At 60.3% G+C, this 53178-nt stretch carries 66 protein-coding genes and 4 pseudogenes (1 of these 70 only partly in view); 46 read left to right on the top strand and 24 right to left on the bottom strand.

Going from position 1 to position 53178, the window contains the following annotated elements:
- The 8 genes and pseudogenes from NDI79_RS21675 to NDI79_RS21640 form a co-directional block, all read left to right on the top strand.
- Window positions 1-109, top strand: the 3' portion of a protein-coding gene (locus NDI79_RS21675) for a DUF8069 family protein (protein WP_310930745.1). The gene continues 182 nt to the left of window position 1, outside the view; 109 of the gene's 291 nt are visible here — the last part of the coding sequence; its start codon lies beyond the left edge, outside the window; its stop codon occupies window positions 107-109.
- Window positions 109-435 carry a DUF7558 family protein gene (locus NDI79_RS21670; protein WP_310930744.1) on the top strand — a complete coding sequence of 109 codons (327 nt, stop codon included), beginning with the start codon at window positions 109-111 and terminating at the stop codon, window positions 433-435. The genes NDI79_RS21675 and NDI79_RS21670 overlap by 1 nt, the downstream gene beginning before the upstream one ends.
- 155 nt (window positions 436-590) lie before the next feature.
- The gene (locus NDI79_RS21665; RefSeq protein ID WP_310930743.1) at window positions 591-941 is read left to right on the top strand and encodes a DUF8105 family protein; all 351 of its coding nucleotides are present in this window, start codon (window positions 591-593) and stop codon (window positions 939-941) included.
- Window positions 942-947: 6 nt separating this feature from the next.
- A complete protein-coding gene (locus tag NDI79_RS21660) occupies window positions 948-1277 on the top strand; it encodes a DUF8158 family protein (protein ID WP_310930742.1) in 330 nt (109 codons plus the stop codon).
- 84 nt (window positions 1278-1361) lie between these two features.
- Window positions 1362-1622: a HalOD1 output domain-containing protein gene (locus NDI79_RS21655; protein WP_310930741.1), complete on the top strand. Its 261-nt coding sequence runs from the start codon at window positions 1362-1364 to the stop codon at window positions 1620-1622.
- Window positions 1623-2208: 586 nt separating this feature from the next.
- Window positions 2209-3075 (top strand): DNA-binding protein, encoded by an 867-nt coding sequence (locus NDI79_RS21650; RefSeq protein WP_310930740.1) that lies wholly within the window; start codon window positions 2209-2211, stop codon window positions 3073-3075.
- Window positions 3076-3277: 202 nt separating this feature from the next.
- Window positions 3278-3907, top strand: a complete 630-nt coding sequence (locus NDI79_RS21645; protein WP_142980796.1) for a hypothetical protein — start codon at window positions 3278-3280, stop codon at window positions 3905-3907.
- Window positions 3908-4928: 1021 nt separating this feature from the next.
- Window positions 4929-5018 (top strand): annotated as a pseudogene (locus NDI79_RS21640) (DNA-binding protein); the annotation flags it as partial.
- Window positions 5019-5214: 196 nt separating this feature from the next.
- On the opposite strand, the gene NDI79_RS21635 reads toward NDI79_RS21640, so the two are convergent.
- Window positions 5215-5460: a hypothetical protein gene (locus tag NDI79_RS21635; protein WP_142980793.1), complete on the bottom strand. Its 246-nt coding sequence runs from the start codon at window positions 5458-5460 to the stop codon at window positions 5215-5217.
- 145 nt (window positions 5461-5605) lie between these two features.
- Here NDI79_RS21635 and NDI79_RS21630 point away from each other — a divergent pair, with 145 nt between their 5' ends.
- Window positions 5606-5989 carry a DUF7987 family protein gene (locus NDI79_RS21630; protein WP_142980792.1) on the top strand — a complete coding sequence of 128 codons (384 nt, stop codon included), beginning with the start codon at window positions 5606-5608 and terminating at the stop codon, window positions 5987-5989.
- Window positions 5990-6382: 393 nt separating this feature from the next.
- Here the strand turns inward: NDI79_RS21630 and NDI79_RS21625 are convergent, their stop codons facing one another.
- On the bottom strand, window positions 6383-6778 hold the full coding sequence (locus NDI79_RS21625) for a hypothetical protein (protein ID WP_142980790.1): 396 nt from the start codon (window positions 6776-6778) through the stop codon (window positions 6383-6385).
- 296 nt (window positions 6779-7074) lie between these two features.
- On the opposite strand from NDI79_RS21625, the gene NDI79_RS21620 reads away from it, so the two are divergent.
- On the top strand, window positions 7075-7995 hold the full coding sequence (locus NDI79_RS21620; protein ID WP_310930739.1) for a transcription initiation factor IIB: 921 nt from the start codon (window positions 7075-7077) through the stop codon (window positions 7993-7995).
- Between the two features lie 242 nt (window positions 7996-8237).
- Here NDI79_RS21620 and NDI79_RS21615 read toward each other — a convergent pair whose 3' ends face one another.
- Window positions 8238-9497 (bottom strand): RNA-guided endonuclease InsQ/TnpB family protein, encoded by a 1260-nt coding sequence (locus tag NDI79_RS21615; protein ID WP_310930738.1) that lies wholly within the window; start codon window positions 9495-9497, stop codon window positions 8238-8240.
- A 4-nt stretch (window positions 9498-9501) separates the two neighbouring features.
- Entirely contained in the window at window positions 9502-9660 is a 159-nt protein-coding gene (locus NDI79_RS21610) for a DUF2080 family transposase-associated protein (RefSeq protein WP_310930737.1), read from the bottom strand.
- 166 nt (window positions 9661-9826) lie between these two features.
- Between NDI79_RS21610 and NDI79_RS21605 the strand changes: the two genes are divergently transcribed.
- Entirely contained in the window at window positions 9827-10696 is an 870-nt protein-coding gene (locus NDI79_RS21605) for a biosurfactant protein 1 (protein WP_425499651.1), read from the top strand.
- 250 nt (window positions 10697-10946) lie between these two features.
- Here the strand turns inward: NDI79_RS21605 and NDI79_RS23695 are convergent, their stop codons facing one another.
- Window positions 10947-11435, bottom strand: a complete 489-nt coding sequence (locus tag NDI79_RS23695) for a hypothetical protein (RefSeq protein WP_123124763.1) — start codon at window positions 11433-11435, stop codon at window positions 10947-10949.
- Between the two features lie 17 nt (window positions 11436-11452).
- Entirely contained in the window at window positions 11453-12004 is a 552-nt protein-coding gene (locus NDI79_RS21595) for a DUF7342 family protein (RefSeq protein WP_123124812.1), read from the bottom strand.
- A 136-nt stretch (window positions 12005-12140) separates the two neighbouring features.
- On the opposite strand from NDI79_RS21595, the pseudogene NDI79_RS21590 reads away from it, so the two are divergent.
- A pseudogene (locus tag NDI79_RS21590) lies at window positions 12141-13043 on the top strand (biosurfactant protein 1).
- 87 nt (window positions 13044-13130) lie between these two features.
- Here the strand turns inward: NDI79_RS21590 and NDI79_RS21585 are convergent.
- A complete protein-coding gene (locus NDI79_RS21585) occupies window positions 13131-13520 on the bottom strand; it encodes a winged helix-turn-helix transcriptional regulator (RefSeq protein ID WP_123124762.1) in 390 nt (129 codons plus the stop codon).
- Window positions 13521-13662: 142 nt separating this feature from the next.
- Here NDI79_RS21585 and NDI79_RS21580 point away from each other — a divergent pair, with 142 nt between their 5' ends.
- The 5 genes from NDI79_RS21580 to NDI79_RS21560 all read left to right on the top strand — a co-directional run bounded on the left by NDI79_RS21580 (window position 13663) and on the right by NDI79_RS21560 (window position 15821).
- A complete protein-coding gene (locus tag NDI79_RS21580; protein ID WP_123124761.1) occupies window positions 13663-13911 on the top strand; it encodes a SelT/SelW/SelH family protein in 249 nt (82 codons plus the stop codon).
- A gap of 35 nt (window positions 13912-13946) precedes the next feature.
- Window positions 13947-14201, top strand: a complete 255-nt coding sequence (locus NDI79_RS21575) for a glutathione S-transferase N-terminal domain-containing protein (RefSeq protein WP_123124760.1) — start codon at window positions 13947-13949, stop codon at window positions 14199-14201.
- Window positions 14198-14407, top strand: a complete 210-nt coding sequence (locus NDI79_RS21570; protein ID WP_123124759.1) for a hypothetical protein — start codon at window positions 14198-14200, stop codon at window positions 14405-14407. Before NDI79_RS21575 ends, NDI79_RS21570 begins: the two co-directional genes overlap by 4 nt.
- A gap of 3 nt (window positions 14408-14410) precedes the next feature.
- Window positions 14411-14785 (top strand): DoxX family protein, encoded by a 375-nt coding sequence (locus NDI79_RS21565; RefSeq protein ID WP_123124758.1) that lies wholly within the window; start codon window positions 14411-14413, stop codon window positions 14783-14785.
- A 109-nt stretch (window positions 14786-14894) separates the two neighbouring features.
- Entirely contained in the window at window positions 14895-15821 is a 927-nt protein-coding gene (locus tag NDI79_RS21560) for a bile acid:sodium symporter family protein (protein WP_123124757.1), read from the top strand.
- A 1-nt stretch (window position 15822) separates the two neighbouring features.
- Here NDI79_RS21560 and NDI79_RS21555 read toward each other — a convergent pair whose 3' ends face one another.
- Window positions 15823-16161 carry a Zn-dependent oxidoreductase gene (locus tag NDI79_RS21555; RefSeq protein WP_123124756.1) on the bottom strand — a complete coding sequence of 113 codons (339 nt, stop codon included), beginning with the start codon at window positions 16159-16161 and terminating at the stop codon, window positions 15823-15825.
- Between the two features lie 163 nt (window positions 16162-16324).
- Between NDI79_RS21555 and NDI79_RS21550 the strand changes: the two genes are divergently transcribed.
- Window positions 16325-16624, top strand: a complete 300-nt coding sequence (locus tag NDI79_RS21550; RefSeq protein ID WP_123124755.1) for a winged helix-turn-helix transcriptional regulator — start codon at window positions 16325-16327, stop codon at window positions 16622-16624.
- Between the two features lie 12 nt (window positions 16625-16636).
- Here the strand turns inward: NDI79_RS21550 and NDI79_RS21545 are convergent, their stop codons facing one another.
- A complete protein-coding gene (locus tag NDI79_RS21545; RefSeq protein ID WP_123124754.1) occupies window positions 16637-17008 on the bottom strand; it encodes a DoxX family protein in 372 nt (123 codons plus the stop codon).
- The gene (gene merB, locus NDI79_RS21540) at window positions 17005-17532 is read right to left on the bottom strand and encodes an organomercurial lyase (RefSeq protein ID WP_158601463.1); all 528 of its coding nucleotides are present in this window, start codon (window positions 17530-17532) and stop codon (window positions 17005-17007) included. The genes NDI79_RS21545 and merB overlap by 4 nt, the downstream gene beginning before the upstream one ends.
- A gap of 332 nt (window positions 17533-17864) precedes the next feature.
- On the opposite strand from merB, the gene NDI79_RS21535 reads away from it, so the two are divergent.
- The 11 genes from NDI79_RS21535 (at window position 17865) to NDI79_RS21485 (ending at window position 25162) form a co-directional block, all read left to right on the top strand.
- The gene (locus NDI79_RS21535) at window positions 17865-18053 is read left to right on the top strand and encodes a DUF8012 family protein (RefSeq protein ID WP_099254199.1); all 189 of its coding nucleotides are present in this window, start codon (window positions 17865-17867) and stop codon (window positions 18051-18053) included.
- 91 nt (window positions 18054-18144) lie between these two features.
- Window positions 18145-18525, top strand: coding sequence for a hypothetical protein (locus NDI79_RS21530; RefSeq protein WP_123124752.1), 381 nt, complete (start codon window positions 18145-18147; stop codon window positions 18523-18525).
- Between the two features lie 69 nt (window positions 18526-18594).
- Window positions 18595-19257 (top strand): DUF6735 family protein, encoded by a 663-nt coding sequence (locus NDI79_RS21525; protein ID WP_123124751.1) that lies wholly within the window; start codon window positions 18595-18597, stop codon window positions 19255-19257.
- 37 nt (window positions 19258-19294) lie between these two features.
- Window positions 19295-19579, top strand: coding sequence for a DUF7967 family protein (locus NDI79_RS21520; RefSeq protein ID WP_123124750.1), 285 nt, complete (start codon window positions 19295-19297; stop codon window positions 19577-19579).
- Window positions 19580-19641: 62 nt separating this feature from the next.
- Window positions 19642-20388, top strand: coding sequence for a helix-turn-helix domain-containing protein (locus NDI79_RS21515; protein WP_310930734.1), 747 nt, complete (start codon window positions 19642-19644; stop codon window positions 20386-20388).
- A gap of 60 nt (window positions 20389-20448) precedes the next feature.
- Complete coding sequence (locus NDI79_RS21510; protein WP_310930733.1) at window positions 20449-22815, top strand: heavy metal translocating P-type ATPase; 2367 nt, start codon at window positions 20449-20451, stop codon at window positions 22813-22815.
- 122 nt (window positions 22816-22937) lie between these two features.
- Window positions 22938-23360, top strand: a complete 423-nt coding sequence (locus NDI79_RS21505) for a DUF8025 family protein (RefSeq protein WP_123124748.1) — start codon at window positions 22938-22940, stop codon at window positions 23358-23360.
- A gap of 107 nt (window positions 23361-23467) precedes the next feature.
- Window positions 23468-23968, top strand: a complete 501-nt coding sequence (locus tag NDI79_RS21500) for a DUF7995 family protein (protein WP_123124810.1) — start codon at window positions 23468-23470, stop codon at window positions 23966-23968.
- Between the two features lie 6 nt (window positions 23969-23974).
- The gene (locus tag NDI79_RS21495) at window positions 23975-24340 is read left to right on the top strand and encodes a DUF7568 family protein (RefSeq protein WP_123124747.1); all 366 of its coding nucleotides are present in this window, start codon (window positions 23975-23977) and stop codon (window positions 24338-24340) included.
- Between the two features lie 72 nt (window positions 24341-24412).
- Window positions 24413-24808, top strand: coding sequence for a DUF7567 family protein (locus NDI79_RS21490; protein ID WP_123124809.1), 396 nt, complete (start codon window positions 24413-24415; stop codon window positions 24806-24808).
- Between the two features lie 66 nt (window positions 24809-24874).
- Window positions 24875-25162, top strand: coding sequence for an amphi-Trp domain-containing protein (locus NDI79_RS21485; protein ID WP_310930732.1), 288 nt, complete (start codon window positions 24875-24877; stop codon window positions 25160-25162).
- A 24-nt stretch (window positions 25163-25186) separates the two neighbouring features.
- On the opposite strand, the gene NDI79_RS21480 is transcribed toward NDI79_RS21485, so the two are convergent.
- Entirely contained in the window at window positions 25187-26056 is an 870-nt protein-coding gene (locus tag NDI79_RS21480) for a universal stress protein (protein WP_310930731.1), read from the bottom strand.
- Window positions 26057-26417: 361 nt separating this feature from the next.
- Here NDI79_RS21480 and NDI79_RS21475 point away from each other — a divergent pair, with 361 nt between their 5' ends.
- The gene (locus tag NDI79_RS21475; protein WP_310930730.1) at window positions 26418-27002 is read left to right on the top strand and encodes a hypothetical protein; all 585 of its coding nucleotides are present in this window, start codon (window positions 26418-26420) and stop codon (window positions 27000-27002) included.
- Window positions 27003-27046: 44 nt separating this feature from the next.
- The gene (locus NDI79_RS21470) at window positions 27047-27997 is read left to right on the top strand and encodes a MarR family transcriptional regulator (RefSeq protein ID WP_310930729.1); all 951 of its coding nucleotides are present in this window, start codon (window positions 27047-27049) and stop codon (window positions 27995-27997) included.
- A 36-nt stretch (window positions 27998-28033) separates the two neighbouring features.
- On the opposite strand, the gene NDI79_RS21465 is transcribed toward NDI79_RS21470, so the two are convergent.
- Window positions 28034-29398 carry a restriction endonuclease gene (locus tag NDI79_RS21465; protein WP_310930728.1) on the bottom strand — a complete coding sequence of 455 codons (1365 nt, stop codon included), beginning with the start codon at window positions 29396-29398 and terminating at the stop codon, window positions 28034-28036.
- A 613-nt stretch (window positions 29399-30011) separates the two neighbouring features.
- Here NDI79_RS21465 and NDI79_RS21460 point away from each other — a divergent pair.
- On the top strand, window positions 30012-30530 hold the full coding sequence (locus NDI79_RS21460) for a DUF6166 domain-containing protein (protein ID WP_425499650.1): 519 nt from the start codon (window positions 30012-30014) through the stop codon (window positions 30528-30530).
- Window positions 30531-30606: 76 nt separating this feature from the next.
- Here NDI79_RS21460 and NDI79_RS21455 read toward each other — a convergent pair whose 3' ends face one another.
- The 4 genes from NDI79_RS21455 to NDI79_RS21440 form a co-directional block, all read right to left on the bottom strand.
- Complete coding sequence (locus NDI79_RS21455; RefSeq protein WP_310930726.1) at window positions 30607-31209, bottom strand: flavodoxin; 603 nt, start codon at window positions 31207-31209, stop codon at window positions 30607-30609.
- Between the two features lie 115 nt (window positions 31210-31324).
- On the bottom strand, window positions 31325-32338 hold the full coding sequence (locus NDI79_RS21450; RefSeq protein WP_310930725.1) for an aldo/keto reductase: 1014 nt from the start codon (window positions 32336-32338) through the stop codon (window positions 31325-31327).
- A 133-nt stretch (window positions 32339-32471) separates the two neighbouring features.
- Window positions 32472-33323: an aldo/keto reductase gene (locus NDI79_RS21445; protein ID WP_310930724.1), complete on the bottom strand. Its 852-nt coding sequence runs from the start codon at window positions 33321-33323 to the stop codon at window positions 32472-32474.
- A gap of 52 nt (window positions 33324-33375) precedes the next feature.
- Window positions 33376-34053 (bottom strand): helix-turn-helix domain-containing protein, encoded by a 678-nt coding sequence (locus NDI79_RS21440; protein ID WP_267638798.1) that lies wholly within the window; start codon window positions 34051-34053, stop codon window positions 33376-33378.
- Between the two features lie 220 nt (window positions 34054-34273).
- On the opposite strand from NDI79_RS21440, the pseudogene NDI79_RS23690 reads away from it, so the two are divergent.
- The 8 genes and pseudogenes from NDI79_RS23690 to NDI79_RS21405 all read left to right on the top strand — a co-directional run.
- Window positions 34274-34435: pseudogene (locus tag NDI79_RS23690) on the top strand (DUF6166 domain-containing protein); the annotation flags it as partial.
- A gap of 49 nt (window positions 34436-34484) precedes the next feature.
- Window positions 34485-34763: a ribbon-helix-helix domain-containing protein gene (locus NDI79_RS21435; RefSeq protein ID WP_089649942.1), complete on the top strand. Its 279-nt coding sequence runs from the start codon at window positions 34485-34487 to the stop codon at window positions 34761-34763.
- Entirely contained in the window at window positions 34756-35019 is a 264-nt protein-coding gene (locus tag NDI79_RS21430) for a type II toxin-antitoxin system RelE family toxin (protein WP_310930723.1), read from the top strand. Before NDI79_RS21435 ends, NDI79_RS21430 begins: the two co-directional genes overlap by 8 nt.
- 127 nt (window positions 35020-35146) lie before the next feature.
- On the top strand, window positions 35147-35632 hold the full coding sequence (locus tag NDI79_RS21425) for an HNH endonuclease signature motif containing protein (protein ID WP_310930722.1): 486 nt from the start codon (window positions 35147-35149) through the stop codon (window positions 35630-35632).
- Window positions 35629-36246, top strand: coding sequence for a DUF6166 domain-containing protein (locus tag NDI79_RS21420; RefSeq protein ID WP_310930721.1), 618 nt, complete (start codon window positions 35629-35631; stop codon window positions 36244-36246). The genes NDI79_RS21425 and NDI79_RS21420 overlap by 4 nt, the downstream gene beginning before the upstream one ends.
- Entirely contained in the window at window positions 36246-36377 is a 132-nt protein-coding gene (locus NDI79_RS21415) for a hypothetical protein (protein WP_008458061.1), read from the top strand. The genes NDI79_RS21420 and NDI79_RS21415 overlap by 1 nt, the downstream gene beginning before the upstream one ends.
- Before the next feature lie 640 nt (window positions 36378-37017).
- Window positions 37018-39390: an amino acid permease gene (locus NDI79_RS21410; protein ID WP_310930720.1), complete on the top strand. Its 2373-nt coding sequence runs from the start codon at window positions 37018-37020 to the stop codon at window positions 39388-39390.
- Between the two features lie 226 nt (window positions 39391-39616).
- Window positions 39617-39856: a hypothetical protein gene (locus tag NDI79_RS21405; RefSeq protein ID WP_310930719.1), complete on the top strand. Its 240-nt coding sequence runs from the start codon at window positions 39617-39619 to the stop codon at window positions 39854-39856.
- Between the two features lie 43 nt (window positions 39857-39899).
- On the opposite strand, the gene NDI79_RS21400 is transcribed toward NDI79_RS21405, so the two are convergent.
- On the bottom strand, window positions 39900-40136 hold the full coding sequence (locus NDI79_RS21400) for an HVO_0649 family zinc finger protein (protein ID WP_310930718.1): 237 nt from the start codon (window positions 40134-40136) through the stop codon (window positions 39900-39902).
- Between the two features lie 160 nt (window positions 40137-40296).
- On the opposite strand from NDI79_RS21400, the gene NDI79_RS21395 reads away from it, so the two are divergent.
- The gene (locus NDI79_RS21395; RefSeq protein WP_310930717.1) at window positions 40297-41064 is read left to right on the top strand and encodes an Lrp/AsnC family transcriptional regulator; all 768 of its coding nucleotides are present in this window, start codon (window positions 40297-40299) and stop codon (window positions 41062-41064) included.
- A gap of 55 nt (window positions 41065-41119) precedes the next feature.
- On the opposite strand, the gene NDI79_RS21390 is transcribed toward NDI79_RS21395, so the two are convergent.
- The gene (locus tag NDI79_RS21390) at window positions 41120-41350 is read right to left on the bottom strand and encodes a DUF7860 family protein (protein ID WP_310930716.1); all 231 of its coding nucleotides are present in this window, start codon (window positions 41348-41350) and stop codon (window positions 41120-41122) included.
- An 82-nt stretch (window positions 41351-41432) separates the two neighbouring features.
- On the opposite strand from NDI79_RS21390, the gene NDI79_RS21385 reads away from it, so the two are divergent.
- Window positions 41433-41690 (top strand): DUF8151 family protein, encoded by a 258-nt coding sequence (locus NDI79_RS21385; protein WP_425499649.1) that lies wholly within the window; start codon window positions 41433-41435, stop codon window positions 41688-41690.
- A gap of 218 nt (window positions 41691-41908) precedes the next feature.
- Here NDI79_RS21385 and NDI79_RS21380 read toward each other — a convergent pair whose 3' ends face one another.
- On the bottom strand, window positions 41909-42808 hold the full coding sequence (locus tag NDI79_RS21380; protein ID WP_425499652.1) for a DUF106 domain-containing protein: 900 nt from the start codon (window positions 42806-42808) through the stop codon (window positions 41909-41911).
- A 92-nt stretch (window positions 42809-42900) separates the two neighbouring features.
- Complete coding sequence (locus tag NDI79_RS21375; RefSeq protein WP_310930714.1) at window positions 42901-43338, bottom strand: hypothetical protein; 438 nt, start codon at window positions 43336-43338, stop codon at window positions 42901-42903.
- A gap of 306 nt (window positions 43339-43644) precedes the next feature.
- Here NDI79_RS21375 and NDI79_RS21370 point away from each other — a divergent pair, with 306 nt between their 5' ends.
- Window positions 43645-44853 (top strand): inorganic phosphate transporter, encoded by a 1209-nt coding sequence (locus tag NDI79_RS21370; protein ID WP_310930713.1) that lies wholly within the window; start codon window positions 43645-43647, stop codon window positions 44851-44853.
- A gap of 477 nt (window positions 44854-45330) precedes the next feature.
- On the opposite strand, the gene NDI79_RS21365 is transcribed toward NDI79_RS21370, so the two are convergent.
- Entirely contained in the window at window positions 45331-46680 is a 1350-nt protein-coding gene (locus NDI79_RS21365; RefSeq protein ID WP_310930712.1) for an APC family permease, read from the bottom strand.
- 403 nt (window positions 46681-47083) lie between these two features.
- Here NDI79_RS21365 and NDI79_RS21360 point away from each other — a divergent pair, with 403 nt between their 5' ends.
- The gene (locus NDI79_RS21360) at window positions 47084-48244 is read left to right on the top strand and encodes a hypothetical protein (RefSeq protein WP_425499648.1); all 1161 of its coding nucleotides are present in this window, start codon (window positions 47084-47086) and stop codon (window positions 48242-48244) included.
- 18 nt (window positions 48245-48262) lie between these two features.
- Here NDI79_RS21360 and NDI79_RS21355 read toward each other — a convergent pair whose 3' ends face one another.
- Window positions 48263-48607: a winged helix-turn-helix transcriptional regulator gene (locus tag NDI79_RS21355; RefSeq protein ID WP_425499647.1), complete on the bottom strand. Its 345-nt coding sequence runs from the start codon at window positions 48605-48607 to the stop codon at window positions 48263-48265.
- Between the two features lie 78 nt (window positions 48608-48685).
- On the opposite strand from NDI79_RS21355, the gene merA reads away from it, so the two are divergent.
- Window positions 48686-50140 (top strand): mercury(II) reductase, encoded by a 1455-nt coding sequence (gene merA / locus NDI79_RS21350; protein ID WP_310930711.1) that lies wholly within the window; start codon window positions 48686-48688, stop codon window positions 50138-50140.
- Between the two features lie 3 nt (window positions 50141-50143).
- On the opposite strand, the gene NDI79_RS21345 is transcribed toward merA, so the two are convergent.
- Entirely contained in the window at window positions 50144-50698 is a 555-nt protein-coding gene (locus tag NDI79_RS21345; RefSeq protein WP_310930710.1) for an ArsR/SmtB family transcription factor, read from the bottom strand.
- Window positions 50699-50829: 131 nt separating this feature from the next.
- Between NDI79_RS21345 and NDI79_RS21340 the strand changes: the two genes are divergently transcribed.
- Window positions 50830-53058 carry a heavy metal translocating P-type ATPase gene (locus NDI79_RS21340; RefSeq protein ID WP_310930709.1) on the top strand — a complete coding sequence of 743 codons (2229 nt, stop codon included), beginning with the start codon at window positions 50830-50832 and terminating at the stop codon, window positions 53056-53058.
- Between the two features lie 6 nt (window positions 53059-53064).
- Here the strand turns inward: NDI79_RS21340 and NDI79_RS21335 are convergent.
- Window positions 53065-53178: pseudogene (locus NDI79_RS21335) on the bottom strand (IS630 family transposase); the annotation flags it as partial.

The raw sequence follows: 53178 nt of genomic DNA, 5'->3' as shown, positions 1-53178 counted from the left end.
GCTCCTCGTTCACGAGCCCAGCGACACAGCGTTCGAATCGATGCAGCAGCTCGCCGTCTTCCACGAGGGCTGGACGGCCGCCCGGGACGCCGGCGAGGGGGATGAGTGATGCAGCAGACGCTGGCCGGCTGTGCCTTCTGCGAGGCTCCACCCGGGACAGAAACCGGGATCGCCTACACGTGGGGGAAGGAAGAGCGGGTCAACCACCCGATTTGCGTCGACTGTGCGATCCAAGAGACGCCGGATCCCGATGATTGTGATCACTACGCCTGTGACAGCTGTGGCCTCGTCGTCGACGCGCTCGCAGCGCTCACACGGTTTCGGATCGAACTCGGCCATCTCGAAGGTCCGATACAGGTCTGTGCGCGGTGTAGTCCAAGCGGGCCAGCAACGTACTGGACGCGCGACCTCGACGCGCACATTGTCTCTGACTGACCCGCCGAGCGCTCTTCGACGCGAGTGGTACGGCGACCACGGGGGGAGGATCACAGTTGGCCGTGGCTACACCGTCCCACGGCCTATCGGCACTGTTTGTGTCGCTGTCCCGTCGCTCCGCTATCTTCAACAGACGGGCGCTCCTCGGGATGACTATGGACTGCCCCGCGTGCGGGTCCCCAGTCACCCTCGAGGTCGGACCGGACCGGCCGCTTTCAACGTCGCTGTCCGACGCCGTCCTCGCAGCGGAAGAGGACGAGCATATCGAGGTGACCCGTGACTGTTGGGACTGTGGCTGGCACGAAACGCGGGCGCTTCGCGTCGCATCGATCGACACGACCGCCGGCGACGAGACCGCCGGCGAGCGAGTCGCACTCATCGACGAGATTACCGACGAGCTCGCGTCGATCGAGAGTGTGGGTACGCTTGAGGAGACGCTGGCTGCGATCCGCCGGCAACGAGAAACCGACCCTGCGAGGACCGATACGGACGACGCGGCGGAGTGACTCGCAATGCCTGATATAGAGTCCAACTATGACGTTCGTGAGCAAACCGGGAATCCCGAGCACGCATCGGTCGACGATGTGGTTGACCTCGTGATCCACCGGGCGCAGAACCCGCGAGCTGGGCACGAGGATGCGCATTTCGATACGGCGGTCGCGGCGCTCGTCGACAGGTATGGAACGGAATCGGTCCGGACAGTCATCCATCGCATCCTCGTCGACGACGAGCCGTTTCGGACCGCCACGAACGGCCTTGAGATGCGCAACGTCGACGGCGTTCGGATCGGGACCGCCGCCAGCTGGTTCCTCGAGGAGCTGAACGCACAGGACGACTACTGAGGGACCGGTTGAAAGCCCGCAGCGACGGTTCGTCGAATCCCTATTTTTAATTCCTATTCGCCCTATGTACCCGCTAAGGCCACAATGGCTCCCTCCACCCCCCGAGACTCAGATACATCCCCTGATCTACTCGTTGAAATCGTCGAGACACTGGAAGCCCACGGGTTGGCGAGTGATTCGTATCAGCTCCACGACGCCGTCGACGTCGAGGCACTCGAGCAGCTTCTCGCATCCTCAGCCGGCGACGTAGAAGTCCGGTTCACTGTGGAAGGGATTCAGCTCGCTGTCACCCACGACGGCGTCGATGTCCTTCTCGACGAGCCAGCCGGAGCACCGGATCAGTAACGCGATCGAATTCGTCGACAGCGACGTTCCCTGAAAGCCCTCGGCCGCTCGGCATCCCGCGACCACCGCTGCGCTCCTCGTCCCTGCGGTGCTTACGGGGTCGGGGGACGGCCGAGGCGGCCTCGCCCTTTCTGAGTCCGCCAGGACGGTAGCTGGGTCGCCGAGTGTCGCGGCCGGCTGGACAGGTGTGTGCGTACCGGCCCGCCCCGCTCGCCGCTGCCGCCCTCCGCGTCGCTCGCGACCGACCATTCCGGGCTGCCTGCCTGCAGTAGCGGGCGGGCTGCCGGGCTAAAGTGAATGTGCCCTCGACGCCAGCGGGTAAGCGCGGGGGGTTGCGCGGCGTGGCTGCTCACCCCCCACGCTTACTCCGCTGGCCGCTCGCTCCGGGCGGGTCGGCGCGCGGAGCTGGTTGGGGCCACCTCATGCAGGCGCGCTCTCGCTCGCGCCCGGTAGGGCGCTCGCGAAGGCGCGAGCGAGAGCGCGCAGATGGTTCTGTCGGTCGTTGTCGTCGGAAAACCGCGATGTAGGAGCATCGCGGTGTCGGCGCGTGAGCGCCTTCGTCGGAAATCACCTGTGAGTGATTCCAATGTCAAGTAAGAACGTCACCACGGATGTAGTTTCGGTCGATGAACAGGCTTTCGAGAAACACGATGACGTCGAGGTCGACGAGGATGGGTTCGAGGTCGTCGACGGGACGCCGGAGTTCCGGGCGACGGTCGACATGGAAGTGCAGGCGAAAGTCGATTCCAACCATCCGGACGCGCGGGTCGAGGAAGGCCCGGATCACCTGTTCGGGAAGACCCTCGAACAGGAAGAGCGCATCGAGGCCCGGGAAGCCGAGCTGGAGCACATCAGTGCCCAGGCGGAACTCAGTCAGCAGGAGGGACGCGCGAAGCGGACGCGAAAGGTCGTCGTCGAGCAGTGTGGCCGAGACGAGCCCGAACCGGTGGAGCGCACGGATCCCCGAGAGAAGCTGACGCAGGAGGAACTCGCGGCGGTCAACGAGCAGGCGATGCGGATCAGCGACGAAGTGCAGGGCGGCTGGTCGAGAGCGGTCGTCGCGAAGCAGTTGGCCGAGAGGGTGGAACGCGGCCAGGACGTGACCAAGGCGGTGCTGGAGACGTTGGAGGAACTGAAGGCAGTTCCCGGTGCAATCGTGCCCGTCGCAGATGTGCCGGACGTGCCCGTCGGGGAAGTGACGGTCGAAGGAACAATCGAGACCCTCTGGGAGCCTTCCTCCTCAAGCATCCAGCAAGTCGGGCTGATAGCGGATGACAGTGGAAAAATCAAGTTCACCTGCTGGGAGAAATCGCAGCAGACAGTGGTGCAGGAAGGCGAAACGGTCCGGTTCCGGGCAGCAGCCAAGAACTGGTACGAAGGCCGGTGCTCAATCGCGCTGACCGGGTGGTCGCGTATCGAGTTCCCAGAACGCGGCCGTTGGTGGGAAGAATAGCGAGCGACGCAGTCTCTTTCTTTTTTGTGTGCCGGACCAGACCCAAGCCCCGCCGCCCCACCCTCCGCTCCGTGCTCGCTCCCAATGGTCGCTGCGCGCGCAGCCACGACCGTGAGGTAGGATGGGAAGGTGAGTTGACCTCTTCTGGGAGGTCAATGTGTAGCAGTGAGAGTTTGTCCGCGCCGCCGATGGGCGCAGCGCGATGTCCAACAGTTCATCCGAGACCCATGATTTCGATGCGTGGTTCACTGGCTTCTTCGACGGCGAGGGCTGTATCCGTATCTCAATTGCCGACCGAGAGCGGTACAGTACCGGCTTTGAACTTGCACCAATGCTCCGAATCACCCACGAACAGTTGACTGGAACTCTCGACGCAGAAGGCTGGATTGGCGTGAAAGTAGATCAGAATAGTGAGTATCGAGTCGACCATCGACTTCAGCCGCAGATCGAGGTCACCGAGACGTATCGTGACCACCTGATGGAGGCGCTTTGTGCGTACTGTGATGCTCGCGGCGTGAACTGTCATGTGTCCAGTCTCGAATCCAATGAGAACCGGAGCGATCAGTACATTTGGGGCGTGCAGGGTATCAGCAATACACGGACGCTCCTGACCCCGCTCCGCGATCAGTTCATCGTCAAGCGCGAACAGGTCGATCTCCTCCTCGACGAGATTCTGCCCCGGATGGACCAGGGCGTCCATCACGAGAAAGAAGGCTTTCTTGAGGTGATGTACTACGTCGACCGGTTCAACTCGTACAAAGGTGGCAGTCGAGGGAAATACACACTCGAGTATTTCGAGGAACTCTGGGGGATGGAGTACTCACCGAAGTAGTCAGATCGAGCTCGACTCAGTACTTGCTTCGGTGTACGCGCTCCCAAGACGAGGAAGGTGAGCGTGCAGCGTGAGGTTTGTCCTGCCCTCAAAAGGGTGGAGGGCGATACAATTCGTCCTCTCGGACCCAGTTATGAGTGATCAACAGACAACGACAAGCCGCGAACGGCTGCGAATGTATCTCGTGCAGGCACTGACTCGTACAGAATCAGACGATGTCCAGTGGCATCTCAAGGCTGCGTTGCGAGAATGGGAGAACTTGCCGCCGACACCGCTGCAAGAGTGTCCTATCTGTGGGAAAGTCGGACTACCGGAACGGATTCAGCAGCATAAATGCACTAATTGAGAGCAGATAATGAGATAGTTCGCACACCCTTCAGCGCAACCACCAAACGAAAGGTGAGTACAGATGAACGATAGAACAAACTAGGTCATAACATCCCTGATTCCCGTCAGAAGCGTCGTGACCGAGACAGAGGAAGGATATATCATATCAGCGGGAGACTAGAAAGGTATGTCCGGCTCAGAATTTCCGTCCTCGTGGAGCGACCCTCAATACGTCACAGCTATCGTCGGTGTGCTTGCTGTCGCCGCACTCTATGTCTATAGTGCCCTCACGCAGTCTGGCCCAACAACAGGTGAAATCACGTTCGTCTTACTGGTTGTCCTCCTCCCAACCACAGTAGCCTATGAAGTCGCTCGTCGCTGGTGAACCATCTCGTTCAGTTCGCACACCTACCTAACGGCTGGTTCAGAAGGAAGTGGGTGAAATAAAGGACTAGTCGTGCTGAATGTAGGCTCTACACTGAGCGATTCGGACAGCATGATTCTGACATCCCCTCCGTGCTGAATATGCGCTGTTTATACAGCACGGGCTTAGAAATACCCACCGGAACTGACAGCTTCTCCCACAATCCGTTCATAGATTTGTATAGTACCTGATCTACAGAATATCAAGGAAGAACATCCTTCGGAGCAGGCGGTGGTTCAAGAATTGAGGAAGCCCAATTCAAGTACGCTAAGAAATTGGTACCAAGGTCGGTGCAGTCTCGCGATCACGGGCTGGAGTCGGATCGAATTCCCAGAGCGCGGTCGGTGGTGGGAAGAATAGCCAGTCGAAGCAACCCTCTTTTTTGCTGTGTGCCAGACCGACCCAAGCCCCACCGCCCCACCCTCCGCTCCGTGCTCGCTTCGCTGCGCGCGCAGCCACGACCTTGTAGACGGACTAACAGAGGAGATCATAGACAGTCCCTCCAGAGGTCGAGATCAATCTATGCTTCCTGACGTGACTGGTACGTAGAGCGTGCTTATTTTTTCTTGTCCTCTTTTCGACGAGCGAAGTAGTCGTCCGCAATGCCGGGATAGAAGCCAAGATGATGTAATAGCAGGAAGAACCCGATTCCAACGACGAGAACTATCACGACTTGTAGAAGTACGTTAACAAGGAGTGAGATACCTCCCATCCCCGCCCGGGAATACGCGAAAATACCGGCAACGGCCGCCATTGCCAGAATCGAGGCGATCTCCCACTTCCCCAGTCCCATAAATCGCATATCTTAATACTTGTCTGTGAGAGGGAAATACTTTCCCTGTATGCAACATGGAGATTCTATCAAACGAATACTGTAGGCTGGTCTCAGCGATCAATTCCCCGACAATGCACAGGGTGTTTTATATCGTGGCCATCAAAATAATCACATGCCAACAACTGTGGACAACGAGGAAACCGACCGTTCACGCACAGAGTTGGCCGGGCTCGCAGCCTTGGGGCTTGCGTACGTGCTCGCCGGTCTGGGGTTGTTCTACGGACTTGCAATCGACTCAATGCAGGTGTTCACCGCTGCAGTAATCGCGATTTTAGTACTGCTGGCTGTTTCGATGGTCATCATTGTACGGAACGAACCACTTGTTTCCCGCGAGAACGTTGTGATTTCAGTCTGTGTATTCGTAGCGGTGGCCCTCTTCCTCGGATTGAGTACCTTCACTGCTCTTCCGTATACGGTGCTTGTCGGCGTCCTCATTCTCGTCGGCGTAATTATTCCTGGGCTGGTTCTTCAGTATGGGCCGTCAATTGTCAATTGAGATGGCTCACTCAATACCCTGTAACTACCAATTAGAGTGGTCGGTCGATGTTATGGGATGAAAACAGGCGATGGTGAGTTGAGGGAGGCTTATCGTACATAGCGCTCGTTTGATAGGGTCCAACTGTCCGCAGATGCTGCTGTTCGAACCGTTCTCTGTGGCTATACCTCGACGGCTACGCTGACTGCGTCTCTGCACGAGATTTCCGGTACAAATAGACGAGCAGCCCCGGTACTCCCAGGAACCCATACGTGACCCCGCGAAGTTGCGGCGAGGACAATCCTCGTTTCACCGAATCCCGGTACACATAGTACCCGACCGTCGGCCAGAAAATCAAAAGATACAGTCCCATACGAACGAGGAGGCCGTTGTATGCAGTGAGCCAATCCATTCTCACACTGTCGACTGTTGTCGCCGAGCAACACGCCAGATCAGGACCCCGAACCCGACAGCGACAGCGTAGCCGAGGATGATGAGTGGGCCACGTCCGTTCACGAGCACGTCGTAGAGCACGACGAATCCACCGAGCACACTCCCGACAATCAACCAGAGGAGCTGGCTGCCTTCGGTCTTCGCTTTTAACTCCAAGCCAGTCGCGAGACGGATCCCAACCATTAGGGCTGCCAGCACCGCAGCCGTGAGGAGAGGTAATCCCAGCGCGGTGAGTGCTGATGCCGCAAGCACATCCGTCGACGTGAGAATAAGCGACCAGCCAAACAGGCCGATGGCCAGCCAGACGACGCTCCGCCAGAGCTCCTCGTTGATGATTTCGCGCGTATCGGGTTTCATAACGGGAAAACTACGACTTGGGCACCAATAAATGTAGTCTGGTTGGGATTCAGACATCCCGGTCGAGGAGGAGCCAGGGCGACGCGCCCCTTTTTTGCTGGTGTGTAGCGGTCACCGCCACCTCCCACCACCTCCACGGTCCGGGCTGCTCACGGCGCTGCGCGCCGTTGCGCGGCCGGGCTTTCGCCACCGCAGTCCATCGGAGTCAGCGCCGTCCCGTGTGGTGTGTATTTGCCCCGTGATGGGTGAGGGGCATTCCGAGAGCGCGATTCGCGTGCGTCCCCTCGTGTGTATTCATGGCAACCAGAGACATCTACGAAACGGGCTTCGACGAAGACGTCCAAACGGAGTCGAGCGCCAACCAGTGTCCCGAGTGCGACGGACACGTCACTACGAACGCGGTCGAAACGGTCTGTGAGGACTGTGGACTCGTTATCGAGGAACAACGTATCGATCACGGGCCGGAGTGGCGGGCGTACGATGCAGACGAGCGCGAGCGAACAGGGGCACCACTCACTGCAGCCCGTCACGATCGAGGCCTCTCGACCGAGATCGGCCACGGAACCGATGCGCACGGGAACGAACTCTCAGGCCAGAAACGCCGACGGCTGGCCCGGATGCGACGTGAGCAGACCCGTGGTCGCTGGCGGTCCAAAGCGGAACGGAATCTTGCACACGGGTTGGGCGAGGTACGCCGGCTGGCAAGTGCGCTCGAGCTTTCCGAATCGATTCGTGACCAGGCGTGCCAGCTCTTCCGGAGCGCCCAGAGCGAGGATCTACTTCGAGGCAGATCCATCGAGGCCATCGGCGCAGCGAGTGTTTACGGTACCTGCCGGTGTAACCAACACCCGCTCCTCCTCGAGGATGTCGTCGACGCCGCCCGAGTCGAGTCCACTCGTATCACCAACGCCTACCGAACACTGAATCGCGAATTGGAGCTTCCGGCACCACCAATGCGCCCGACGTCATTCATTCCACGCCTGATCTCGGCGCTGGAGTTGGACCACGACATTCGTCGACGCGCGAACAAACTCGCAGAACGCACCGAGGGGACAACCCTCGCGAACGGCTGTCAGCCATCGGGCGTCGCGGCCGCCTGTGTCTATCTGGCTGCCCAAGAGCAGGGCGCGCTGATTACCCAATCCACCGTCGCGTCGGCAGCAGAGGTGTCAGTCGTGACGCTCCGAAGCCGGCGAGACGAACTCCAAGCGATCTGAGACGCCTCCGGTAGAGGAATACCTACATACAGGCAGAGAGTCTACCAGGGGGTATGGATCTGGACGAGACTGTCGAGTATCTGTCGACAGAACTCGATATCGAGCGGAGTGAGCACGTTCGCGAGGTCGGTCGAGCGGTCGCCGAGCTCCGTGACTGACTCCGTCGCAGGCAACCGGATTTATTTCGTGGTCGCCGAATCCGTCCCCGCGTTTTCTCACCCTTGAGTGTGAACTACCCCACCCTACTCGCTCACGGCTAACGCCGTTCGCTCCTTGAGGGTGGGGCTTCCTGTTTCAACGACGCACTTTGCATCCACGACGGTGGGCGACCCACCAGTCGCGGACGTAGGGAGTGCAGTCTCCGCAGGCGTCACTTCGGCGTGTCCCACACCTAACTCTGAAAGACCGCGTTGTAGCACGTTGTAGGCGGCGTTCTCGTCGCGGTCGGTCTCGAACCCACAGGTCGGGCAGGAATGCTCGCGCACCCACAGTTCTTTCTCAACCTCAACCCCGCACTCGGCACACTCTTGCGTCGTGCCCTCAGGTTCGACTTTTATGAAGTGCGTGCCCTCGCGCTCGCATTTGTATTCGAGGAAGTCGATGAATGTCCGCCACGACGCCGACGCTCGGTTGCGACTGTTCGACGGCAGTTGCATCATCCCGTGAACGTCGAGGTCTTCGACCGCCATGAGGTCGTACTCCTGAGCGTAGTAGTTTGAGAGTTTGTGCAGGAAGTCGCGGCGTTTTCGTACAATACGAGCGTGGATACAGGCCACGCGGCGGCGTTGCTCGTGCCAGTTCTGCGAGCCTTCCTGTTTGCGACTCAACGCTCGTTGCTCGCGTTCGAGCCGCTCGTACTCGGATTCGAGGTCAAGACTGCCGACCATCGTGCTGTCGGTGTCGTGAGCGTACTTGATGATACCCACGTCGATACCAACCATATCCTCGCGGTCAACCTCATCCAGAGCGGGTTTTTCGGGCACGTCATCTTCTGTTTCGATGCCGAAGATGGCGTACCACTCACCCGTTTTCTCTTGTTTGACTGTGACTTGTTTCACGCGGGCGTTATCGGGGATGTCGCGGTGGAGGTGTATCGGCATCTCACCAATCTTGGAAAGAGAAAGGATGGTCTGGTCACTCGTGTTCTTGAGTTCGAAACCAGACTGGTTGTAGGTGAGGCTCCGATACTCTCGCGGTGACTTCCACTTGAGCATCCCGACTTTGCGCCCGTTGTCTTTCTTTTCTTTGAGGCGGTCGAGGTTGTCGCTGACGCGGCGGGCAACCATCTGTAACACTTTCGAGTACACGTCGTTGAGATCGTCCCACCAATCTTTCAGGTCGGGAAGCATATTCTGCATCGCGGTGTACGACAGGTACTCGTCCGTGTTACGGAGTTCGTACAAGTAGTGGTTGTAGAGTTGCCTACAGGCATCTATGTGCCGTTCTAGTTCAGATTGAACGGCTTCGTCGGGTTCGATGCGATACCTGTAGTTGTAGTTCATCGTGTTACTCGTCTTGGTCGTCGGTTTCGTCGGGGTTGCTGACGCGGATGACTTTCACGTCTGCGCCGCGCCAGTCTTTGGGAACGGTAACGTGGGCACTCCCGCCGAACTCCTTCGCTTCACGGTCAATGATTTCTTCGCCTTCCAGTTCGAACGTGCCCATACACGAATATATATCAAGTATATATTATGTGTTTCGGTGGAGAGTGACGATAGCTTACGGCTGTATCCCCGCCCTACTGCGCTACTCACTCGCGTTGCTCCTTGAGAACGGGGACTTAGCCTGTAAGAGTTTAAATACCAAACCGGGGGAAACGCGGAGCGAATCGATGACGAACCGCAACTCAGACCGAGACGCGTTCCAACCTGTCGGAGAGGGCGCTCTGGTGCCGGACCCAGCACTGGATCAGCCAGCAGACGGCCAGCCCACCCGCCAGCGTGAGGCCTCGCATTCGGATGGGTATCCGGATGGAACTACCGACACAGACCGAGCCTGTGTCTCCTGTGGCGCATCGATCCCGGCGTCGCAACGAAAATGCCGGTTCTGTCTCGAACACGAACTCGACGCCGCGTCAGAGTCGGGTGCTGCGAATTCCGAGCAAACACTTCGTGGTGTGATCCAGTTCCTCGTCAAGTCGTCGACGTTCTACGGCGCCGTGGCAAAGGGAGCAGCTGCAGCGACACTTCTTACGTCAGGTCACGACGAGCCGATCGACGACTGTACGCTCATCTACGATCTCGAAGACGAGCCCGCACCCCAGTTAACCGAACGCTGGCCTACGCTCCCCGCGGCCGCCGAGGTGACCGCAGCGGCCGGTGAGGCGTTGCTAACAGCGACCCGTGAGCGGACAGCGTGGGACGAGAGGAGCGATGGTTCTCAGACGGAGATTCCACGCGTCTATGACGAGCGTGGCCAGGGAATTCGTGATGAGTCATCCCTCAAGCACGCTCTCGACGACGGCGACCAGCTGTGGATCGTCCCAGCAATCGCTGTTGAAACAGTTCCTCGTGAAACGGAATCCACCAGTACCGGGGCCGATATTCCGACCGTGACAGCCCTCGAGTGCCAGCACTGTACGAGAGAAACAGAACATCGGTTCAGGACACGCGAGTCGCTCCCTGACGAGACCTGGACGGGCCAACCAATCTGGGAGTGCCAGGTGTGTGGCACAGGTCGCTACGGGCCTGCTCCCGAATAGGGCAGGAGGAATCTCGCCGATTAACCAACAGTCGCCGATAGAGATGGCTTCTGTTGGTTAATACGGTGAGTACCCTCAAGTCCGATGTCAGTCACGGCGGGCGTTCATTCGGCAGGGGTCGCAACAGCTTGCCTCCACAAATCGCGGCGGGAACAGGGGTAGTGGGTAACGCACCGTGACATCGACGAGTCCGGAACGTCACGCCGACCACGGCACGGACGCATCACCAGACGCTCGATGAACTCGCTGTCTAGACGGGCCAGGTCGGGAGCGAGGGCGCTCCATTCTTCCAGTGAATCGCATCTAGCGCGGGCGGGAACTGTTGTAGTCGGTCATCGAGGACGGCGAGTGGATGGGCATCGAGAAACGTCGCCTTGTGCCGATCAACCGGCGTGTCTTCGTGATTGAGTTGGATATGACAGGGCCCAAGGTCCGGATGGTCGGCATCTTGGTGGAAGCCGAGCATCAGATTGCGGTCCGGTTCGACCCAGTTTATGCGGTAGTATGCGTGGTCGACGCCGGCGGGGTACCAGAAGCGAATCTCCAGTCGTGCTGTCGCCGCATCGTAAGAGTCACTCAGGAACGTCGTCGGATCGACATCCGCGATGACGTAGCGGGGTCGGCGTCGAGACGGGCGATAGCGGACCTCTTCACACCCTGGCTGGTTCGTCAATCGGTCGTGAACGTCGCGGAGGAGGGTCCGCTGTGTATAGCGGTCGCGACCGGCAAGAAAGATCATTCTGTGAGAGAGGAGGATTAGCTCGTGGCGCGGTCAGCCACGTCGGTCATCTGCTCGCGGGCGGCTTCGACGTCGGAGTAGAGTTCCAGTGCGTGCTTGATGAGGCGGCGATCCTCCTCGTTCTCGCGCCAGAACGCGATGACGTCGCGGCGGTCCCGGAGCTCCGCACTTGCGAGGTCGCCGTCAGCGAGCGACTGTTCGAGCTCCTCCCACGTCTCGACGTCGTAGGTCGCCTGCCACTCCTCGATCTCCTCGGTAATCGCGGCCAATTCACTCCGCAGCTCCTCGCGGGTATTTTCCTCGATGAGCGTGCGGATCTCCTCGAAGAGCAGGCGCGTGTAGTCCGGCTGGTAGCGCGTGGTCTCGCCGGCCTCGACGCGACGCAACTGGCCCTGGTCGACGAGATCCTGAAGTTCCTCGTTGGTCGTACTCCAAGCGGCGTCGGCCTGCTCGCTGATCCAGTTAACTGAGCGGGGTTCGCGAAGTGACTCGGCGACCGCCCGAATGCGGTCGCGGGCGCTCATCGACTCAGTCCACGATTGGACCCCATCTCGCGGGGATTCGGTCATGGTTGGCACCTCTTGGGACAGTGTTCGCGCCCTGCTCTCATATATGTTTGTACTGTCTCGCATAATCAAGAGTTCCTTGCGGGCGAAGGCGTCCGGACGTTGAAATGCGATACCGATAGAAGTTATGAGCCAACCGATGTACGACCGCTATTCTGACTTTGCAGAACTACGGCCGACCGGCGAGGCTTCCCACAGCCCGGACACGAGGCTGGACGACGGGTGTGAGAGTGCCCTCCCGGCGCCAACGCGTCGCGACGAGCACTGGTGGCGACGCTGATGCGCCGACGGTACCCGATGGCGAGTGCCGGTCCTGTGGGGCGTCAGTCCCAGACGGCCAGACGAAATGCCGGTTCTGTCTCACCAATCATCTCGGTGGTGACGCGACTGGCACGGACGAGTCAGCTTCGACGACGTGCCTCGGCATCGTCCACCTGGTCGTCGAGTCGACCACGTTCTACGGCGCCGTCGCGAAGGGCGGCGCCGCGGCGAACCTCCTCTCTGCCAACGAGGCGGAGCCGGCCGTCGACGACTACACGCTCATCTACGATCTGGATGAGGCGCCGGCGCGCCAGCTGGCCGAGCAATGGCCCTCCCCGGCGCAGTACAGGTGTCGTCAGAGGAGGGAGAGCGGCTTCTCAGTGTCGCCCGTGACCGGACTGGGTGGCACGGGCAGGAAGCGTCGGAGGATCCGGAGCAGGGCCCGACGCGGCTCTACGACCAGCGTGAGGACGGCATCCGCGACGCGTCGCGTCTCGACGCGGTCCTCGACGACGCCGATGACGCGGTGTGGCTGGTTCCAGCGATGGCGTTGACCGAATCCAGTGGCGAGGCTGCGGCTGATCGCCAGGTGTCGTCGGTACCGACGATTCAGGAACTCGACTGTCAAACCTGTGGACGGGCGACCGACCATCGGTTCCAGACCCACGAGTCGGTTCCGGATGAGGCGTGGACGGGGCAACCGATCTGGGAGTGCCGGGTGTGTGGCTCGGCTCGCTACGGACCCAGTCTGGAGGAGCGCAGAGCTGGAAGCATCGATTAACCAACACAGAGAAGAAGTGACGAGTACGTTGGTTAATCGAAGTCACTACTAGCGTCTCATCAGTCAGCTCTGTAAATGAGATTTGGCTCAGCAAACAGATTGATCTTGATCCTCTGTGGGCCGGAGATACGTCTTCCCCCACTCCTCAAGTGAGTCGATGACTGGCTCTAAGGACTGACCACGTTCAGTGAGCGAATACTCGACCGCGACGGGTTTTTCGCTCACGATCTCCCTGTCGACGAGTTCCTTCTCTTCTAAGTCCTCGAGACTCTGTGAGAGCATCTTGTTCGTGATGCCATCGACTTCCTTGCTGAGCTCGTTGAACCGTAACGCTCCGTGTTGCAAGAGTCGGTGAACGATGACGGGATGCCACTTCTTGCCGATGATGTCCATCGCACACGTGACTGCACACCAGTCATCGCCCGCGCACCAGACCGCCAAGCACTCGTCCTCTGGGACTCCGCCCGAATCACTCATAGACGTATCTCGAACGGCTGGATTGAAAGGAGTATCTCTTCGATACGTTGTATACAAACGAAACCACGGTTTCGCGCATGAAACGTCGTTTCGTAACATATACCTGATACTTATCCGCGGGGCGGCCGTTGGTTGAACTGCAATGACGGAAGTCAACATCGAATACTGTGTCCCGTGCGGACTCCGTGACCACGCGGTGGAAACGCAGGAAACGCTACTTGACGAGTTCGGGCAGGATCTCGATGGCGTTCGACTACAACCCGGACACGGCGGCGTGTTCAAAATCCAGGTCGACGACGACCTCGTCTGGGACAAAGACGAGCACGGCGGCGAAATCGACCTCGAGGCCATCACTGAGACCGTCCACGACCGGGTTCACGCCCACGCCTGAGCCCGCTAACTACACGGCCCTCCAGTCACGCAACCATGTTAGAACTCTACCAGGCAGAAGGGTGTGGATACTCAGCGAAGGTCCGCGAGGCGCTGACCGAACTCGGCGTCTCGTACGTCATCCACAACCCCCGCTCTGCCGCCGGCGAAACGCGCAACGAGCAGACCCACGACCACCTCCGAGCGCTGGGCGGCGAGGATCAGATCCCGTTCCTCGTCGACCGCGAGCGCGACGTGACAATGTACGAATCCGACGACATCGTCGAATATCTCCAGGAACACTACGCATGAGTGGTGCCGTCGAGGAAGACTGTCCGGTCTGTAACTCCTCAGAGAGCGCAAAAGAACAGTTTGCGACGGCGAAGGTCGCCGAGCATATCAAGGAGAAAGCGCGCCGGGACGACACCCACCGAGCATGGGTCGAGGAACACACTACGAACGGCACGCTCTCTGAAATCCGCGAGGCACTGACGGAACATAGTCGTCCCCGGAATTGACCGATGAGTCACGAGACTGAGGAAACTGACCTCGCCATCGGACAGCACCTTCGACCACTCCTCCGGTACGGAATGGCGGGGCTCCTGCTGGCCCCCGGCGCGAGCAAGTTCCTCACCTACGGAACATCGGTCCGGTTTTTCGAGTCACTCGGCCTACCGGCACCATCCATCCTCGTCCCGATCGTCGGCACACTCGAACTCGGCGCGGCGGCGCTGTTCCTCCTTGACAGAGCCCCGCGAATCGCGGCGCTCATCGCGGTGCCGATCATGGTCGTCGCCGCGGGAACGGCCGGCCCGACATGGCAGAACGTCGGCGTCCTCGCGGCCGCACTCGTCCTGATCGCCCTCGACACCCCGGAGGTACGCCGGTACACATAACCGCCCGCCGTCCCCCAGGCGCATCTTTCGACGGGCACCGTTTGAGTCCGGTTACGAACCGAGCGGGTTTCCCACCCCTAGAGGGTTGCGTCACCACGGGATAACGTCGATGGCACCATTCTACGGACGACTTCAATCGCTTTCGGCCCTCGTCGAGGACTACCTCCTCGTGTGGATTCTGCTCTCGGTGGCCCTCGGGCTCACTGTCACGGACCTTGCCGTCGTGACCGGCTTCTCGACGGTTATTCTTGCGGTGATGATCGGGAGCATCTCGTTGACGCTCTCGGTCGAGCAGTTCAGCCAGATCGGCGGCCGGGCGGTCGCGCTCGTCCTGCTGGGTCACGTCGCGATGCCCGTTTTGGCGTTCGGCATCGCCCGTGGCCTCGGGCTGTCGCCCGAGTTGACTGTGGGGTTCGTCGTGCTCGGAGCTGTGACGCCGGAACTCGTGACGCCGGTGATGACCGAACTCGCAGGCGGCGATACAGCGCTCTCGACGACGGCCCTGGTGGTCATCGGCGTCGGGAGTCTCGGGTTCGTTCCCGCGGTCGTCACCGCGCTCGCTGGGGGCGTGACCGTTCCGACGCTGCCGATCGTCGAACAGCTCGTCGTGGCGGTCGTTGCGCCTATGTTACTTGCCGTCGGTCTGCGAGCACGGTGGCCCGAGCGCGTCGGCGCGTATGATGCCCATTACCCGGCCGTCTCTGCCATAATGGTGATCCTGATTATCGGCGGTGTAACCGCCGCGAACGCCGCCGTCATCCGCTCGAACCTGGGACTCCTGGGAAGTGTCATTGCAGGCGTCGTGGTCCTGAATGGGCTCGGATACGGCGTGGGCTTTCTCGTGAGTCACCGTGCGGAGCGAGCCACTCGTATCGCGTCAGTTCTCTCCGTCGGGATGCGCGATTTCGCAGTTGCGGCCGCACTTGTGATCGCGGCCGGCCTCCCGACGATCGCGTCGCTTCCCGCGGTCGTCTTCGGCGTGGTCGAGATGACGACGAGTGCCGGGCTTGCCAAGTGGTTCGACCGGACAGAGTGAGTCAGGCTGATTCGACGTCCAGCCGGTCGACGAACCCGTCTTGGAACATCTCCGTCGTCCCGTCGGGACCGGTGACGGTCAAGCGGGTTTCCTCGTACGGGGGCGAGACGGCGATCTCGTATTCGGCGAACGAACAGCACTGCAACTCGTTCGACGTGAACTCAGCGAGTGCTTCGAGTGACTCGTCCGTTCCGTCGAAGCGAACGACGACGCCGTTCTCGTGTTCCTCGTACCCGAGGTAGTGATCGACGAGGCGGGCCCGAACTTCCTCCCGCCGTTCCGCTTCTTGTTCCTCGGTGAGCGTGCACGCGACCTCGCGCTTGGAGTCGTTCTGACTCATGATGCGTTTTTACTTTGAATACGGAACTATTTATACTGTCAACTCCGAAGTATCGGACAAGGTCTGGTGAACGAAAGCTATGGCAGAAACCCCCGACTCAGCGACTGAAACGGCCGACTCGTCGCCTCCCGGACACGACTGCCTCTGTCCACTGGGTGGTGTGATGGACCTCCTCAGCCGCCGGTACGCGATGCAACTCGTCTGCGTGGTCGACGCGATCGGCCCAGCCCGCTACGGCGACATCGAAGCGACGTTCGAGGAGGTGAGCAGCTCGACGCTCTCGACGCGACTCGAGGAACTCGTCGACGCCGGCATCCTCTCCCGTGAGCAATACGACGAAATCCCGCCACGGGTCGAATACGAACTCACAGAGACCGGTGAAGAACTGGGAGAACGTCTGGAACCACTGCTCACGTGGGCCGAAGAAATCGACGAGACGGAACTCGCTACTGGCCAGGAGTAAGGAGAGGTAACGTTACAGCGGGATCGTCACGTCACGGATTATGAGCAGCCCCGCTGTGAAGGCGAAGAGGACCGCTGGCACGGCAGTTTTCGATAGTGGGTCGCCAGTACGGATGTGCGTGGCCACTGCGCCCACCATCACGCTACTCAGGAGAAGCCCACCCGCCACGGTGAACGCGGAGAGCCACACCAGGCCCGCGAGCAACGCGAGACCGGCGCCAATCTCGATGAGACCGGTGAGGATTCGGAACCACTGTGGATATCCGAATCGCTGGAAGTCTTCGATCTGGTCCTCCTGATGGGTGACCTTCGCACCGCCGACGGCCACGCCCACGAGTCCGAGCAGAGCTTGGGAACCGGCGAGCGCGATACTCTCCAGACTCATTGGGCACCCTCCGACGGTGCGGGTGCCGTCAGTGCGGCGGCAATAGGAACGCCGGCGTCGAGGGGAATACCGACCGTGGTGGCCGCCACGTCTTCCGCCCAGCGCTCGTAGTCCTCGCGAGTGTAGAACGCCTTCACGTACGGACAGACAGCGCCGTAGACATCGGGCGCGGAAGGCGTCTCGTCAGCGGGTACGTCGCTCTCAGTGGTCACCCCGAAGGACATGACCGCGTCTGGCGGCGTGACGTCGACACCGTCCGCGGGTGACATCTGGATCTCGATCGGCTCCTCCGTGGGAGTTTCAGTCCGGATTTCGACGGGTTCGTCCACGAGATGTGCGAGCGCGATCCCGTCGTAGAAACACCGGAAGTAGTAGGTTTCGTCCGCCGTCTTCGCGTAGTGCGGGGTCTCGCCGTCGACGTGACAGAGTTCGTCGATAGCAATCCCGTCCCCCTCGACCACTTTGCGGATCGCCGCGACCATGTCGTCGAACGTGTCGATCGAGGCGCCGAAGAACCGGCTCATGTTGTCTGCGACTGGGGTCGGGAATTCTGCGGTCTTCACCGGTCGTGCTTCGATCCAACTGTCTGTTGCGAGGGTCTGTGCGTCACTCTCGCCAACCGAAGGGTCGGTGCAATTGCAGTCTTGGTTAGACATGCGCCTATACATCTATACTCGAAGTAATTATACTGCCAAGTCCGAAGTGTTGAATTCGCTTCGACCAGTCGAAGTTAGTGGCCGGACTAGAACCGACAGGAACCTTGGGGTCCTACACGAACTGAGAAAGCGAGCTATTATTGCTGTTAATAGACGCAACGTTGAGTCTTTCCGCGCCGGCGAGCGGTGAGGCGCTTCCGATGGAGCAAGAGTTCAAACAGGGCTACCGGATGCATCGTGTACTCAGCAATCTCAACCGACTCGATGTCGACCGATTAGACGACGCGGATCGAGAACGAGTCGAGACCGCGAGAGACCTCCTGGAAGAGGTAAGCCTTCTCACGCGGCCGGGCGACGGAGCCGGGGCGGACGCCCACGCAGACTCCTAACGGGAGTCGCCGACCACTCCCAGGGAGGCACCTCTCGCGTTGGTTTATCGCCCCCGATAGGGGTGCGGGGGCGACCCCGTGAGGTCCAGACATGGCGACACTGCAAGCTGCGACGACGTCGACCGGCGCGATCGTATCGGATCCGCAGGTAGTCCGCGAGCTCTGTGAGAGCTACTGCTTCGGGACGCTCGACTGGGAGGTGACCGAAGACGGAGAACTCACCATTTGGGGATACGACGGTTTCGAGGTGTACGAGGCGCGGGAGAACGGCCTCCCAGACTACAAGGGCGGCATCGTGACCCACGAATTCCTGCAAGAACTCGCCAACCAGCTCGAAGCCGACGAAGAGTTCAATATCCAGACAGCGGGGTTCACCAAGTGCCGCTTCCCCGTGCTGGCCAGGCGGTACGTCGTTCGCGACGGCGAAGTCCTCCACGCGGACCTCAGTTCCCCCGACCCGATCGACGAGTAGCGTTGTTCGTCCCCCGGGAGGGGTGCGGGGCGATTCAGTCGTGGGTCGCCCTGCGAGGTGATTGTTCAAATGGGCCACCGCGCACTCGTTGCGTACGAACGCACGGACGGACAGTACACGCTCCACTACTCTCATTGGGGTGCTGCGAACCTGAAGCTCAAGCACCGAATCTCGGCTAAGTCGCCGTTCGGTGGCGAGGATACCGACTCGAAGTGGGCGAAGCAGCTGCTGGCGGAACTGGCCGATGGCCTCGAGGCAGATGCGGTCGACGGCTACCTCGCTGACGAGGACCGACCGTCGACGGTCGTCGAGCCGAAGCCCCGCGCCACCGCGCTCACCCTCGACGAGATCGTCGCTGACCATCTCGACTACCTCCACCACGAGGCGTTCTTCGTGGTGTCGACGACGTTCGAGGTGACCGCCTACCGGACGCTGTGGTTCGGCCTGCAGTACGACTCGGAGACAGTCGAACAGGGAGAGACGGTCGGGAACGGCGCGCTCGCGACGGTGCGCTGGTACGACGGCGAGCCGGTCGGCGACGGCCACCTACAGGGACAGTTCGCGGCCCTCAAAGACGTCGTCGGCGACATGCTCGACAAGGGCGTCTTCACGCCGTCGACGGCGAGACAGTACCTAAAACGGAAGCTGGCCGAGCGGGTCGGAGACCGACAGGAGCTTCGCATTCCGACCGGGGAATCACCCTTCGAGAAGGCGAGCCTCGGCAAGACGTAACACCAATCCCTTAGTGGATACCGGGAAACTCCCCAGTATGTCAAATCAACCTAAAGGCGACATTCGTGTTTGGCTTGTCGAACGGACGTACTCCGATGATGAACAGAACCTGATTATCCTCACCTACGCAACACCCGATGGCGAACAGTACTATCGGAAGGAACGAGCACTAACCTCATTCACCGACGTCCGAGATACGACGGCAGCAGTCGACGCTGAACCCGACAATCTCGGCACGGTCAATGACTCCGACCTCCAAGAACAATACGCGGCCGAAGCGCAGCGAATGGAGGAGGTCCACGACCCGGACGACGTGATCTGAGGTCCACTGGTCGACAACGCTGCAGGCCATGGGTTATGTCGTAGTAGGCCGTACACGAGGATATGCGCGAACTCGTCTTCGCCCTCGAATACGAGCCCGGCTGCAACAGGGTGGCGGACGCCCTCGCCGACCACCCCGACGCTCGCGTTCGCTCGCTCTCGCTGCACGCCACTGCCGAGCAGCTCTGGCGGGTCGACCACGCCACCGGAACTCCTGAGGCGCTCGACGCCATCGAGGACGCCTTTCTCAACGGCGATTACTACGCTGACTGTCTCGCCACCGAGGACTGCAACGCCACACAGACCACCCGCGTCCTCGACCGCACGGACGACGCGCTCATCCTCTACTCAGATTGGGAGCGCACTCCGACCTGCGCCTCAGTCCCCCACATCGCTCGCGACCACCTCGGCGACGGCGTGCTGTTCGAGACTCGTCACGAGGGCCGCCACTACACGTGGCGACTCATCCACTCCGGTGAGGGCGACGTGGCGGCGTTCTTCGACGCTCTCAAAGTCGCCGTCGGGGAGTGCGCCCAGATGGAGATGCTCCGCACAGCGGACACAACATCAGCTAGGGGAAGCGACGGAACACCGAGTGGATTGCCTCCAGCCCAAGAGGCTGCTCTCCAGGCCGCAGTCGAACACGGCTACTACGAATCACCCCGCGAGGTCGACGTCGGAGAACTCGCAGAGCATCTCGACGTGCCACGGTCAACACTCACCTACCGACTCCGTCGGGCGGAAGAACATTTGGCGAAGCAACACGTCGCCGGCGAGCGGGTCACGGAAGAACAGCTGGCATCGCGCTAACGCACGGGTTTGGAATATTCCAACAAAGACATATCGAACTCCCGCTCCTACCGTAAGGTGATGGCAGAGAACCCGGATGCGGATACAACGGGGCCAGCGAGCGGCGGCGGGCAGCGACGGGAGCTGACCGCCCGCCTCACCGTCCCCGAGATGGACTGTCCCTCGTGTGCCCAAAAGGTCGACAAGAGCCTCCAGCGCGTCGACGGTGTCGTCGACGCCACGCTCCAACCGACAACCGGGACAGCCAGCGTCACCTACGATTCCGACCGCACGACCGAGGCGGAGGTTGTTCAGGCAATCGAGAACGCAGGCTACGAGGTCGTCAACGGTGGACACAACACCGAAGAGACATCGGAAGGCGGGATGGAGATTGCTCCCCCGTCAGAGGTGTGGACGAGCCCGCGAGCGAAGAAGACGTGGATTGGAGCGGCGTTCCTCACCGTCGGGCTCCTCTTCGAGTTCCTCCTCGCAGGACAGAACATCGCCATCGCAAGTGTCCTCAACTACCCGCTTCACATTGCGGACGTACTCTTCCTCGTGGCAACCGTCGCCAGTGGCATCCCGGTCGTCCGTAGCGGGTACTACTCCGCGAAGAACCGAAGCCTCGACATCGACCTACTGATGGGAACGGCGATCATCGCGGCGACCGGTATCGGCTACTTCGTCGAGGCCGCCACGCTGGCCGTCCTATTCAGCATCGCCGAGCTGCTCGAGGACTACGCGATGGACAGGGCACGGGACTCCCTGCGCGAGCTGATGGAACTCTCGCCCGACGAGGCGACCGTCCTTCGCGATGGTGAGGAAGTGACCGTTCCCGCCGAGGAGGTCGACGTTGGCGAGACCGTCGTCGTCCGCCCCGGCGACAAGATTCCGCTCGACGGAACGGTCATCGACGGCGAGAGTGCAGTCGACCAGTCGCCGATCACGGGCGAGAGCGTCCCCGTCGACAAGACTGCCGGCGACGAGGTCTACGCCGGCGCGATCAACGAAGAGGGGTACCTCGAGGTAGAGGTCGCCTCGACTGCTGGCGATTCGACGCTCTCGCGCATCATCGAGATGGTACAGGGCGCACAGGCGAAGAAGACCGAGTCTGAGCAGTTCGTCGACCGCTTCTCCGGCTACTACACACCCCTCGTCGTCGTGCTGGCAATCCTGACCGCCGCTATCCCGCCGCTGGTTATCGCCGACCCCATCTCGGTGGACGTGGCCGGGTACGGGTTCACTTTCGCCGGCGACTGGCAGACGTGGTTCATCCGGGGGCTCACTCTGCTGGTGATCGCCTGCCCGTGTGCGTTCGTCATCTCCACACCCGTCTCGGTGGTGTCGGGCATCACCAGCGCCGCGAAGAACGGCGTCCTGATCAAGGGCGGCAACTACCTCGAAGCGATGGGCGAAGTCGATGCCGTCGCGCTCGACAAGACGGGGACGCTCACGAAGGGCGAACTCGCCGTCACCGACGTGGTCCCGGTCGGTGACACCACGGAGGACGATCTGCTCCGTCGCGCCGCCGGGCTGGAGCGTCGCAGTGAGCACCCCATCGCTGCGGCGATTCTCGCCCGTGCTGAGGAGGCGGGCGTGGGCGACCTGCCCGACCCGAGTGGCTTCGAGAGCCTCACCGGAAAGGGCATCAGCGGGGAGATTGATGGCGAGACGTACTACGCGGGCAAGCCCGCGCTCTTCGAGGAGCTGGGCTTCGACCTCGCTCGAGCACGCCGCGAGACGGACGGCGGCGTCGTGGCGGAAGAGGCGGCCGAGGCCGACGACGGGGCGTTCGCCGAGAATGCACTCACCGCGCTGGAGCGGGAGGGCAAGACGGTCGTTATCGTCGGGACGGAGTCGGAACTGCTGGGTGCGATCGCCATCGCCGACGAGGTGCGCCCGGCCTCGAAGTGGGCCGTCGAACGCCTGCACGAGCTGGGCGTCGAGCGCGTGGTGATGCTCACCGGCGACAACGAGGGCACCGCCCGCGCCATCGCCGAGCAGGTCGGTGTCGATGAGTATCGCGCAGAACTCCTGCCCGACGAGAAGGTCGACGCTGTCGAGGAGTTACAGGCGGAGTACGGTGAGGTCGCGATGGTCGGTGACGGCATCAACGACGCGCCCGCGCTCGCCACCGCGGAGGTCGGCATCGCGATGGGCGCGGCCGGCACCGACACCGCTCTTGAGACGGCCGATATTGCGTTGATGGGCGACGACATCGGGAAACTCCCGTACCTGTACGATCTGTCGCATACGGCCAACGGTGTGATCCGGCAGAACATCTGGGCGAGTCTCGGCGTGAAGTTCCTGCTCGCGCTGGGCGTGCCACTGGGGCTGGTCAGCGTTGCGTTGGCGGTCGTTGTCGGTGATATGGGGATGAGCCTCGGTGTCACTGGGAACGCGATGCGATTGTCGCGAATCGAGCCCGACCGGTTCTCCGACACCTGACTCTGCACGCGGAAAGTGCGGTCAGGACGCTCCTCTTTCGCGACTTTCCTTCGCTATATCGAGACAATTTGCAGTTTGTCTGGGGCAGTAGAGACTGAGCCCCTCCGTAGGCTCGTGATTGGATGCCCGAGAAACCAGACGACGACCCATTCCACGATTGCGAGTTCGGTCCCGACGCAGTCCTCGGGACCCGCACCTTCCACGATGTCCTGTTCACCGACGACACGGAGACACCGGTGAACGTGCTGACCGGCGAGACGCCCGCACATTCGCAAGCAACCGTCGAGGAAGCGAAGGCGTTCGCTGCGAGTATCGATACGGACACACCACAAATCGCGCTCCCGGCCTCTGTCGAGACGCAGATCGAAACCCAGAGCAAACCCTACACCTCGGCTGCGTTCTTCCACTTCAAGGCGACCGGGTCGCTCGAACTGCACCGTGCCTACCACGCCGCCTACGACTCCGACGCGTTTAGCGTCGACTTCGAGGCCGACTACGAGTCGGGCGACCTGACGATCACCGTCGAGCAGACAGGCGATTCCTGAACGCGATCTCGCGAAGCGAGTTTTTCGAGCGCCGGCGATGGGTGCCGGCGCACCGAACAGACAGTGTCGAGCAGCGCCCGGTGAGTCGGCGTTCCGAGGTGAACCAGATGCATATGGTCATCTACGCGTTAGTCGAGGCACCGACACAGCACGACGCCCTGGTCGAAGGAAAAGCAGTCTTCGACCGTCTCGTCGGCGCGAATCCCCACGGCTGCGCCGTGTTTGATTACTACTGCACCTTCGACGAAGAGGATACCACGGTAGCTGGGAAGGCTCGCTGGGGAGACCTACCGACTGCAGCACCCATCAATTCAGAGGAGGGCGGTGAACTGCTCGATCGAGCCTGGAACGCCACAAAGGAAGAGTTCCAGCGGAATCTCGACCGCGTGAAGGAGGCGCTCGACGAGCTCAGCGACGAGGCGATCATGCGCGACGAGGACCTCGCCCGCCACGCCTTCCACCAGGTCGGCGCGTACGACGGGCCCTCCATCCCGATGTACGACCAGCACGCGATGGGGATTCGCCACCGCGATCAGCTCGATCGTGTCCTCGAGGAAGTCGAGGACAGCCAGACGCTCTGGATCGTCCCCGCAGACGTTCACTTCTGATTGACAATGCCCAGAATCACCAACTGGTCCCGGGAGAGTCGTACGCCAACACTTGCGTATCGTAACACCGAGACCGGTGCCCGAGCCGTGCTACACCGGGCTCCGGACTCCTATCGATACAAGTGGCGGGGAGCGATCCTCGTCGACGGCTATCCGGTCTGGTCGCGAGGCTTCGAGACGAAGGAGGCGACAACGTTCCGGGATGCGCTTCGAGAGCGGCCAGCGCCCGAACTGAACTGTTCGGAGTGTCCGAACAACGACGTCCTCGTCGGCGAGAAGGCAGCAGACGGGGCGAAGGTCCAGCGCTGGTACAACTGCCCGGACTGTGGGTACGAAGCCCCCTCACGTATCGTCTACGGCCCTGAACGCTGAAAACGGACGCACGTAGGGTGTTTTTCGGCCGGGGCGGAGAGAGTGACCCGGTCGAACCGGGTCGGCCCAACAATGAGTCTTGAAGTACTCGACCGACACAGCGAGGCACTGTTCGAGTTCCTCTGGTGCCCCGTCTGCGGTCAGGAATTGTTCACCCACATTCCCTTCGAGGGAGTGTTCTGCAAGAACTGCAATACGCAGGTCGTCCTCCGAGAGTCCCAAGAAAACCGTGGCTACGAGGAGGCTGTGCTCGCGTGCTTCGACACCGACTCGACGTGGAACCTTCACGTCGACGAGAAGCTCCGTCGCGACCTGCCTGACGGCTCGGCACGGGTGAAAATCCTCGGCGCACCGGGGGCCTACAAAGTCGACTGGTGGAGTCCAGCACCTGGGGAGGATTGGGAGCCGGTCAAGCGCGGAGAGTTCGACGATGTCGAGGAGCCTAAGGAGGTCTCCCACCTAGCGTAACGAGAAAATTTTCGTTGTGAGATTGAGAGGACCACTTATCGGAGTAGAGGGTGTAAGTGGGAGTGTATGCCTGAAGAAGTCCTGTTCAAATCCGAGAGTGCCCAGAACCGAGACGAAATCGCGTCGTACCTTCGGAACGTCGCCGAAAAGCTCGAGCAAGGAGATTCCATCACCCTGAGGGCGGGGGAAGAGTCCGTCACGATGGACCCCCCGGGACGTCCGACATTCGAAGTCAAAGCCGAACGGGAAGGGCCGGCCGATGGCCCCGGTGAGCTAAGCATCGAATTCGAACTCGAATGGGATGAGAACAGTAAGAGTGCTGAGGGGGGCTCAGATAGTCTCGAGATCGAATAAACACAGGAAGACCAACGCAACCGGCTACGACTGATCGTGGACGGTGATAACCGGCACAGGTGCTGATCGGACCGTCTTTTCCGCGACACTCCCGAGAAGAACTCGATCGACGCCACGGCGGCCACTAGCCCCCATCACGACGGCATGGACCTCATTCGTTTCAATATGTTCACGGATCATTTCCGCAGGCGACCCATGTTCGACGTACGTTTGGACGGATGCCAGATCGTGTTCATCGGCTTTCGTGGCCACCTCCTCGACAGCCTCTACTGCCGGTCGCTCGAGTTCGTCATCTGAAAGCACAGAGCGCACGTCAGGGCCCAGCGATGTAACATCCACGACAGAAAGGATGTGGACAGTGGCGTCAAGCGCCGCCGCAAGTGTCAGCCCATGCTTGGCGGCAGCAGTCGAAGCAGGACTCCCATCGGTCGGGATAAGAATATTCTCGTACGGGAATGCTAGCTGCTCATCAGATTGCATTCGAGCGGTCAGAACGGGGACATCGGACAAGCGCACCACTTTCTCCGTGACGCTTCCAAGGAGATAGCGTGAGATGCCGGTCCGGCCGTGGGTGGGCAAGACGATTAGGTCGTGGTCGTATCGCTCGGCGTAGTCGACAATTGTTGGTGCTGGGCTGCCCTGAACGACGTCGGTGTCGTGCTCGACACCGAGAGTTTCGAGCGTCTCCGCGACATCCGCGACGATCGTCTCTCCCTCCTGTTCCAGTGCATCAACGACGGTCCCGTCGACAACAGTGACGCTGTCCTGAGTCGTATCGGCAACGAACAGCAGCTGAATCGTCGTCCCGGTCCACTGCGCGAGCTCGGCCGCATGATGGACGATTTTGGCTGCGTGTTCGCTGCCGTCAACTGGGAGGAGAATCGAATCGTACATGTCACTACCGGCCGCTACGGTGAACAGTCACAAAGGAGTTCCCACGGCACGTACCTTACCGGTGACCGACAGACATCACCTGCATTCGGCAACAGAGCGGCGAGAATCGTTCTACGATGTAGTCCCCACTGGGGACCCATACACAGTTGATTCAGTGACGAGTGGGCTCTCCAATCTCGAACTGCCGACTTCGTCACGTCTCCAGCAACACCAATGGAGCTCCGGACTCTCTCGACGTGTTCATCGTACGCCCTATCATCGCCGTAGCGAGAAAGGGACAAGATCCTAACGGGTGCCGTGAAGGCGCCTGTTTATTCTGCGCCGGCGATGGGTGCCGGCGCACACGCGCCGGCGAGTACCGATGTCGACACGGAGCCAACTCCGATTCGTCCAACGAGTCGAACAGCCCGGTGAGACGGATGGCGGCGCCGACCGCGTCGCGCAGGTGTATCGGCATTCGGATGGCTACCCGGGGAGCGTCCTCCGGGACCTCGCACAGCTGAAAGAGCTGCTCGATGCGACCCGTGCCGAGCGCGGACCGGGCTACACGGCCGCGACGTTCGTGTTCCTCGACAAGCTCTCGACGGTCGACCTCTATCTGGATGGCGACCCAGAGCGAACGATCGACGCGGCTCAGCCAGCGGATCTCCTCGAGCCGTCCAATATGGAGCATCTCGACCAGCCGCTGTTCCTGCTGGGCCACGGCGTCGAGAATCCGGCCGATGGCATCCACGGCGACGAGGAATACCTCTACGTCGTGGAACTCCCGACGGAGAACCCGTTCGACGAGCCGACCGAGTGGACAGTCAAAGTGAGCGGTCACTCCGCGTTCCCCCGCTGGGACGGCCCGACCGACGAGGCCTTCGAGCAGGCGAGCTGGCAGTTCCACGGGTCGCTCGAGGACGCGCTCGCAGAACTGGTCCGGGACGAAGCAGTCGTCAAGTAAAATCCCAAATCGTATTTATATAGTTAGGATTTAGAAAGACCCAGATGATTTCGAAGGCCGGACTCGCCGTGCTTGACGCGCTGAGTACCGGCCGTGAAGCAACACCGGCGGAACTCGCGGCCGAAACCGGATATTCACGAGACCATCTGTACGACGTACTCGACGAATTGCTCGCAGCGGGATTGCTCACAGAAACCCGTGGGTCCAGCAATCAGCGTCGTGTCCGCATCGCGGAACATCCAGTTACCGAAGCGTATCGAACGCTGCAGTCGGAGTTCAGCCACGTAGACTGGACGGAACTGCTCTCCCCAGCCACACTCCGCGTGTGTTGGTATCTCGATAGACCACGACACATCGCTGATATCGCAGACCGGCTCGGAATCACTCGACAAGGTGTCCACAGCGCGTTATCACCGCTCAAGCACCGAGCACTACTCTCCAGATCCGATTCGAAGTACGCCCTTCATGACGAAGTCTCGCCACTGTTGGCGTTCGCCCGGGCTACTGTAGAGCACGAACATCGAGCCCGAGTCCGGAAAATCGCCCCCAGCGCCACGATCACGTGGTGCGATCCGAACCGATCTCTCGTCCGCCTGCAGACCGACGAGGATACGGACGCACTCCAAGCAGCTCCGGGCTGGGAGATGACCGGACTGGGTCGGTTTGCAGCGTATGGTCTACAGTTTTTCCTCGCCGGCGAGCCTCCGTTCTGGTATGCTCCAGGTGAGGAGCTAACGGCTGCTGAAGTCGTATGCCATACGCTCCTTCTGGATAGCGGATCTCGGCGGGTTAGCTATTCGATGCTGCTGATCGAGGCGGAGGATATCGATCAGGAGACACTCGTCGAGACCGCACAGTGGTACGACCTGGAACCCACTGTGAAAGCGTTGTATCGGCCACTTCAGGGCGACTTCGACAGAACAGATGATCTGCCAGTCATCCTCCCAAAGAAGGACGAATATATGGCACTCAAAGAGCAGTACGGTGTCTCGTAACCCCAACCCCGCAGTCTGGCGGAAAATTGCGACGGGTTAGATGATGCCGCCGATCACGAGTAGTCCGACGACGAGCAGCAGCGTCGCAACCACGCTCCCTCCAGCAAGCAGCTTGTTCTCCATCGCCTTCTCGTGGAGTGGCATCTCGGCGTACTCCTTGCGGAACGCGCCGAGGTTCTCCTCGTCGTAGAAGTACTTCCTCTTCAGCGCGAACCGTTCGGTCACCGCACAGCCGGTACAGACCGGCTCCCCTTCGAGCCGTTCGGTCTTGATGTGGGTGTCGCAGGCGATCGCCCCGCAGTTCGGACAGTAGGTGTACGTCTCGTCGACGCCGCTCGTTTCGCAGTGGACGCAGCGATGAATCCCGTCCTCCAGAGTGACCCGTGAGGGGCCAGCAGCATAGTATTCGTACGGATACGAGTACTCCAGTATCTCTGTCGTCTGCCGAACCTCAGGTAGATACACCGGCTCAATCGATTGCACTGAGATGTCCGAGAGATTCGGCTCACACGTCTTGTTGTACGTGACGTTATTGTCGCCGGTGTAGGTCACCGTCGTCGTGTGGTAATCCTGGAGGCGGTCAACAGCCCACTCCTTGTACTCCGTTTGGGTCTGGCCGAACCGGCGCTCATCGACGTCGGCGAATACCTCGGTAAACTGCCCGGTATCGAGGGGGACCGTCGCGTGGAAGTTCTCGGTGACCAGCGTCGCGACTTCGTCGTCGGCCACCTTCGGATGGCCGCGCTCAGCGTGGACAACGAACTGTGTGCGGTCGTTGATCCGGTGGATGACACCGACTGAGGTCTCGAAGACAGCGTTCGTGTCGGCGGTGATCGCAACCACTGGTCGGAACGTCACTTGCGAGTGCGGCACCGGTAGATCCGCGGCCTCGATGTTCTCGATGTCGCGGAACGCCTCCTGGACAGGTGCGTCGACATCCGCCGCCGGATCGTACGGTCGGAGCGTCTCGTCACAGAGGATCTCGATGCGCCCGTTGTAGAGATCGAGACCGATTTCGTCGGCGATCTCCCGAAGGTCCTCGCCGTCGATCAGCTCGATGGGATAGGGATCGTCGTTCCGCTGGAGCCGGTCAGCGTACTCCTCGGCAGGGTTCGTAAATCGACCTGTGGTGGCGACCATCCCTCGCTTCGGGCCGTCGAAGTCGAACGTCGCGATGGCCGAGTGCAGCTTCTGGACGACCGGCCGGCCGACCGTCCCGGTGTGCTTACACTCGACGATGATCGCCCGTCGCGTGCCGTCGACGACCTCCTCCATGATGACGTCGCGCCCCTCGTCGGCCGTCCGCTCGGCCTGGCGGACGTTTTCGTAGCCGAAGTTCCGGAAGACGTCCTCCATCAAGTCCTCGAACTCGAATCCAGAGAGGTCGTCCAGTACAGCCATCCGAATGTAATTGGACAGTATCTTGCTATGACTATATACGTTGCCGACAGTGGCGACGAAGTCGCAACGACATGAGCGTTGTTGTTGTTCGTCCCGCAAGGGGTGCGGGACGACACATCCGTCCCGGGTAACCGATGAGTTCTGAGAGCAACAGCGAGAGCGCCCCCGACAACTGGTGGTTGTATCGACGAACAGACGACGACCATTTCGTGTTCGCCTACGAGTTCTCGAAATCCGTCCTCTGCCACGTCCAGCAATCCTCGGACTGGCTGGTCCGGGTCGATCGAGCCGATGGGACGATCCTCTTCAGCCAGCACGACCTCCGGTCCCGAGAGGCAGCATTCGCGCTCGCCGAGAGCGTCATGGAGCTCTGTACGCTGCTCCATCAGGAGGTCGTCACGGAGCGGAGCCAAGCGCGAAAGCCAATGTACGTCGGGTCCCGACCAACCGGGACCGCGAGTGCGAGCAATCAAGAAGCCGGACGTGGTCCAGACACCGCCCGTCGACCGTTGGACTCCCGTCCCCGTCAGCCCCTAGAACGACCACGAGGCATGGGTCACTGGGAGGGTGGGTTCCGATGACCGGCGGCCGAGCGTACCGCGGTGAACGCTGTATGGGTGGACAGCTGGTGTACACGCCCGATGGCGACGTGCTGGACAAGCACCTCCACGTCCTACGCCGCGCCCCTGGCGGGTTCGACTGGGGACCACAGGCTGACGAGGCCCGCATCGATCAGCTCGCGATCGCGCTGCTGGCCGATTCAGCGACGAAGAACATCGCGCTCGACCACTACAAGGAGTTCGCGCAGTACCTGCGTGAAGAGCTCGAGGGTGACGAGTGGCGGCTCCCGACCAGCGACATTTCGGCCGATACCTGGTCGCGAGACATCGACGTCGCTGATGAGACGCCCTCACCGGAAGACGTCGACATCACGGCAGTCGATTTCGACGAGATGACCTTCGCGGTCGAGCGAGCGCTCTGCGAGCAGCACGACATTAGCATCCACCAGAGCGTCGACGACCGCCGCGAGGAACTGGAAGACGCCCGCCAGGCAGTCCAATCAGAAACTACCGACTCGGAGGAGTCACAGACCGACACCGGCGGGTTCGAGTTCCCCGCAGCTAGCCAGTAGGGACGGTGAGGGCGTTTCCAGCTCTGTTTGTAGAACCCCCGAGAGGGGTGCGGCCGCGTCGCTGACAGGGCTGAGGTTACATCTGGATCCTTCGCAACCAGTCAGTCACTTCTGCCCTGACTTCCTCCCGCCGATCCTCCTTGATTGCCAGGTACACACCATCTCTCTCCATTCCACCCCTCGTGGAGAAGCCCTCCCGTACGTCGGCATCTGGACAGCGGTCTTCGATCGTTTGAAAGCTACTCCCGACGCCATACCCACCATTCGTATTGAAGGGGACCACAGTCTTCCCGCCCAAATCGTGTTCACTCAGAAGGGTCTTCATCGGCGGTGGCAACTGCATATCCCACGTCGGGGCACCGAAAAATACGGTGTCATACGCCTCGATATTCTCCACGTTACATTGGAGAGGTGGGGTGTAGCCCTCTTCGTTTTCTTGGTCTACCTGTGAGACGAGCGTGTCGTAATCGACGGGGTACGGGTCTGCCGGCAACACTTCGAACAGCTCTCCACCCACTTCTTGCTGAATGATTTCAGCGACAGCTTGGGTGTTTTCCGTACGAGAGAAAAACACGATCAGTACGCTGTCCTCATCCGCAGTTTGGGAGGGGGTATTCTGCTCTTCCGTCTCGGACCCGCTCTGGTGTATACATCCCGCAAGGAAGCCCCCTCCTGCCACTGCAGCTGCCCCTAGCAGTTTACGCCGACTCGTTCTATCGATCTCTGAATCGTTCGAAGTGCTTAGGGTATTCTCTCTCATTGTGGAGTGACTGAGTCCTCAGATTACTGAGGCGCTAGTTGGCTTCCGACCCAGGGACAGGAGCGCCAGTAATCGGCAGGGGCTCGTACGGTTCTTCCAAGTACTCTAGCTCTGAATCCGTCAGGTCGATATCGAGTGCTTCGACGGCTTGTTCGAGATGTTCGACGCTGGTGGTGCCGATGATCGGCGCATCAACGACATCCTGGTGGAGTAACCACGCCAGCGAGAGCTGTGCCATCGTCACCCCCTTCTCCGCAGCGAGTTCCTCAACTCGCTCGTTTACGGCTGGCCCGCCCCCCATCCGGTACTCCTCGTGCGTCTCGGTGAGCTCTTCACCGCGAGTCGTCGCCGTCATCTCCTCGTGGGGACGGGTGAGATATCCTTGGGCCAATGGACTCCACGGAATGACGCCGATGTCTTCTTTCTCGCAGAAGGGGAACATCTCCCGTTCACCCTCGCGGTAGACGAGGTTGTAGTGGTCCTGCATCGTCACGAACTGTTCGAGATCCAGGTGCTCGCTGGTGTACAGTGCCTCGGCGAACTGGTGGGTCCACATCGACGACGCGCCGATGTATCGAACCTTCCCGCGTCGAACTGCGTCATCAAGGGCACGCAGCGTTTGCTCGATGGGTGTCTCGTAGTCCCACCGGTGGATCTGGTAGAGGTCAACGGTATCCATCCCCAGTCGGTCTAGCGAATTCTCCAGTTCCTGTTCGACAGTCTTCCGGGAGAGTCCCGACGCGTTCGGGTGTGGTTCGTCTGCATCGGAGAAGAGGTTCGTGGGGAAGTAGCATTTCGTGGCGACGACGTGTTCGTCGCGGTCGTACTCTCCGAGAACGTCCCCGATGATCTCCTCGGACTCCCCGTTCGAGTACGCGTTGGCCGTGTCGAAGAAGTTGATACCGAGGTCAATCGCGCGTTCGATGATCTCTCGCGAGCCCTCCTCGTCGAGCGTCCAGTCGTGGTAGTCGCTTACGCCGAAACTCATTCCGCCGAGACAGATGCGGCTGACTTCCATTCCGGTCGAACCAAGAGTCGTGTATTCCATCGTCGTGCTCAGTTTGAACAAAGGACGTGAATCGCTTTGGCGTGATGCTAACGGAATACCGCGTTTAAGTACTTATGACCGATGCGCAGTCACGTTGAGTGCTGGCCGAAGGGGATCGCTCTGTAATTGAGACTTAGGTCTCGCGCTCAGCTTCCCCCAGCCACTTCACCATCTCCGGATCTCGGTGGTCGAAGAACTGGCTTTCGCCCTGGTTTAGTTCGGCGATCGTCTCCATTTCCTCGTCGGTGAGTTCGAAGTCAAAGACCTCGAAGTTCTCGGCGATCCGGTCGGCGTGGACCGACTTCGGAATGGCGACAATCTCGCGCTGAATAAGCCATCGAAGCACCACCTGTGCAGCGGATTTGTCGTAGCGGTCTCCAATCGTGGTCAGCACGTCGTGCTCGAAGATGTTGTTCTGGCCTTCGGCGAACGGCCCCCACGACTCGTGTTGGATGCCGTGTTCCTCAAGGAATGCTGCATCCTCGGTTCGCTGGTAGAAGGGATGCGTCTCAATCTGATTGACGGCCGGGACGACATCGTTGTGGACCATAAGGTCCATCACGCGGTCGGGATGGAAGTTGCTGACCCCGATCGCCCTGATCTTGCCGTCCTCGTAGAGGTCTTCCATAGCCTGCCACGAACAGTGGACGTCGCCGTAGGGCTGATGAATCAGAAACAGGTCGAGGTAGTCGAGGCCCAGTCGGTCCAGCGACCGCTCGAACGCGTCCAAGGTGGCTTCGTAGCCAGTGTCCTGCACCCAGAGCTTCGACGTCACGAACACCTCGTCTCGCGGCACGTCGCTCTTCTCGATTGCCCGCCCGACCGCCTCCTCGTTCTCATACGACGCCGCAGTATCGATGAGTCGATACCCTGTTTCGAGGGCTTCCGAAACACTTCGTTCGCACTCGTCGAGGTCCTCGATTTGATACGTGCCGAATCCGAGAATCGGCATCTCTACACCGTTGTTGAGTTCAACTGTCTTCATAGTAGGTCTCTGTCTACAAAATCAGAGGGACTACGGCCAGATAGCGACGGTGCTAATTGGAAACCGTGTTTAAGTGCTCCTGTGTTTGGAGTGCCGAAGAGAGTAGCTGACGCTCACCCCGCCTGAGGAGTCTCGAGAGCGAGGGTTGTGAGATGCCGAGTTCCGTAGCGAGCTCCTCAGTCGAGGTCTGTCGTGGGCTCTCGTAGTAGCCACGAGAGAGCGCGAGTGTCAGCGCCTCGTATTGCCGTTCAGTCAACCCAAACGGGATAGCATCGTCCGATGCAGCGGAAGTGGAGGTCATCGAGATGAGGTCGAGCGAGATCCCGTAGTTCTCACAGCGGGTCCGGGACTCCATGAACGCATCACGGTCCTTGTACACTTTCCTTTCGTACCATCCGTCCGGTGTGACGACGGTCGGCTCGAGTTTGGCCGCTACGGAACTGCCCCCACTGAATACTTCCGAGATCGCGTCGGCGAGGTCTATCGTAAGGTTGTGGACGGTTTGCTCGCCCGCGTAGCCGATCGTTGTCGCCTCTTGGACTTCGTCCAGCGATTCCAAGTCGGCTTCTGAAACGTTGACATCGGAATCGATTTTGACGATGAACATCCGGGCGTCCTGTTCGAAACAGAGCCCATGGACGCACTCAATTTGGTCCGGTGGGAGTCTCTCAGTGATACTGACCAGCGGGAGAGACGGTGAACTGAGGGAAAACTCAGTCGTAATTGTCATACATAGACGTATGCTTCCCCGGTAGTTAACGTTCGGGACTCCCGTGTTTACAGGGATTACTCCGACAGGAGATGGTCTGAGCAACCCCACCCTCGTAGAGCAAATCAGCTGATCCGTTGTAACTCAAGGACAATTCTGGACTGGTGGTGTTTATTGCCCCCGAGAGGGGTGCGGGGGTCACCGAACCGCCCACGAGCAACGAATGAACGGGAATGTACCTATGGCCAGTTCGGAATCGGTTCCAGTCGCATCGCCAGGTCAGTCTCACCGAGACGCAGTCGAATACGTCGGCTTCCGCGTCGACGGCCAAGCCGTCGTCCTGAACCTCTCGGAGCATCGGCGACTCTCCCTCGAGCGCAGTCTGGACCTCGTCAACCACAGTCTGCGTATCGGACCGAAGGTACTTACGTGATACGAGCGTATCACAGTATATGAGCACTGACAGCGACGCCGGCGGCGACGGTGAAATGGAGAAAATCAACGTCCGGGTGCCCCAGTCGCTGCTGGCACAGGTCGACGACGTCTGGGAGGAGCGTGGCTACGCGAACAAATCCGAGTTCATCCGCGACGCGCTTCGAGACGCCGTCAATCCGCCAACGCAGCTGTCCGAGGAAGCGCTGGCGCATCTGGCCGAGAGCCGCAAGCAGCGGGAGCAGGGCGAGACGGTATCGCAGGACGACGTGAAGGACCGGCTGGGCATCGATGACTGAGGTCGAGTGGACACCGAAAGCACTCGATTTGCTGGAGGGGCTCGAATCGGAAGCGCAAGAGCGGTTGGTGAAGAAACTCGACGAGGCGAAAGACTGGACCTCCCACCGACTCGAAAAGCTCACCGGCTACACGTACTACAAGCTTCGTGCCGGTGACTACCGTGCGATCATCACGTGGGACCGAGACGAGGATGTCCTCATCGTCGAAGCGGTCGGGCATCGGCGGAATATCTACGACCGTCACCTCCCACCGTAACTCACGCTGTCTGCAGACCTGCTCGGGTCGGTGACGAACTGGATCTGAGATTCAAGTACGAATCCGCTCGGTAGTGTTTATTGCCCCCGAGAGGGGCGCGGGGGAAACCACTCCCCGTTACCGAGCCATGACCGATTCAGAGTACCCCTGGCGAGACGAATCGCTCCTCTACGAACTCTACTGGGAACAGGAGCTGAGTACGAACGAGATCGCAGATAAGCTCGACTGTACGCAACCGACGGTTCATAAGTGGATGCAGAAGTTCGACATTCCTCGTCGAGACGCACGTGAGGCGGCCCCGAACCGTCGACGGCATCCCGCCGTGTTCACCGACCGTGGCTACGTCATCTGTGCCACAAACTATCGTGGGACGACAGACTCGGTCGGTATCCACCGACTCGTAATGGTGGCAGAGCGCGGATTCGACGCCGTCGCTGACAAGCACGTTCATCATAAGAATGGTGTCAGGTGGGACAACAGACCAGAAAACCTCGAACTCCTCAGTCGCACCGAACACGCCGAACGACACGGCTTCGGGTCCGAGATTAAACCAACAGACCACGAGTGGGACGTGTCCGATCGCGAGCGGGACGAACGGGGGCGATTCAAATGACGACGGCGTACGTCGGCCGACGTCAACGAGGAGAGCTCGTTGTCACTCGCCGTCCTGAAGGCACAGAGCTCACGCCCGACCGCAGTCTCGATCTCGTCAACCACAGTCCGAGTGGCTTCGAGATCGGGTATCGAGGCAGTGGGCCCGCCCAGCTCGCGTGCGCACTCCTGCTCGACTACTACGACGATGAACAGTTCGCCCGTGAGCACTACATCGCGTTCCGGAATCAGGTGGTCTCACAGCTGGAGTGCGACGGTGCCGCGGCGTGCTGGCACCTCACTGGCGAGGAGATCGACGCCGCGATGGCGACCCTTACCGACGACGTCGTCGCGCTCGCGGACGGCGGACGGCCGTCACCGTCGCTCCCCGGGAACTGGCGAGCCGTCTCTCGCCCGGACCGGCGGGTCTTCCAGCGCGCTGATCGCGACCACTACATCGTACTCGGGGATGGAAGCGAGGAGTGGCTGGTCGTGCTCTGTAGCCAGGGCGACCGGGCATATCCTGCCCCGCTCGCACATCTGACGGTTGCCGAGGATGCTGACCTAGAACGGGTAATCCGGGAACTCGCTGAAGAGAGCAACAACCTCATCGAATCCCCGGAAGGGGAGTACTGATGGAGACGCTTCGACTGGCGCGAGCCACCCATCAGCTCCTCGAACGTGGTGTCGAGGCACTCGAGAAAATCGGGCGTGAACTGGAGCGGTACAACGACCGACAGGAGCGCACCGACGACACCGACTCGTGACCGGAACTCACTCTCTCGACCAAATACGGAGTACCGGCTTTCAGTATACGCCCACCCCCGAGGGGTGCTCGTGTCCCATCCATCGGGAAGGCCAGCCGGTTACGGCGCCGCTCGGTTTGCGGTTCGCAGAGCGCGTCCATATCGAATCGGTCCCGCGCCACGTCGCCGGCGCGAGTTACTAGGCGGGGCAGGCCGAGTGCCTCGGGGCGTTCCCCCGAGGCGATTCACGAAGCCCGTCGCTTATATGGACGATGTACTCCTCTGTCCGAAACCACCATCTATTTTTGATTCAGTAATATCGAGAGCCACTTAGCGGAGCTATGAATAACACGCACCAAAGGGAATTTTGTATTCGAGATTCCAAGTCCCGCACATCAATGCTCACCGGGATAAGGACAGAACCGCAGTTTAGTACAAGTGACCGCCATCGACAGGTAACACGACCGGAGTCAGCAAGCGGATGTCAACCGCTTCGAAGGGTGAGATCCCAAACCGTCGGCCACAGAGATTGCGGTAGATGGAACCTGGAATTGGTGCCCCAGTTGACGGACAATCGATACGTGAAGGTGACCTCAACGTCGACGGGAGAGATGTAAACGGGATCCACCCTCGCAGACGTGACTAACGCTGATTACTACTAATGGTCGAGCACACTCGAACGCTGGACTTCAAAATCGCGTTCGCTATCGGCTTAGGAACGATGATCGCCGCTGGCATCTTCTCTCTCTCCGGGACTGCTGTCGCGGCGATCGGCTCCAGTGCCGTCATCGCGTTCGTCATCGCAGCTATCGTCGCCAGCATCACCGCCGCCGGCTACTCCGAGTTCGCCTCGATTTACTCCGAGAACGGTGGTGGCTACCTGTTTTCCTCGCGCACGTTCGAGAACGACACACTCGTCTACGCCATCGGCGCGATGCTGTTCCTCGGATACACCGGCACGACAGCGTTCTATCTCGCGACGATGGACGAGTGGTTCTTCCGGTTCGTACTCCCCGAGCCGCTCCATGCCTTGCCCCACGGGACAACAGGGGTGCTCGCTGCGCTCCTGCTGGGCACACTAAACGCCCAGGGAACTGAGGAAAGCGGGACCTTCCAGCTGCTGGTGACCGGTGCGAAGGTGGCGGTGCTGTTTGCGTTCATCGGCGGCGCCTTGTCGTTCCGAGGGCCTTCGACGGCGGTCGGAACCTTCGCGGCGAACTTCTCGACGGACCTGGTCGGCATCGTCACCATCGCCGCGCTAGCGTTCATCACCTTCTTTGGCTTCTCCGCAATCGCCGCCAGCGCCGGCGAGATCATCGAACCAAAGCGGACCGTCCCGCGAGCCATCGCCGCCTCGATCATCACCGTCACCGTACTGTATGCGCTGGTGATCATCGCGATGGTCAACTCGCCGGTGCCCGCGGAGGTCATCGCCCGCGAGGGCGAAACTGCCATGGGACGAGTCGCTGCCGGCTTCCTCGGGCCCATCGGGCGGTCGCTCATCGTCGCCGGCGCCATCTTCAGTATGGTCAGCGCCTCGAACGCGTCGATTCTCGCTGCCAGCGGCATCGGTTCGCTGATGGGCCGTCAGGGACAGGCCCCTCGGCCGTTCTCGCGGATTCATCCGCAGTACAACACCCCGTTCTGGAGTGTCGCCACTGCGACGGGCACCATCATCCTCCTGATCGTCACGTTCATCATGCTGTTCCCGGCAGAAGGGGGTGTACTCCCGTTCCAGGTCACCGTTCCAGCCCCCGTGGTCGGCTCACTAACGCTCACTGAGCTGGGACTGACGACACTGACCGGGTTCGCGACACTGAACCTCCTGTTGCCGCTCTCGGTCGTCAACCTCGCACTCATCTATTCGCGCCGGCGGTACCCGGACATTAAGCGCGGGTTCCGGGTTCCCGGGGTGCCTGTTGTGCCGGTGGTGGGCATCCTCGCGAACCTCGCCCTGATCTACAACCTTCCACTGAAGGGTGTCCTGGTCGGTGTCTTCCTTGTCGGTGTGTTGCTGGTAGCGTATTTGGCGTGGGGCGGCGCGCCGGCTGTCGACGACCTATTCGAACGGGTTGTCGAACCACAACCAGCTACTACCGAGGGAACAGGTGGTGGTAGCGATACCGAGGAGACTGATGGCGACCGGTATCAGGTGCTTGTCGCGGTCGCTCGACCAGACAGGGCCGCGCGCTACATCAAGCTCGCCGATACCCTGGGGAAGCTACAACACGACAATCCCCACATCCGTGTGCTGAACGTCACACAGATTCCGGAACAGACGCCGTCGGAAGCAGTGCGTGAGACCGCGGAAGGGCGCGTCACCCGAATCCAGGAACTACTGTCGGAACAGCAGCTCGACGCCGACTACACCGTCGAGGGGCACATCTGTCAGGACGTCGCCTTCGACATCCTGCAGACCGCCCGAGAGGGTGACGTCGATCAGATCCTCATGGGATATCCCGAGGAGCACACCGACGTCGCCGAGACCATCGAATACAAAGCACCCTGTGGCGTGATGTTCGTTCGCGGATTCACCGACGAGACGGACACCTCGGTCATCAACGTCGGCGCAGGTGGCGGACCCCACCACAAGGCGTTGCTGCCGGTGGTCGAACAACTCGGGCGGAACGGCGCAGAACTCCACGTCATTAGTGTCGATCCCAACGGTGGCGGCGGCCGTGCGGAGTCCGCAGACGCGACCGTTGCTGGACTCTCCGACGCACCCGAAGTACAGCTCCACAACGTACAGGCACCGACCGTGGCAGAGGGATTGGTCGAGACGGCTGCTTCGAACGGGGGCATCCTCGTTATCGGTGCGACCCGGACCCGCAGACTCAGACGCTGGGTATTCGGGAGTACGCCCGACCGTGTCATCGACCTCGCAGATGGGGCCGGTGTCCCCGTCATCGTCTATGCCGGCGCTCGCGGCGTCCAGGGGCCGATCGAGGATTATCTCTACCCCATCTACCGCTCGCTGACTGGTCGCCAGCGTACAGAGGCATCCGCTGACGGATCCTCGATTGAGGGCGACTAACCACATCGACACAGGAAATGTCCCGAAAACACCCAATAGATGGTACGACACAGCAGCGACTCGCCCAGAGTCCGGCACACGGCCAGCGACGCTGTCAGCGATGGAAGCGGTCCGTGACAGACAGCATACGATCCGGACGCCCGACGACTGAGCATCTTCACTGTGCCAGACAGTGCCGTTTAGACGAGACGGAAGCCCGAGATCGAATCAAACGGAGGCGGATTCGATGACGGGCGAAGATGAGTCGGAGCGGAGCCAAAAGCTCGAAGAACTCGTTCGAGCGGACCTCGAACAACGAGAGGACGTTACAGCGTTCGAATTCCGGGACGCCGAGGCCGGCAGAATCGTTGCCGAACTCGAACAGGAGGGAATCGTTGAGACGTATCTGGTTACGCTTGAAGCACGGCCTGACGGATCCGAAGAAACCCACTGGAGCTATCTGGGAGAGTCACACGAGGAGAGCTGATCGTTGAAAAAGAGGGTCCCGCTCAAACGAAACTGACGGGGTTTCACCGTTGGTCTTGCACGTGCTCCTGTGCAGTTTCGCGGTCCGAAAGCCCTAACGTGTGTTCCCGTTCCGCACCGCATCTAGGGCAGGTGTGAGTGTACACGATGTCGGCGCCGTCGGCCTCAGCATCCCACTCGCCGCCTTCGTCTTCGAATCCACACTCTCGGCAGACTAACTCCTCGTGGTCGTAATGCTCTTTGAGCCGTTCGAACGGGGAGCGGCTACCATTCGATGTCATACCACCCAGTCTATTTTCGTAGCGCAAAAAAGTGGTGGCTTATATTATTGAATCAGTATTCTGAATATGATTAGAGAGTGTGTTCGCAATCGCTCTCGACAACCATCGGTGTCGCGTGGAGGGCACAACGTCTTTGCCCGGATAGCCAGTAGCTAGAACCATGACCTACCGCCCCGACGAGATTGATCGGCGGATCCTCTACTACCTCGGAATGAATGCGAGAGACACGTCCGCTCCGATGATCGCCGAAGAGGTGGATGTCACCCCGGCGACGGTACGCAACCGGATCAATCGGTTGGAAGAACACGGAATCATTCGGGGCTATCATGCCGACATCGATTACGAGAACTCCAACGGCAAGGTCACGACACAGTTCACCTGTACGGCTCCCGTCAGCAAGCGCTCAGCGCTCGCTAACGAGGCGCTGTCGACCCCGGGGGTGATTCACGTCCGGGAACTCCTCGCCGGACAGGAAAACCTCGTAATCACCGCCGTCGGTGAGGACACGACCGACATCAACCGCATCGCCCAGCAACTCTCGGCAGCGGGGGTGACGATCGAACGGGAGGACATCGTCCTCGATGAAACGTTCCAACCGTACCACGAGTTCGCTCCCGAAGAGGATCGGGCGCCGTCGGCAGTGACAGACTTCCAGACCGTCGTGGGTGGTGGAGAAGTCGTGGAGTTCACCGTCTCGGAGACTGCAGACATCGCCGGACTGACGCTCAAAGCTGCCAATCAGGAGGGTCTGCTACCGGATGAGATTCTTGTCGTGGGGATCGAGCGAGATGGCACCCACATAACACCGAATGGTGATACCCAGATCACGCCGGGAGATCTCGTCTCGGTGTTCTCGCCGGAAACGCTCCCGGAGCAACTCGTCAATGCCTTCGACAGCGAGCCACGACCCGCAAACGAGCAGGTGTAACTCGCTGTCAGAGGGAACGTTGGACGGGAGCAGCCTGGTGATCACGTCGGGCTGTCTACTCCGTCAGGGGGAGGACGATACCGAACACAAACGGCGAGAGAAGCGCGACGAGGACGCCGATTGCCGCCATCGTCATCAACAGACTGTGTTCCCAAGCCGGGACAGACATCCCGGCTTTTTCAATCCCGAACTCGCCGAGTTCACCTACAACGAACATCCCGACACCAAATAAGAAGCTCAGCTTCGTGAGGCGTGAGTAGTCGAGATTACCGTATCGTCCATGCATATCCGTAGGTCACTTGCTCAGCGACAAGTAGATTTCTGTTTGGAAAAAGTGAAGCCCACTGATTCCGGATTCAAAATCAATCATGAGCTCAGTGCTAGAGGTCCTCCCAGAACTACTCGAACTTATCGTGTTCGGCCTCGGCTCAGCAGGTCTGTCCGTGGCGGGACTGTACATCGAACAGTTCGCACTCACGTCAGCACAGACTGGCAGGACCGTAATCGCGGTTTGGGCCGCTGTGATTGGGTGTGTCGTTCTCGCCTTCGCATATCTTATGGCGACGGACAAAGCCGCGAACAGCTTCGCGAAGGTCAAGCGCGAATTCGCTGACTCGGCTGAGTGATTCTTTCATCGAACGGGAGTTCGGGCGAGGAAACTCGACGGCCGATTGAATCGAGGCACGTTGGTATCACGACACGGCAATAGTTCTGGGGACAATAGCTCTAGAACACAAGCGTCTCTCCCGCGAACTGGTAAATCTGAACAGATCTCTCGAATGAGTAAAGCACAGAGAGATCCAATTCGGGGCTACTCAACGCTAGACCAATCTGTTGGACGGTGTTACGAGGACGAGGTGGAAGAGGTCTGGATATTGAACGTCTTCTGAATGATCTGCCGTGACGCCATCGAACAGACGAAATACCAGACGATCCACGTCGACATCGGTCCGAGAAGTGGTTCCTGCCACGAGACGGCGCCGGCAAGGGGAACGATCAGCCCGGTCTCGCCGACACCGAGGTGGCCGCCACGAACCTTCCAGCGAAGCCAGAGGAAGACGGGGATCGTCAACAACATGATCCAGACCATCGGCCGGAACTGCAGTTTGAACATCCCAAGCTGATCGCCGGCTGCCTCCATCTGTTCCTCCTGTATCCGGTCCAGCGCTTCGTCGTCACCGCGTTCTTTGGCCGCCTCTTTTCGCTCTTTCAGTTCGGTCATCCGGTCCTGATACGCCTGCATTTTCTCGTGATCCATGAGTCGTGCCTGCAGGACGGTCGAATACAGCCCGGTGACGACTGCAAGGACGATGATGACCGCATAAAATGGAAGTGCGTCGGTGATTGGCGCAAGAAGGATATTGTCGAAAGACGCGATTACATCACGGATGCCTTGATTCCAGTACCCAGCAAACAACGCGAGGGCAGTTATTCCAGCTGCCTTGTCATACCAGGCCCAGGACTCGGACTCGATCTCATTTCCGCCCGTTGTCTCGGTAGAGACGTCTCCCTGCTCTTCCAGCGTCTGTCGGACACGCTCGGGGTTCGCAAGCGTAAATCCAGTGCCTCCACTCACAAGCACTCCGCTTTCGATCAGTCGACCCCATTGATTGGTTGACAACGCATCCCTGACGTCGTCCCACTGCAGTTCCTCACTTCCCCCATCACTCCGTTCGAATACCACCGATAAGGCCTCATGCATCGCCGGGTTATCAAGGAACAACTCTAACTGTTCGACTGGCATGCCGATACCGACTGTTTGAACTAGGTTTTTATCAACTATTTCGTTTCCCAGCAGGCCCAATACTGAACGAATAGGCCCACCGAGTCGTACGGTCATTTCCATTCATCTAAGACCGTTTGTTCAGCCCGCCACGCCATTTCCGAGAGGACTTCTTCGAACGTAGCGAAAACGTTGTAACAGATCGAAACCGTCATACCTGTCAAAAAGAGCGTCACTGCCTTGCCGAACGCAAGTGCGATGAGTCCATGTGTAACGGCGATTGGAACAAGCCCCGAGAGGTAGTGGATGCCAGCGAGAATGAAATACGATGGCGATTCATCCATATCGACAGTATCCACGGCGCCACCGAACGTGGCTACTGCGAGAACCCCGAAACCGGTGATTGCACCGCTCGCATACTCGACGATGCCGAGCGTGTGGAGCAAGCCAAACTCGTTGATGAGGAGCAGGCCCGATCCCCAGAACGCAATCGTAAACCCGTACGCGAACGACTCCTCGACAATGAGATTTCGGACGAAATCTCGATTCATAACACCGTGAGATACGCTCGGCTAAATGAAGTGACTCCCGATTGACTGAACTGATTCGAAGGGATGCAGTTCACCGAACGCAAGCGCTGAGCAGTCGACCACCCTGAAACAGTAACGTATCGTGAAATGACAGAATTGAGTGAGTTATCGAGCGTAGGTGGGAGGACGATGAGGGTCAGGTTGATTCGCCGCTGATAATCCAAGTTACAGAAACGAACGCTACCAACAGAGTGATACGCGTTTGTTCGGAAGTGAGGTATCGAAACCCTATCGCCGAGTCGCAATACCGCCTACACCCAGACATCTATGTCTTCACTTATTGGGATCGTCGCTGTCGCGCTCGTTGCATCGCTGTTCATGTCATTCACGGTCGGAGCAAACAGTAACTCCGCCCCGATCGCGCCAGCCGTCGGGGCGAACGCGCTATCCACCTTGCGCGGAGCGCTGGTGGTCGGGGTCGTTGCCGCCCTCGGAGCTGTCGCACAGGGTGGCAGCATCTCGGAGACGATCGGCCACGGGCTGGTGACCGGCGTGACGATTACCCCGCTGGCCGCCACTGCGACGCTTCTCACGGCAGCCACGCTCATCACCATCGGCAACTCCCGCGGCTACCCCATCCCCTCTGCGTTCACGGTGACTGGTGCAGCGATCGGCGCGGGTGTCGCTCTCGGTGGCGGTTTTGCGGTCGTGACGTACGCCAAGATTTTGGGGTTCTGGTTCGCGATTCCGGTCGTCGAGGGCGTCCTCGCGTACGGTCTCGCGTGGCTGTTACTGGACGATACCATCTCCGATACGCTTAGTATTCCACTCCTTGCCGGCGGCGTCGGCTACACACTCGCCAACATCCAGCTATCGTTTCTCCCGGCCCCGCAGAGCAAGCAAGGGTCGATCGCGGGCGTCCTCACCCGTCAATTCAACCTCACATCGACGGGCATCGGTGAGGCTGGAATCGTATTAGTTGGGAGTGCAATCAGTCTACTAACGCTCGCGGTCGTCTATTGGCAACTCCGGCGTGACGTCACGACCGGAATCAACCGGATGCTGGTCGCACTTGCCCTCGTCGTCGTGTTCACAAGCGGCGGGTCGCAGGTTGGCCTCGCCACCGGACCGCTGGAATCCGTGTTCGAATCGTCGCTCGGCCTGCCCTCACTGTACCTGCTCGGGCTCGGAGGACTCGGCATTCTCCTCGGTGGCTGGTTCCGGTCACCACGCCTCATTCAGGCTGTGGCTCGGGAGTACGCGTCGCTCGGGCCGAAGCGATCAATTGCTGCGTTCATTCCCGCATTTCTCGTCGCGCAAGCCGCAATCGCGCTCGGGTATCCCATCTCGTTCAACAAGGTGATGATCTCCAGTATCGTCGGGGCCGGACTGGTCGGCGGGTCGTCGAACTCGGACGGAGTCTCCGCTACGAAGACGGGGTATACGGTCGCCGCATGGATTGCCTCAATGGTCGGTGGGGGCGCGATCAGCTTTGCGCTCTACCACGTGCTCGCTGCACTCCCGGGGCTGGGGTAATTAGACGTTCTGAAGCGTGACCAAGTCTTCGAGAGCTGCACTGTCCTTCATTGCTGCCCACGTCTCGAAATCAGTTGTCCGCGCGATGAACGCGTTACGTTCGTCCGTTGAGAGTCGTTCGACGCCCCCAATAGTATCCTCGCAGGACGGACTGGCCCCGCAGAATTCATCCACCGAGTCAAACTGCGTGTGGCGACAAATGAACGACTCTGAGGCGACGTGTTCGCGGGAACTAGATACCCAAGCCTCCAATGAGAGTGCCCGTTCGATTGCGGTAGTGAGACTGGTGTGCAGCGAACCGGGGGTCTTGACTCCAGAGTCAAGAACCATACCTAGTGTCTGTGTCTCAAACGACGTAAGTCCGGTGTTGGGTGACCTCGTATCGTCTTATGCAGAATAGTAATGTCGTTAAGTCACTGACCGACAACTGGGTTTTCCGTTTCTACGAATACTGTGGAGAGATACTGGAGGTCCAAATCAGTCACCATCAGCGGCAGTTCCAACATCGAACTCGGTGATTTCCTCCTCGAGTAGGTCACGCTCGAAATAGAGGAGCTCGACTGCGAGCACGACAGCGGCGATGCCGAGCACCATATAGAACGTGTTCGGCTCGCGAGTATAGAGATTGTACAGCATCAACGGGAAGAACGCTAGCGCGCCGGCAGTGCCGACAGCGGGGATAACTGCATTCACCTCGTCATGATCGCGCTGTCGGAACGCGAGATAGCTCATCGAACCGAAGATGAGGATGAACGACAGCGAAGCAAACGACGTGATGGCCCCAAGACTCCCGTACCACGTGAACGCCGCGGTGATAGCCCCAAGGACAAGCACCGTCCGTTCCGGGATGCCGTCAGCGCTTGAGTTCCCGATCTGATCCGGCAGCAGATCGTCGCTGAGCATCCCCTTTGCGAAGTGTGCCGACGAGAAGAGAGTGGCGTTGATCGCACTCCCCGTCGAGAACAGCGCCGACAGCGCGAGGAGGACCGCCCCGACGCGCGCCAGTCCGTACGGTTCCATCATCATCGACGCGGCGTCCTTCAGCGCGACGTGTGGATGGGACTCTAACGCCTGCGGAACGAGGTTCACCGTCACCATTCCCACGAGGATGTAGATCGCAACGGCGACTGGGATCGAGATGTAGACCGCTTTTCGGATGGTCTCGACGGGATTCTCGACGCTTTCCTGATCGTAGTACAGGAGTTGCCACCCCTGGAAGGCGACGAACGAGATGGCAGCCGCCATTATGGGTCCGAAGCCGCCGATCTGGCTGACACCGTACGCGAACGGCGCTCCGCTGAAGCCGAATGCATACACCAATCCGAGGAGACCGAACACGACGAGGATGCCGACCTTCAGCGCGACGAGGATGTTCTCCGCGGCGCCAGTAGTCTGTGCCCCGAGCAGGTTCAAACCGACGAAGCCGGTAACTGCCACGACAGAGACGAGCGGTCGGATCGGGACGCCGGCTACGCTCGTCGGGACGATGTCGAACGCGGCCGTGAACTCGCCGAAGGCGAACGCGTACATCGCCATGGAGCCGATGTAGCCGAACAGAAGCGTCCAGCCGACGATCCCGGCCACGGTGGAGTTACCGAGATAACACTGGACGAACGTCACAGAGCCGCCCTGGTTGTCTGTGAGGCTGTTGAGTTTATTGTACGAGTAGCCCGCACACATGGCGACGACACCGGCGACCAGAAATGCAACCCAGATGGCAGACATCGTTATCCCCGCCACCACACCGAGGACGGCGTAGATGCCGCCCCCGATCATACCGCCGAGTGCCATCGAGACGCCCTCCTTTAGTCCGAGGGTATCACTCATAGTGATTCATCTCCGTCTAATTGATTCCTCGAAAATATAGTTGCTTCCGACGGGTCAATCCTTCGCTGGCACGCTAGTCCACAACGAAAGGTATCGCCTTTCAGCATAAACATACCATCTATCAATTTGATGTATGAGTCCAATTAGCACGCCGAAAATCGATGATTTTCCGCTACTAGTCAGTACACGTCGCGTTCTGAGGACATCACAAGATGGCTACGCTGCTCCACCACCGAGTAACGACAGTGCGGCAGTTTCCCGCCGGTGGTTCGATTAACCAACAACCAGTCGTTTCCTGGGTCAGTGTTGGTTAACGTGGTGTTGTTGCGCCCGGCAGAGGGGCGCAGGGCGCGAGACGATGCAGGCGGCCGTCGATGAGCGTTCCTGTGTTGAGGTGACCGAAATGAAAGACCCAGAGTCGAGAACCATCTTCGCTGGCGTCGATGGACGTACCGACACCGAACTGCCCGAGTGGTACCGACAGGGGCACGGGGGCGAAAACTCCGTGACCTTCGCCGAGGCGATTCGCGATCTTCCGAAGGCCGTCGAGACGACCGTGGCGTACCAGAATCCCTACACCGACGAGTGGGTCGAGACAGAGCGGTTCAACGCGCTCGTCGAGCCGAGTCGCGCTCGGGAGCAGACCCGAGATGGCGACGCCGAGACGGATCCGCTGTTCCACGTTCCCACTGACAGCTACGCGATCATCAACCCGGTCGATGTCTACGGGCCGCTGGAGGAGGTCCTCCGCGAGGAGACCATCGACGGGACGCCGTTGGGCGAGGTGATGTTCGGCGAGATTCGGCGCTACCGGGGCGGCGGCGAAGTCCATATGGACATCATGTTCGACGGCCTCGAGGTTCGCCTTCCCGGTCGGTCGGACCCGATTTCGATGGGCGTCACGTCGGGCTACGACTTCTTCGGCGAGCACGCCGTCTACGTGGAAGGGTTTGCCCAAGACGGCTACTGCTCGAACACGATGCGCTCGCTCACCGACAAGGAGGTTATCAAGCACGTTGGCGACGTCCGGAACTTCCGCACCTGGTGGGAGGAACTCCTCGCACAGGTCGAACTCGTCGCCGATGACCTCTTCGAGTTCATCCGGGACGCCCAGGACATCGAACTCGACTTCTCCGAACTTCCGTTCACCGTCACGGAGTTCTACACCCTGCTGGGGTTCCCGGACTACCTGGCCGAGCGTGCCGCCGGCGATGCAGAAGCCAATGCGGCGTCCCCCTTCGAGATCGACATGTGGACGCTGCATTCCGGTGCGACGTACGCCCTCACTCACTTCTTCCAGGGGAAAGAGGGGGCATCCCTAGATCAGTACGTCCGCATCGCCAACGACATCCTGTTCAACCCGGAAGGCACCATCGAGCGCGTCGAGCAGGCGTACGAGCAGCAGTTAGAGGCGGACGGCGACGACGGGTCACAGGCCTCACTGGCCGGCGAACGAGCGCTGGCGAGCATCGAACGCGTCAGCGACGACCTGCAGGAGAAAGTCGAGCAGTTCGAAGAACGCGAGGACGCGTTGCGTGAGCGATTCCAAGAGGCAATGGGCTGAACCTCGAACTGCCGTATCTCAGCTGTTTTCCGTGGCCCACTCGAGTAGCGGTTCCAGGCGTGTTCGAACCTCGTCGCCGTCGTCCGTCAGCGCATACTCGACACGTGGCGGGATTTCGTTGTACTGCGTCCGTGAGACGAGCCCTGCCTCCTCGAACTCGTCGAGGCGTTTCGAGATTGTCGACGTGCTCGCTGTCGGGAGGTGGTCTTCGATCTCCGCGAACCGCAGTGAATCGTGTGCGCCGATGATGCTAACGAGTTGCATCGCGTATTTCCGGCTCAACGTGTCGATAACTCCTGTGAGCGGGCAGTAGCACGTCCCCCCAACATCACACGTGGGCGCCGATGAAGTAGTATCTGCCATAGCTTCGTGGCCTCCAACCTACTCCATAGCTTCGGACTCTGGAGTATAAGAACTTCCCGTCGTAAAGTATCAGTATAGATGACTCACACCTCCGACTATGATCTCGTGATTCTCGGCGGTGGCGCCGCAGCGTTCGCCGCGATCACTGAAGCAAGCCGGCGGGACCTCTCGACAGCGATGGTGAACACCGGCCTGCCAATCGGCGGGACATGCGTGAACGTCGGCTGTGTCCCGAGTAAGCATCTGCTCGCCGTCGCCGAGAGCGGCGCTGCAGCGTCGGAGAATCCCTTCGATGCCGTTCGATACCCTGAGGAACCGACTGTCGACTGGGCCGACGCACTCGACGGCACCGACGAACTCGTCGAACGGTTCCGGCAGGAGAACTACGTCGACGTCGCAGAACACTTCGAGACCGACATCTACGAGGGCTACGGCCAGCTGGTCGACGACACGACTATTGAGGTCGTCGACGGCGACGACGAGGGCGCACGCATCACTGGGAAGAAGGCGCTCGTCGCGACTGGAAGTTCACCGTGGGCGCCACCCATCGACGGCCTCGACGACATTGACTACTACACGAGCGAAACAATCCTCGAGGAGCGCGACCTCCCCGAGAGCATCGTGATGCTTGGTGGCGGATACATCGCGCTGGAGTGGGGACAGATCCTCCACCGCGTCGGCGTCGACGTGACGGTTCTCCAGCGCTCCGGTCACGTGCTCTCAGATATGGAAGGTCAGCTCGGCCGGGAGATGCAACGAGCCTTCAACGAGGAGGGAATCGACGTCGTGACCAGTAACGACTTCCAGCAGGTTCAGGATGTGGCTATCGACAGTGGTGCTGACCCTGGTCAGAAGGGCGTCGCTGTGGAGACTGTCATCGAGGGCGAGGAGCGAGCATTCACCGCAGAGGCGTTATTCGTCGCGACCGGCGTCCAGCCCAACAGCGAGAACATCGGCTTGGAAGCAGTCGGCGTCGAGACCGAATCCGATGGCGCGATTCGCGTCGACGAGCATCTCCAGACGACCAATCCCGACATCTACGCGGCGGGGGACGTGATCGGCGAACCCGAACTGGAGACGGTCGCCGCCAAGGAGGGCAATCACGCCGTCAAGAACGCCTTCGGCAACGAGGGCGTCAGCATCGACTACGATGCAGTCCCCGCAGTCGTGTTCACCAGTCCCGAGGTAGCAGTCGTTGGGACGACCGAACTCGAGTATATGGACGAGCACGGCACCTGTTCGTGCCGGACTGTCCAGATGGCGGACGTCCCGAGGGCGAAGGCAGTCAGGAACAACGATGGCCTCGTCCAGGTCGTCAAACACCACGAGACCGACGAGATCGTCGGTGTCCACATGGTCGGGCCGCGTGCCGCCGACATGATCATGGAAGCCACGCTGGCTGTGAGGTTCGGACTGACTGTTGACGATATCATCGATACTGTCCACCCATTCCCGACGTTCTCCGAGGGGTTCAAACAGGCCTGTCAGGCGTTCCGTCGGGATACGTCCAAAATGAGCTGCTGTATCGAGTGAGTGTCAGTTCTCAGTCGAGAACACATCGTCAAGTGTGCCGCTCTCGCCTAAATCGATGAGGGCACGGTTCAGGAGTTCGCGAACTATGAACTCCTCGTAGTGCTGGGTGTCGCAGTACTCGCAGGGCTTCATCTCGCGGGCAACCGCCTCAATCTCGGTACCGTGGTCCGCATACAACGTCTCGATGAGGCCGGTCAATTCTTCGGACGCGGTAGACTGCGCCTCTGCGAGGGTTTCGTCGGCTTTCTCTGGAAGATCGTAGGAGAAGACTCGCGTGTTCGACTTGTAGTACTTCCGCGTCCCCCCACCAGCTTCCTCGAGACGGGCGATTTCAACCATCCCCGCGTCCTTCAGGACGTTCACGTGGTGGCGGACCGTTGTTTCCGCCTTCTGCTCGCCGCGACGATGCAGTTCGTCGTGAATCTCCTCGATCGTCATTTCATCGGTCGCGAGCATATCGAGGATCTTCGCCCGGACGTCGTTCTCCAGCGCTTTCGCTTTTTCCGGGTCTGTCGTCACGACTTCGCGGATCGGCACATCAGATTCGAGGAGCGCCATTCTTGTTACGACATAAGCGGACGACAACAGTAAGAGTAACGCCATGCACCCGACAGCAGTATTAGCATCTCGAAACCGCTATAACGTTTGTCGTAATGGTTATCCGCGTCCCACGATAACCAACAGGTACGATGGGAACGACACACGGCCAATTCAACGTCGGGGGGATGTCCTGCTCGTTCTGCGCCGAGAGCATCAAGAAGGCCTACAGCCGGACAGACGGCGTCGAGGACGTCGACGTGAGTCTCGCCCACGAGGAAGTTCTCGTCGAATACGACGACGACCTGCTGAGTGAGGTCGAGGTGAAGGACACGCTCCGGGACCTCGGCTACACCATCCGAGATCCGGACAAGGCAAAACGATACGAGCAGCAGCAGGCCGAACTCGCCGACGGGAAGCGCCGTCTCCTCATCGCCGGCGGCGCATCTATCGTTGTCGCTGCTCTGATGGGGTGGATGATTCTCGTAATGGGACGCTTCGAGTCGGCATCGCTCGCGATGGACCTAGTGACGCTGGGGCTAGCGCTCGGGACGATGTTCGGTCCCGGGCGCTACATCAAACAGAAGGCGTTCCAGAGCCTTCGCCGGAGAATCTTCAACCAGCACGTCCTTCTGGAGGCGGGCGCCTTCGCCGGGCTCCTCGGTGGGTTACTCGGCCTGTTTGTCTTCCCGAGCTTCCCGACCGTCCACTTTTTCGCCGTCTCCGTGTTCATCACTACGTACCACATCCTCTCGGAATACACCAGCCTCATCGTTCGCACGCGGGCCTCACAGGCCGTCCAGAGCCTTCTCGATCTCCAACCCGATACGGCCCGTCGCGTCGGTGAGGATGGTAGCGTCGAGGAGGTGCCCCTCGACGACCTCGACGTCGGCGATCGCGTCCGCGTCAAGCCCGGCGAGAGTATACCCGTCGATGGGACAGTCGTCGAGGGTGAATCAACGGTCGACGAGTCGGTCGCCACCGGCGAGTCTATCCCTGAAGAGAAGGCCGCCGGTGACGAGGTTATTGGCGGCAGCGTCAACGAGACCGGCACGCTGCTCATCGAGGTGACTGCAACCGGAGAGGACGCGTTCCTCAATCAGGTGGCCCGCGAGATCGAGGAAGCGCGGGCGATGAAGCCCGGCATCATCCAGCTTGCCGACCGCGTCCTCAAGTACTTCGTTCCGGGCGTCCTGACGATTGCCGCGCTCTCGTTCCTCTTCTGGGTGGTCGCACCGCTCGCGTGGGGCGGTGGTCCGAACGTCCAGCGCGGAGCGTTCGCAGCGCTGGCCATTCTCGTCCTCGGCTATCCGTGTGCGCTCGGGATGGCGACACCACTGGCCCTAATCCGGGGCGGCGGGAAGGCCGCGAACCGCGGCATCCTGATGCGCTCCGGTGACGCCTTCCAGATCTTCCCCGACGTCGACCACATCGTGCTGGACAAGACCGGCACCATCACCGTCGGCGAACCCGCCATCAGTGAGGTCGTCGCGTTCGACACCGACGAGGTGGACGTACTCACGACTGGGGCCAGTGCAGAGGCGTTCTCCGAGCATCCTCTCGCTGATGCGATCCTCGAGTTCGCCGACGAGCAAGATGTCGAGTACGCTGACCCCGATGATTTCGACTCCGTGACCGGCAAGGGCGTCCGGGCAACCGTTGCCAGCGACGACGTGCTGGTCGGGAAACCGGGATGGCTTAGCGACGAGGGGATCGACCTGTCGAAGGCGGGCGACGACATCGAGCGACTCCAGGGCCGCGGGCTCACCGTCTCCGGGGTCGTCCGTGATGGTGACCTGATCGGCCTGATCGGCATCGGCGACGAAATCAAAGCCGACGCCGCCGAGACCATCCGGCGGATGCGAGACGCCGGCATCACGCCCGTGATAATCACTGGCGACAACGAGCGCACCGCGAACGCGGTCGCCGAGGAGGTCGGCATCGACCGCGTCATGGCCGACGTGCTGCCCGACGAGAAACGCGAGGAGATCGGTCGCCTGCAGGAAGCCGGCCACCGCGTGGCGATGGTCGGCGACGGCATCAACGACGCCCCTGCACTCACTCAGGCGGACATCGGCATCGCCATCGGCGCAGGGACCGACATCGCCATCGAGTCAGCGGATATCGTTCTGATGGGCAACCGGCTCGGCGGCGTGATGGACGCGTACGAGATTGGCACGGAGAGCTACCGGAAGACTCGCCAGAATCTCGTGACAGCCTTCGCGTTCAACGGCGTCGGCGTCGCCGCGGCGACCACGGGGCTCGTTCACCCGGTGTTCGCGATGCTTGCGATGGTGTTGTCCGTCTCGGCCGTCCTCGCCAACAGCTTCGCTGGTCAACTCCTCTCCGGTGAGGGTGTCAACACCGAGTTCGCCCTATAGTAGACACTAGAAGTAATTGCTCACTTTAGGGACGGAGAGTTTGTCGAGAGCGGTGTCGATCGCTGTTGTTAGCTCGTCGAGTGAGTCAAAGAATCGGTTGCTCAGTGCCTTTTGCAGCTG

Source organism: Halogeometricum sp. S3BR5-2 (genome assembly GCF_031624635.1).
Classification (GTDB): Archaea; Halobacteriota; Halobacteria; order Halobacteriales; family Haloferacaceae; genus Halogeometricum; species Halogeometricum luteum.
This window is presented reverse-complemented; position numbering and strand designations above follow the sequence as displayed.

Excerpts from the sequence above, each read along its gene's own strand:
- NDI79_RS21670 (WP_310930744.1), top strand. The coding sequence starts at position 109 with ATGCAGCAGACGCTGGCCGGCTGTGCCTTCTGCGAGGCTCCACCCGGG.
- NDI79_RS21665 (WP_310930743.1), top strand. The coding sequence starts at position 591 with ATGGACTGCCCCGCGTGCGGGTCCCCAGTCACCCTCGAGGTCGGACCG.
- NDI79_RS21660 (WP_310930742.1), top strand. The coding sequence starts at position 948 with ATGCCTGATATAGAGTCCAACTATGACGTTCGTGAGCAAACCGGGAAT.
- NDI79_RS21655 (WP_310930741.1), top strand. The coding sequence starts at position 1,362 with ATGGCTCCCTCCACCCCCCGAGACTCAGATACATCCCCTGATCTACTC.
- NDI79_RS21650 (WP_310930740.1), top strand. The coding sequence starts at position 2,209 with ATGTCAAGTAAGAACGTCACCACGGATGTAGTTTCGGTCGATGAACAG.
- NDI79_RS21645 (WP_142980796.1), top strand. The coding sequence starts at position 3,278 with ATGTCCAACAGTTCATCCGAGACCCATGATTTCGATGCGTGGTTCACT.
- NDI79_RS21635 (WP_142980793.1), bottom strand. The coding sequence starts at position 5,460 with ATGCGATTTATGGGACTGGGGAAGTGGGAGATCGCCTCGATTCTGGCA.
- NDI79_RS21630 (WP_142980792.1), top strand. The coding sequence starts at position 5,606 with ATGCCAACAACTGTGGACAACGAGGAAACCGACCGTTCACGCACAGAG.
- NDI79_RS21625 (WP_142980790.1), bottom strand. The coding sequence starts at position 6,778 with ATGAAACCCGATACGCGCGAAATCATCAACGAGGAGCTCTGGCGGAGC.
- NDI79_RS21620 (WP_310930739.1), top strand. The coding sequence starts at position 7,075 with ATGGCAACCAGAGACATCTACGAAACGGGCTTCGACGAAGACGTCCAA.
- NDI79_RS21615 (WP_310930738.1), bottom strand. The coding sequence starts at position 9,497 with ATGAACTACAACTACAGGTATCGCATCGAACCCGACGAAGCCGTTCAA.
- NDI79_RS21610 (WP_310930737.1), bottom strand. The coding sequence starts at position 9,660 with ATGGGCACGTTCGAACTGGAAGGCGAAGAAATCATTGACCGTGAAGCG.
- NDI79_RS21605 (WP_425499651.1), top strand. The coding sequence starts at position 9,827 with ATGACGAACCGCAACTCAGACCGAGACGCGTTCCAACCTGTCGGAGAG.
- NDI79_RS23695 (WP_123124763.1), bottom strand. The coding sequence starts at position 11,435 with ATGATCTTTCTTGCCGGTCGCGACCGCTATACACAGCGGACCCTCCTC.
- NDI79_RS21595 (WP_123124812.1), bottom strand. The coding sequence starts at position 12,004 with ATGACCGAATCCCCGCGAGATGGGGTCCAATCGTGGACTGAGTCGATG.
- NDI79_RS21585 (WP_123124762.1), bottom strand. The coding sequence starts at position 13,520 with ATGAGTGATTCGGGCGGAGTCCCAGAGGACGAGTGCTTGGCGGTCTGG.
- NDI79_RS21580 (WP_123124761.1), top strand. The coding sequence starts at position 13,663 with ATGACGGAAGTCAACATCGAATACTGTGTCCCGTGCGGACTCCGTGAC.
- NDI79_RS21575 (WP_123124760.1), top strand. The coding sequence starts at position 13,947 with ATGTTAGAACTCTACCAGGCAGAAGGGTGTGGATACTCAGCGAAGGTC.
- NDI79_RS21570 (WP_123124759.1), top strand. The coding sequence starts at position 14,198 with ATGAGTGGTGCCGTCGAGGAAGACTGTCCGGTCTGTAACTCCTCAGAG.
- NDI79_RS21565 (WP_123124758.1), top strand. The coding sequence starts at position 14,411 with ATGAGTCACGAGACTGAGGAAACTGACCTCGCCATCGGACAGCACCTT.
- NDI79_RS21560 (WP_123124757.1), top strand. The coding sequence starts at position 14,895 with ATGGCACCATTCTACGGACGACTTCAATCGCTTTCGGCCCTCGTCGAG.
- NDI79_RS21555 (WP_123124756.1), bottom strand. The coding sequence starts at position 16,161 with ATGAGTCAGAACGACTCCAAGCGCGAGGTCGCGTGCACGCTCACCGAG.
- NDI79_RS21550 (WP_123124755.1), top strand. The coding sequence starts at position 16,325 with ATGGACCTCCTCAGCCGCCGGTACGCGATGCAACTCGTCTGCGTGGTC.
- NDI79_RS21545 (WP_123124754.1), bottom strand. The coding sequence starts at position 17,008 with ATGAGTCTGGAGAGTATCGCGCTCGCCGGTTCCCAAGCTCTGCTCGGA.
- merB (WP_158601463.1), bottom strand. The coding sequence starts at position 17,532 with ATGAGCCGGTTCTTCGGCGCCTCGATCGACACGTTCGACGACATGGTC.
- NDI79_RS21535 (WP_099254199.1), top strand. The coding sequence starts at position 17,865 with ATGGAGCAAGAGTTCAAACAGGGCTACCGGATGCATCGTGTACTCAGC.
- NDI79_RS21530 (WP_123124752.1), top strand. The coding sequence starts at position 18,145 with ATGGCGACACTGCAAGCTGCGACGACGTCGACCGGCGCGATCGTATCG.
- NDI79_RS21525 (WP_123124751.1), top strand. The coding sequence starts at position 18,595 with ATGGGCCACCGCGCACTCGTTGCGTACGAACGCACGGACGGACAGTAC.
- NDI79_RS21520 (WP_123124750.1), top strand. The coding sequence starts at position 19,295 with ATGTCAAATCAACCTAAAGGCGACATTCGTGTTTGGCTTGTCGAACGG.
- NDI79_RS21515 (WP_310930734.1), top strand. The coding sequence starts at position 19,642 with ATGCGCGAACTCGTCTTCGCCCTCGAATACGAGCCCGGCTGCAACAGG.
- NDI79_RS21510 (WP_310930733.1), top strand. The coding sequence starts at position 20,449 with ATGGCAGAGAACCCGGATGCGGATACAACGGGGCCAGCGAGCGGCGGC.
- NDI79_RS21505 (WP_123124748.1), top strand. The coding sequence starts at position 22,938 with ATGCCCGAGAAACCAGACGACGACCCATTCCACGATTGCGAGTTCGGT.
- NDI79_RS21500 (WP_123124810.1), top strand. The coding sequence starts at position 23,468 with ATGCATATGGTCATCTACGCGTTAGTCGAGGCACCGACACAGCACGAC.
- NDI79_RS21495 (WP_123124747.1), top strand. The coding sequence starts at position 23,975 with ATGCCCAGAATCACCAACTGGTCCCGGGAGAGTCGTACGCCAACACTT.
- NDI79_RS21490 (WP_123124809.1), top strand. The coding sequence starts at position 24,413 with ATGAGTCTTGAAGTACTCGACCGACACAGCGAGGCACTGTTCGAGTTC.
- NDI79_RS21485 (WP_310930732.1), top strand. The coding sequence starts at position 24,875 with ATGCCTGAAGAAGTCCTGTTCAAATCCGAGAGTGCCCAGAACCGAGAC.
- NDI79_RS21480 (WP_310930731.1), bottom strand. The coding sequence starts at position 26,056 with ATGTACGATTCGATTCTCCTCCCAGTTGACGGCAGCGAACACGCAGCC.
- NDI79_RS21475 (WP_310930730.1), top strand. The coding sequence starts at position 26,418 with ATGTCGACACGGAGCCAACTCCGATTCGTCCAACGAGTCGAACAGCCC.
- NDI79_RS21470 (WP_310930729.1), top strand. The coding sequence starts at position 27,047 with ATGATTTCGAAGGCCGGACTCGCCGTGCTTGACGCGCTGAGTACCGGC.
- NDI79_RS21465 (WP_310930728.1), bottom strand. The coding sequence starts at position 29,398 with ATGGCTGTACTGGACGACCTCTCTGGATTCGAGTTCGAGGACTTGATG.
- NDI79_RS21460 (WP_425499650.1), top strand. The coding sequence starts at position 30,012 with ATGGGTGGACAGCTGGTGTACACGCCCGATGGCGACGTGCTGGACAAG.
- NDI79_RS21450 (WP_310930725.1), bottom strand. The coding sequence starts at position 32,338 with ATGGAATACACGACTCTTGGTTCGACCGGAATGGAAGTCAGCCGCATC.
- NDI79_RS21445 (WP_310930724.1), bottom strand. The coding sequence starts at position 33,323 with ATGAAGACAGTTGAACTCAACAACGGTGTAGAGATGCCGATTCTCGGA.
- NDI79_RS21440 (WP_267638798.1), bottom strand. The coding sequence starts at position 34,053 with ATGACAATTACGACTGAGTTTTCCCTCAGTTCACCGTCTCTCCCGCTG.
- NDI79_RS21435 (WP_089649942.1), top strand. The coding sequence starts at position 34,485 with ATGAGCACTGACAGCGACGCCGGCGGCGACGGTGAAATGGAGAAAATC.
- NDI79_RS21430 (WP_310930723.1), top strand. The coding sequence starts at position 34,756 with ATGACTGAGGTCGAGTGGACACCGAAAGCACTCGATTTGCTGGAGGGG.
- NDI79_RS21425 (WP_310930722.1), top strand. The coding sequence starts at position 35,147 with ATGACCGATTCAGAGTACCCCTGGCGAGACGAATCGCTCCTCTACGAA.
- NDI79_RS21420 (WP_310930721.1), top strand. The coding sequence starts at position 35,629 with ATGACGACGGCGTACGTCGGCCGACGTCAACGAGGAGAGCTCGTTGTC.
- NDI79_RS21415 (WP_008458061.1), top strand. The coding sequence starts at position 36,246 with ATGGAGACGCTTCGACTGGCGCGAGCCACCCATCAGCTCCTCGAACGT.
- NDI79_RS21410 (WP_310930720.1), top strand. The coding sequence starts at position 37,018 with ATGGTCGAGCACACTCGAACGCTGGACTTCAAAATCGCGTTCGCTATC.
- NDI79_RS21405 (WP_310930719.1), top strand. The coding sequence starts at position 39,617 with ATGACGGGCGAAGATGAGTCGGAGCGGAGCCAAAAGCTCGAAGAACTC.
- NDI79_RS21400 (WP_310930718.1), bottom strand. The coding sequence starts at position 40,136 with ATGACATCGAATGGTAGCCGCTCCCCGTTCGAACGGCTCAAAGAGCAT.
- NDI79_RS21395 (WP_310930717.1), top strand. The coding sequence starts at position 40,297 with ATGACCTACCGCCCCGACGAGATTGATCGGCGGATCCTCTACTACCTC.
- NDI79_RS21390 (WP_310930716.1), bottom strand. The coding sequence starts at position 41,350 with ATGCATGGACGATACGGTAATCTCGACTACTCACGCCTCACGAAGCTG.
- NDI79_RS21385 (WP_425499649.1), top strand. The coding sequence starts at position 41,433 with ATGAGCTCAGTGCTAGAGGTCCTCCCAGAACTACTCGAACTTATCGTG.
- NDI79_RS21380 (WP_425499652.1), bottom strand. The coding sequence starts at position 42,808 with ATGCCAGTCGAACAGTTAGAGTTGTTCCTTGATAACCCGGCGATGCAT.
- NDI79_RS21375 (WP_310930714.1), bottom strand. The coding sequence starts at position 43,338 with ATGAATCGAGATTTCGTCCGAAATCTCATTGTCGAGGAGTCGTTCGCG.
- NDI79_RS21370 (WP_310930713.1), top strand. The coding sequence starts at position 43,645 with ATGTCTTCACTTATTGGGATCGTCGCTGTCGCGCTCGTTGCATCGCTG.
- NDI79_RS21365 (WP_310930712.1), bottom strand. The coding sequence starts at position 46,680 with ATGAGTGATACCCTCGGACTAAAGGAGGGCGTCTCGATGGCACTCGGC.
- NDI79_RS21360 (WP_425499648.1), top strand. The coding sequence starts at position 47,084 with ATGAAAGACCCAGAGTCGAGAACCATCTTCGCTGGCGTCGATGGACGT.
- NDI79_RS21355 (WP_425499647.1), bottom strand. The coding sequence starts at position 48,607 with ATGGCAGATACTACTTCATCGGCGCCCACGTGTGATGTTGGGGGGACG.
- merA (WP_310930711.1), top strand. The coding sequence starts at position 48,686 with ATGACTCACACCTCCGACTATGATCTCGTGATTCTCGGCGGTGGCGCC.
- NDI79_RS21345 (WP_310930710.1), bottom strand. The coding sequence starts at position 50,698 with ATGGCGCTCCTCGAATCTGATGTGCCGATCCGCGAAGTCGTGACGACA.
- NDI79_RS21340 (WP_310930709.1), top strand. The coding sequence starts at position 50,830 with ATGGGAACGACACACGGCCAATTCAACGTCGGGGGGATGTCCTGCTCG.